Annotated in this window: 44 protein-coding genes (1 of these 44 only partly in view); 10 read left to right on the top strand and 34 right to left on the bottom strand. The window is 44.0% G+C overall.

Annotated features, from left to right (window positions below; translation table 11 throughout):
* Window positions 1–174: 174 nt before the first annotated feature.
* From DFR58_RS15140 to DFR58_RS15050, 19 genes are all read right to left on the bottom strand, one after another.
* Complete coding sequence (locus tag DFR58_RS15140) at window positions 175–609, bottom strand: hypothetical protein (RefSeq protein ID WP_114298693.1); 435 nt, start codon at window positions 607–609, stop codon at window positions 175–177.
* A gap of 426 nt (window positions 610–1,035) precedes the next feature.
* Complete coding sequence (locus tag DFR58_RS15130; RefSeq protein WP_114298691.1) at window positions 1,036–2,292, bottom strand: N-acetylmuramoyl-L-alanine amidase; 1,257 nt, start codon at window positions 2,290–2,292, stop codon at window positions 1,036–1,038.
* Between the two features lie 182 nt (window positions 2,293–2,474).
* Window positions 2,475–2,759: a hypothetical protein gene (locus tag DFR58_RS15125; protein ID WP_114298690.1), complete on the bottom strand. Its 285-nt coding sequence runs from the start codon at window positions 2,757–2,759 to the stop codon at window positions 2,475–2,477.
* A gap of 109 nt (window positions 2,760–2,868) precedes the next feature.
* Window positions 2,869–3,891, bottom strand: coding sequence for a hypothetical protein (locus DFR58_RS15120; RefSeq protein WP_114298689.1), 1,023 nt, complete (start codon window positions 3,889–3,891; stop codon window positions 2,869–2,871).
* An 85-nt stretch (window positions 3,892–3,976) separates the two neighbouring features.
* On the bottom strand, window positions 3,977–6,982 hold the full coding sequence (locus DFR58_RS15115) for a hypothetical protein (protein ID WP_114298688.1): 3,006 nt from the start codon (window positions 6,980–6,982) through the stop codon (window positions 3,977–3,979).
* Between the two features lie 12 nt (window positions 6,983–6,994).
* Window positions 6,995–7,633 carry a putative phage tail protein gene (locus tag DFR58_RS15110; RefSeq protein ID WP_114298687.1) on the bottom strand — a complete coding sequence of 213 codons (639 nt, stop codon included), beginning with the start codon at window positions 7,631–7,633 and terminating at the stop codon, window positions 6,995–6,997.
* Window positions 7,630–8,706 (bottom strand): baseplate J/gp47 family protein, encoded by a 1,077-nt coding sequence (locus tag DFR58_RS15105; protein ID WP_114298686.1) that lies wholly within the window; start codon window positions 8,704–8,706, stop codon window positions 7,630–7,632. The genes DFR58_RS15110 and DFR58_RS15105 overlap by 4 nt, the downstream gene beginning before the upstream one ends.
* Window positions 8,707–9,147 carry a DUF2634 domain-containing protein gene (locus DFR58_RS15100; RefSeq protein WP_114298685.1) on the bottom strand — a complete coding sequence of 147 codons (441 nt, stop codon included), beginning with the start codon at window positions 9,145–9,147 and terminating at the stop codon, window positions 8,707–8,709.
* A complete protein-coding gene (locus tag DFR58_RS15095) occupies window positions 9,140–9,631 on the bottom strand; it encodes a DUF2577 family protein (RefSeq protein ID WP_114298684.1) in 492 nt (163 codons plus the stop codon). The genes DFR58_RS15100 and DFR58_RS15095 overlap by 8 nt, the downstream gene beginning before the upstream one ends.
* A 12-nt stretch (window positions 9,632–9,643) precedes the next feature.
* The gene (locus tag DFR58_RS15090) at window positions 9,644–10,654 is read right to left on the bottom strand and encodes an XkdQ/YqbQ family protein (RefSeq protein WP_114298683.1); all 1,011 of its coding nucleotides are present in this window, start codon (window positions 10,652–10,654) and stop codon (window positions 9,644–9,646) included.
* Entirely contained in the window at window positions 10,651–11,337 is a 687-nt protein-coding gene (locus DFR58_RS15085) for a LysM peptidoglycan-binding domain-containing protein (RefSeq protein WP_114298682.1), read from the bottom strand. Before DFR58_RS15085 ends, DFR58_RS15090 begins: the two co-directional genes overlap by 4 nt.
* Window positions 11,334–12,785, bottom strand: coding sequence for a hypothetical protein (locus tag DFR58_RS15080; RefSeq protein ID WP_114298681.1), 1,452 nt, complete (start codon window positions 12,783–12,785; stop codon window positions 11,334–11,336). The genes DFR58_RS15085 and DFR58_RS15080 overlap by 4 nt, the downstream gene beginning before the upstream one ends.
* 220 nt (window positions 12,786–13,005) lie before the next feature.
* Window positions 13,006–13,410, bottom strand: coding sequence for a phage tail assembly chaperone (locus DFR58_RS15075; RefSeq protein ID WP_114298680.1), 405 nt, complete (start codon window positions 13,408–13,410; stop codon window positions 13,006–13,008).
* Window positions 13,411–13,527: 117 nt separating this feature from the next.
* Window positions 13,528–13,674: a hypothetical protein gene (locus DFR58_RS21915; RefSeq protein ID WP_170138175.1), complete on the bottom strand. Its 147-nt coding sequence runs from the start codon at window positions 13,672–13,674 to the stop codon at window positions 13,528–13,530.
* A gap of 61 nt (window positions 13,675–13,735) precedes the next feature.
* On the bottom strand, window positions 13,736–14,167 hold the full coding sequence (locus DFR58_RS15070; protein WP_114298679.1) for a phage tail tube protein: 432 nt from the start codon (window positions 14,165–14,167) through the stop codon (window positions 13,736–13,738).
* Window positions 14,168–14,182: 15 nt separating this feature from the next.
* Window positions 14,183–15,262 carry a phage tail sheath subtilisin-like domain-containing protein gene (locus tag DFR58_RS15065; protein WP_114298678.1) on the bottom strand — a complete coding sequence of 360 codons (1,080 nt, stop codon included), beginning with the start codon at window positions 15,260–15,262 and terminating at the stop codon, window positions 14,183–14,185.
* Between the two features lie 4 nt (window positions 15,263–15,266).
* A complete protein-coding gene (locus DFR58_RS15060; RefSeq protein ID WP_114298677.1) occupies window positions 15,267–15,737 on the bottom strand; it encodes a phage tail terminator family protein in 471 nt (156 codons plus the stop codon).
* A 309-nt stretch (window positions 15,738–16,046) separates the two neighbouring features.
* A complete protein-coding gene (locus DFR58_RS15055) occupies window positions 16,047–16,571 on the bottom strand; it encodes a hypothetical protein (RefSeq protein ID WP_114298676.1) in 525 nt (174 codons plus the stop codon).
* Window positions 16,568–16,999: an RNA polymerase sigma factor gene (locus DFR58_RS15050; protein ID WP_147273189.1), complete on the bottom strand. Its 432-nt coding sequence runs from the start codon at window positions 16,997–16,999 to the stop codon at window positions 16,568–16,570. Before DFR58_RS15050 ends, DFR58_RS15055 begins: the two co-directional genes overlap by 4 nt.
* Before the next feature lie 465 nt (window positions 17,000–17,464).
* Here DFR58_RS15050 and DFR58_RS15045 point away from each other — a divergent pair, with 465 nt between their 5' ends.
* From DFR58_RS15045 to aroA, 4 genes are all read left to right on the top strand, one after another.
* A complete protein-coding gene (locus DFR58_RS15045; protein ID WP_114298674.1) occupies window positions 17,465–18,172 on the top strand; it encodes a LexA family protein in 708 nt (235 codons plus the stop codon).
* A gap of 174 nt (window positions 18,173–18,346) precedes the next feature.
* Window positions 18,347–19,372 carry a 3-deoxy-7-phosphoheptulonate synthase gene (gene aroF / locus DFR58_RS15040; protein WP_114298673.1) on the top strand — a complete coding sequence of 342 codons (1,026 nt, stop codon included), beginning with the start codon at window positions 18,347–18,349 and terminating at the stop codon, window positions 19,370–19,372.
* A complete protein-coding gene (locus tag DFR58_RS15035; RefSeq protein ID WP_114298672.1) occupies window positions 19,362–20,495 on the top strand; it encodes a prephenate dehydrogenase in 1,134 nt (377 codons plus the stop codon). The genes aroF and DFR58_RS15035 overlap by 11 nt, the downstream gene beginning before the upstream one ends.
* A gap of 23 nt (window positions 20,496–20,518) precedes the next feature.
* Window positions 20,519–21,793 carry a 3-phosphoshikimate 1-carboxyvinyltransferase gene (aroA, locus tag DFR58_RS15030; RefSeq protein ID WP_114298671.1) on the top strand — a complete coding sequence of 425 codons (1,275 nt, stop codon included), beginning with the start codon at window positions 20,519–20,521 and terminating at the stop codon, window positions 21,791–21,793.
* Between the two features lie 202 nt (window positions 21,794–21,995).
* Here aroA and DFR58_RS15025 read toward each other — a convergent pair whose 3' ends face one another.
* Window positions 21,996–23,024, bottom strand: a complete 1,029-nt coding sequence (locus DFR58_RS15025) for a virulence RhuM family protein (protein ID WP_207659246.1) — start codon at window positions 23,022–23,024, stop codon at window positions 21,996–21,998.
* 426 nt (window positions 23,025–23,450) lie between these two features.
* The gene (locus DFR58_RS15020) at window positions 23,451–24,110 is read right to left on the bottom strand and encodes a redox-sensing transcriptional repressor Rex (protein WP_114298669.1); all 660 of its coding nucleotides are present in this window, start codon (window positions 24,108–24,110) and stop codon (window positions 23,451–23,453) included.
* Between the two features lie 205 nt (window positions 24,111–24,315).
* On the opposite strand from DFR58_RS15020, the gene DFR58_RS15015 reads away from it, so the two are divergent.
* The gene (locus DFR58_RS15015; protein WP_114298668.1) at window positions 24,316–26,259 is read left to right on the top strand and encodes an ABC-F family ATP-binding cassette domain-containing protein; all 1,944 of its coding nucleotides are present in this window, start codon (window positions 24,316–24,318) and stop codon (window positions 26,257–26,259) included.
* 18 nt (window positions 26,260–26,277) lie between these two features.
* On the opposite strand, the gene DFR58_RS15010 is transcribed toward DFR58_RS15015, so the two are convergent.
* The 3 genes from DFR58_RS15010 to DFR58_RS15000 all read right to left on the bottom strand — a co-directional run bounded on the left by DFR58_RS15010 (window position 26,278) and on the right by DFR58_RS15000 (window position 28,821).
* On the bottom strand, window positions 26,278–27,015 hold the full coding sequence (locus DFR58_RS15010; protein WP_114298667.1) for an N-acetylmuramoyl-L-alanine amidase: 738 nt from the start codon (window positions 27,013–27,015) through the stop codon (window positions 26,278–26,280).
* A 94-nt stretch (window positions 27,016–27,109) separates the two neighbouring features.
* Window positions 27,110–27,640, bottom strand: a complete 531-nt coding sequence (locus tag DFR58_RS15005) for a hypothetical protein (protein WP_114298666.1) — start codon at window positions 27,638–27,640, stop codon at window positions 27,110–27,112.
* Between the two features lie 248 nt (window positions 27,641–27,888).
* Window positions 27,889–28,821: a GGDEF domain-containing response regulator gene (locus DFR58_RS15000; protein ID WP_114298665.1), complete on the bottom strand. Its 933-nt coding sequence runs from the start codon at window positions 28,819–28,821 to the stop codon at window positions 27,889–27,891.
* Window positions 28,822–29,080: 259 nt separating this feature from the next.
* On the opposite strand from DFR58_RS15000, the gene DFR58_RS14995 reads away from it, so the two are divergent.
* A complete protein-coding gene (locus DFR58_RS14995; RefSeq protein WP_114298664.1) occupies window positions 29,081–29,302 on the top strand; it encodes a hypothetical protein in 222 nt (73 codons plus the stop codon).
* A gap of 121 nt (window positions 29,303–29,423) precedes the next feature.
* Here DFR58_RS14995 and gap read toward each other — a convergent pair whose 3' ends face one another.
* From gap to DFR58_RS14965, 6 genes are all read right to left on the bottom strand, one after another.
* Window positions 29,424–30,431 carry a type I glyceraldehyde-3-phosphate dehydrogenase gene (gap, locus tag DFR58_RS14990; RefSeq protein ID WP_114298663.1) on the bottom strand — a complete coding sequence of 336 codons (1,008 nt, stop codon included), beginning with the start codon at window positions 30,429–30,431 and terminating at the stop codon, window positions 29,424–29,426.
* A gap of 302 nt (window positions 30,432–30,733) precedes the next feature.
* Window positions 30,734–31,633 carry a DUF2156 domain-containing protein gene (locus DFR58_RS14985; RefSeq protein WP_114298662.1) on the bottom strand — a complete coding sequence of 300 codons (900 nt, stop codon included), beginning with the start codon at window positions 31,631–31,633 and terminating at the stop codon, window positions 30,734–30,736.
* Between the two features lie 37 nt (window positions 31,634–31,670).
* Window positions 31,671–32,780 carry a M20/M25/M40 family metallo-hydrolase gene (locus DFR58_RS14980; protein ID WP_114298661.1) on the bottom strand — a complete coding sequence of 370 codons (1,110 nt, stop codon included), beginning with the start codon at window positions 32,778–32,780 and terminating at the stop codon, window positions 31,671–31,673.
* 31 nt (window positions 32,781–32,811) lie between these two features.
* On the bottom strand, window positions 32,812–33,309 hold the full coding sequence (locus DFR58_RS14975; RefSeq protein ID WP_114298660.1) for a tRNA (cytidine(34)-2'-O)-methyltransferase: 498 nt from the start codon (window positions 33,307–33,309) through the stop codon (window positions 32,812–32,814).
* 127 nt (window positions 33,310–33,436) lie between these two features.
* Window positions 33,437–33,904: a chemotaxis protein CheX gene (locus tag DFR58_RS14970; protein ID WP_114298659.1), complete on the bottom strand. Its 468-nt coding sequence runs from the start codon at window positions 33,902–33,904 to the stop codon at window positions 33,437–33,439.
* Between the two features lie 170 nt (window positions 33,905–34,074).
* Window positions 34,075–35,220, bottom strand: coding sequence for a DUF362 domain-containing protein (locus DFR58_RS14965; RefSeq protein WP_114298658.1), 1,146 nt, complete (start codon window positions 35,218–35,220; stop codon window positions 34,075–34,077).
* Between the two features lie 164 nt (window positions 35,221–35,384).
* On the opposite strand from DFR58_RS14965, the gene splB reads away from it, so the two are divergent.
* The 4 genes from splB to DFR58_RS14950 all read left to right on the top strand — a co-directional run bounded on the left by splB (window position 35,385) and on the right by DFR58_RS14950 (window position 39,038).
* Window positions 35,385–36,416: a spore photoproduct lyase gene (splB, locus tag DFR58_RS14960; protein WP_114298657.1), complete on the top strand. Its 1,032-nt coding sequence runs from the start codon at window positions 35,385–35,387 to the stop codon at window positions 36,414–36,416.
* Between the two features lie 331 nt (window positions 36,417–36,747).
* The gene (locus DFR58_RS14955) at window positions 36,748–36,996 is read left to right on the top strand and encodes a hypothetical protein (RefSeq protein ID WP_114298656.1); all 249 of its coding nucleotides are present in this window, start codon (window positions 36,748–36,750) and stop codon (window positions 36,994–36,996) included.
* Window positions 36,997–37,180: 184 nt separating this feature from the next.
* Window positions 37,181–37,357, top strand: coding sequence for a hypothetical protein (locus DFR58_RS21910; protein ID WP_170138174.1), 177 nt, complete (start codon window positions 37,181–37,183; stop codon window positions 37,355–37,357).
* Window positions 37,358–37,496: 139 nt separating this feature from the next.
* Window positions 37,497–39,038, top strand: coding sequence for a radical SAM/SPASM domain-containing protein (locus DFR58_RS14950; protein ID WP_114298655.1), 1,542 nt, complete (start codon window positions 37,497–37,499; stop codon window positions 39,036–39,038).
* 90 nt (window positions 39,039–39,128) lie between these two features.
* Here DFR58_RS14950 and fabZ read toward each other — a convergent pair whose 3' ends face one another.
* From fabZ to DFR58_RS14930, 4 genes are all read right to left on the bottom strand, one after another.
* Window positions 39,129–39,566, bottom strand: a complete 438-nt coding sequence (gene fabZ / locus DFR58_RS14945) for a 3-hydroxyacyl-ACP dehydratase FabZ (RefSeq protein ID WP_114298654.1) — start codon at window positions 39,564–39,566, stop codon at window positions 39,129–39,131.
* 315 nt (window positions 39,567–39,881) lie between these two features.
* On the bottom strand, window positions 39,882–40,277 hold the full coding sequence (locus tag DFR58_RS14940) for a rod-binding protein (protein WP_114298653.1): 396 nt from the start codon (window positions 40,275–40,277) through the stop codon (window positions 39,882–39,884).
* Window positions 40,278–40,320: 43 nt separating this feature from the next.
* Window positions 40,321–41,127 (bottom strand): flagellar basal-body rod protein FlgG, encoded by an 807-nt coding sequence (gene flgG, locus DFR58_RS14935; RefSeq protein ID WP_114298652.1) that lies wholly within the window; start codon window positions 41,125–41,127, stop codon window positions 40,321–40,323.
* Window positions 41,128–41,181: 54 nt separating this feature from the next.
* On the bottom strand, window positions 41,182–41,711 hold the 3' portion of the coding sequence (locus tag DFR58_RS14930; protein WP_114298651.1) for a flagellar hook-basal body protein. Its footprint extends 250 nt past the window's final position; 530 of the gene's 780 nt are visible here — the last part of the coding sequence; the start codon falls outside the window, past its right edge; the stop codon is at window positions 41,182–41,184.

Here is a 41,711-nt window from a genome sequence, read left to right as displayed (position 1 = left end):
TGTTTTAAATCTTTTTCTAACCATCTTCGGAATAACTAAATGCTACCCAGTTCCAGTTACTCTGTCAATGGTTGCATTTACTTTGACCGCCCACCAAAAATAACAAACTAAAAAAAGCTGTCTCCCTCCGGATTAAAAATCCGATTGGAGACAGCCTGGCAAAAGGCTCTCAAATCAAGCCTCCCTGCTTTTAAGCTCAAGCACCTTTGCCTCAATTGTTTTTACAAGATAATGCGAAAAGCTCCCAAAGTTTTTATCTATAAGGGATCTGCACTCGGGTGTGAGGGCGGATACAATTTCATTATACGCCCTCTCCGACAGAGCAATAAGCTCCGATTTGCCGGCCCTGCCGTCCTTTACGGCCGCCCGCAGCTCCTTTGCGGCAGTCTGCTCTATCTGTGCGACTGTCTTAAAGGTTATATCCTCAAGATCATCTATGGCATCCAACAGAAGCTTTCTCCTTTCGGAGCTTTTAATTTGGCTTGCCTCCGCCTTTATCCTCTGCGCAAGCCTTCCGGCGGCCGCAGCACCATAGGCAAAGAGCAGCGAAAGCAACGCCAGCGCTATGTCAACGATAATCCGGCTTAAAAGCCCGTGTATCTCATCCATTTTTTCTCATCCTCTCTTGTATTCTATATATTTAGCAATAAAGATTTTACATGGGGGATATAGTTTGATGGAAGAAATTTTTTTCACCCGTAAGGAATACATCTAAGAAAAGCGCCTGATGACATACCCGTGAGACATTTCCCAGCAAGGCGTCTTTTCGTTGCTATTAAAAATTTCTGTAAGCAATTATATCCTCCATGTTTGTAAAATCTTTATTGCATCCTATATAATTCTATTTCTCCATACTGCTGCCGAAATTGCTGCCGGAAAGAAATTTCTGGAGGAACAATTTTTTGAGACCCGTGAGGAATACATCCAAGGAAAACGGATTTATGCTCGTTCCCCAGAGACGTTTCCCTCAAATACGTTTTCCGATGCTGTTAAAAATTGTCCCGGAAGATATTTCTTTCCTGACTTGCATATATACTAATCCACCATCTTGCCAAGTATCCCCATCACCTCTCCCACGGTAATGGGCTGATCCATTTTGTCCCTCCAGTAGCCGGGGGTCTGTATAATGTTTCTTGCTATGAGCTTTTCAAAGCCCTCCCTCTGCCATGCGGGGATGCTGCTGTTTTCAGATGTGCCGGGTGTTACAGGCTCATTTGACATGGCCTTTAAAATATTCACTATATCCGCTCCGTAGCCCTTGCCGGGGTACGCCCAGCCTGCCCCGTTGGGATTATCCTCATACCCCAGCCACTCGACATACCTTGCGGAGCCCCTTTTTACCAATCCGAATCTGGGATCGACAACCTCCTGCTTTAAGGCTTCGGTGCTTGCATATGCCTTTAAGTGCTGTATCTGAGCCCGTACTCCCGTTCTCGGGATGTCAAAGCTTGCCGCTTGCCCCTCCGGATTTCCGCTCAAGGCGCCTATGCCCCCATAGTTATTCTGCTCGGGCAGCACCACTCCTCCGTACTTGAAGTACCCCGTTTCCTTAAGGCTCTGTGCCCATGCCACATCAGCCCTTACGCCCTCAATTCCCGCCTCCTCGGCAAAAAGGCCAGCCAGCTCTTCTAAGGAGCAGTTGGGGAGCTTGGGGCTGGCGTTGCCTTTTACGGCATATGATATCATTTGCGAGGTGTGCAATTGGGAGGCTCCCATTATAGGAGTGAGATCCTTTTGATCGCCTCCGTCCTTCCAGCTTATGCCTAAAAATGCCGCCACTCCCTTTGCTATTCCCAGCGCCGCCTTGTCTAAAAAGGCTTCATTCCTTAGAAGAGCCTCTTCGTCGGGATTGTTTATGAAGCATAGCTCAACCAGCGCGGCGGGCATTTTTGTTTCCCGGAGCACAGAATAATTTGCAAACTTAACTCCCCTGTCGGTCAGGCCAATGCTTTGCACAAGGCTCTGCTGCACAGACCTTGCAAGCCTTTCGCCCTGCCCTCCGGCGGCAAGCGCGTATGTCTCTGTTCCGTTTGCCTTTGGCGTGCCCGCGCTGTTTATATGTATGCTCAAAAAATATTTTGCGTTTGAGCTGTTGGCTATTGCCGATCTGTCGGACAGACCTATAAACACGTCTGTGGTTCGTGTAAGAGCCACGGTTATTCCCTGCCCTGAGATCATTTCTGCCGCCTTTAAAGCAAGCTTCAATGTTACTTCCTTTTCCTTCAGCCCCGTGGGGCCCACAGCACCCGGGTCACTGCCCCCATGACCCGCGTCAATCATTATATCCGGCATATCTCTCCCCCTCCTTAGAAGTATTTGGTTTCATTAGCAGCAGAAAGTAATTATCCGCTTTTCCGGTGCTTAACGTTGTTCCAACGTTTCTAAAATTATACCGGAAGATATTACTTTCCCAGCCGATATAGAACTTGTTATTTTCATTTTATGGCACTGAGGTGTTTTAGTGACAGCTATTGTTATTTTATTGCCCCTGCCATCTTCCCCGTTATCTCGGGACCCAAAATCATTGCACACAGCACAAGGGCAATTATGAAAACCGTCAGTATAAGTATTTTGTCAAAGAAGTCCTTTTTTGCCATGGACTCCACCACGTTTGTCAGCCTGATAACGGCGTCCTCCACAGCGTCTATTCTTTTGGACTGGCTGCCGAGCCGCTCCTCCGCCGTCTTAAGCTTGTCGTCTACCGCCTTGTGCCTCTCGCTGCACACCTTCTCAAGCACGCTCTGATTGTTCTCGTTCATTCTCACTGCTCCTTGTCTGTGTTACAATATTGTATACTATTCCAAAATATAGGGTTAGGACTTTTCTTATGATATATGTTATTTTAAGTAATTACAGAGCCATTTCTTGTTATGTTACCGATTGAACAATATTTTTCATAGTCGTTCCTATTGAGAATGGCTCGACTCTTGAAGATGTAGAGGAGGAACTGGTCCACAAATATAATGTTATAGTTCCTGGGGCTGAAAGGTAAATATCTTCTGAGCAGTATACACCTCCATTATTTGTTACAGACTTTTCTATAACAACCGAATTATTGGCACGGATTTGTGCGTAGACAAGAGCACTTCCATATGATCTTAGGTAAAACTCTACTCTATAATAGCCTTTATAGTTTACGGTTACTTCCCGCATTTTTTCGGGTAAGGTATCACTTGTATCAATAATTTCTCTTGCCTCATAGATAATAGCATTTCCTGCGCTCATCTCAAGCTCGCCTGTTACTCCAAAAATATTTACTCCATTCTTTATATTACCCGCAATCAGATTTGTATCTCCCTTGACATATCCGCCCCCATTGTGATATCCCGCCAATATAGCCTGATTTGCTGTCCCCGGTGTTATAGTAACCGAACCTCTGTTAACCATAGTCCCGGTCTGATCTCCTACGTCATTTGTAAACGTCTTTCCGCCTAATACATCCCCGGCCCCCGCCGTTCCACCACCTCCTTCACCCTGTAATATAAAATTTATGCCGTTGTATTTAAGGGAATATATGCTACCGCTCTTAAGCTTCCCCGCCGTCATTGCATTTCCCTTTGAATCAAGTATGCTTTTAGCTCCTAGGCCGTCTACGTTTATTGTGGACGCTCCTGTGTTGATCACATTTATTTTTACCGCAATTCCCATTCCGCTTGCATATTCTGCGGGCGCAGGGTTTAGGGATGCCAAATAGGCGTTTGCGCTTCCCGTGGCCTCGGCATACCCCGGCTGCCGAACATAGTCGGCCAGCATTCCCTGTATCTGGCTCTTATCGGCCTTTGCGGCTACCGCCGCGTCTATCTTATTCATGTTTTCGTTTATGACTTGCCTGCGGAAGTTGTCATTCTCGTCAGGCTTTTCTAAGTTAAGATTGGTTGTATATGTTGCCATTTCTTTCTCCTCTCATTAAAAAAGGGCCTTTAAAGGCTCTTTTGGTTTAAATTCTATGGTTTATATTAAAGCAAATTACACATTTTTAGTATTCTATAGCCATCCACCAAGATGCAGTTACTGTGCCTGGAAGTCCATTCCAACCATTAGAGTGACTAAACCTTAATCCAACAGAAAACCCATTTTCGTCAGACTGTGCAGAGCCCCCAACATAAGTTGAGTTTGAATCTCTCGAATAAGTACTAACACCCATACCTCCAGAATAATATAAGGAAGTATTTACAGCTATTGATATTACAGCTGAAAGAGATGTCACACCAGAAGCTCCTCCACCTGTAAAACCAATTAAAATAAGCCCCGCTCTGAAACCAATGTCTGATACACTAAATGTTTTAACCACTTCATGCTCTAATCTAACATTTACAGTACCTGATGCAATTCGTTTTAATATACCTGTCCCTGTCAATTTTGTTTTTGCATTAGTGTTATAAAATGTTTTTCCACTTACAACATCGTTAATAGTTGCCGTACCTGTCAAGGCCAGAATTCCGGTCTGATCCCCGGCGTCATTTGTAAACGTCTTTCCGCTTAATACATCCCCGGCCCCCGCCGTTCCACCACCTCCTTCACCCTGTAATATAAAATTTACGCCGTTGTATTTAAGGGAATATATGCTGCCGCTCTTAAGCTTCCCCGCCGTCATTGCGTTGCCCTTTGAATCAAGTATACTTTTAGCTCCTAGGCCGTCTACGTTTATCGTAGACGCTCCTGTATTGGTAACATTTATTTTTACCGCAATGCCCATTCCGCTTGTGTATTCTGCGGGGATAGGGCTTAGGGATGCTAAATAAGCGTTTGCACCCCCCGTTGTCTCAGCATACCCCGGCTGCCGCACATAGTCGGCCAGATGCCCGCTAAAGGCATCCTGCCCTGCCTTCTCCCCCATCGCCGCGTCTATCTTGTCCATACCTGCCGAAAGTCTTCCAATAGCTTTTGTATTACTGTCAGCTTGTGCCTTCAAATTTGTTGCGTGAGCCTCAGTAATGGCAGGTATTGTTGTTAATGTACTATCATAATAATAACCGTACTCATAATAAGTACCATCAGGAGCTTCCTCCACGGCAAATGCAAGTCTATCTGCCCTAACCGCTACAATATCTAGGGGGATAGGCTTAAATATTCCCGTGTCTATGTCTATAGCATTGATAAAATCCATGTCCTGTATCGGTCTGCTGCTATCCTCTATTTCTATATATCCATTGCGAACAACCCCAACATTTGTTATAGCAGGCTCAACTGTAATTGTGCCGTTCGGCTCCGCGATGAGCTGCTTTGACGGGCCGTATGTGACTATTGGAGTAGCAAGCTGGTATATTATTTTGTAAGGCGTATACCCTGCGTAAGAAGCTGTCGGTGTCATACTGGTTAATCCAGTCCCATCGGTTATCTTTTTCCAGTACTTCGTACCACTTCCACTGTATGGGGTTGAACCATCTGAATTGCACAATTGCCAGCCATAGAAATATGCCTTGATTTCATCCTGACTTGGTACGTAACCGTCGAGAAAACCCGTCTTTGAGTCGGATACAGTTAAATAAAATATTCCAGTCGTAGCCTTTAAACATCTGTTATCGGCCCCCACATGTAGCAAAGACGTACCCGTTGATCCGCTATAATCAACTACAAAATACCCCGGAAACTGACCCAGTCCACCTATCCCCTCTTGTGCAAAATTAAATAGCTTAAACGCTTTTGAAGGTGGAAACTGCCCTTCATAATACCAATCCAAGTCCCCTGTAAGCTCAACCCAGTCACCACATATATTCTGCGTATTCTCCCCCGTCAGCACATCGTATTTATCCGACACCCCGCCTACCGATTTCATACTGCCCTGCGGCGGCTGAATATAGGATGCTGTTTCTGTGTAGGGTTCATAATTTGTAGCCGTTGTACCTAGTTCTATTTGCAGCCGGGCTGAAGTTATATCTACAGGATATACTATAGGGTCATTATATTTCCTGATTATAACCCGACAAAACTTTACATCTATAGGTACAGTTATTGTTGATGGAGAAATTAATTCTCCGGCATTGCTGACATAATTATATCCGGCATCATAGTATATGACAGACCTTATATCCCATCCAGAAGTGCTAAGTGTATACACCGACCCTGCATTTATTGGAAGATAAGTTTTTGTTCTGAGTCTTATTTCAGAAGCTGCATTAATTCCCGTATTTATGGATATAGTACCTTGCTCCCAAAACTCTTCACTTGTGGAGATTATATTTTTCCCTATACTTGTTACCTTCACCGGGCCTGATGATTGGGTTTCATTAATATACGGATACTTTGCCATCAGCTCCGCATCGGTAAGGTTGTTGTAGTCATCTGCAGTTATTTCATTCAGCATTACGCCGTCTACATAGCCGTATTCACCCTTGTTTCCATTTAGTGCCACACAAAAATTATTCCCCAGGGGCATAGCTGCTATCTGAGCAGGGGTAGCTTTTTTACAAATACGGGTAAATGATGTAGGGGATAGTATAAGGATTTGAGCGGGTGTTGTCTCTATTGTTAGCCGACACCCTCCACTGAGAGTCCCCGAACATACGTATGCCGAAAGCATATAATATGTATTACTCTTTAAGGGTAAAGATTCTTTGCTCTTGTTGATTAAATATCCGCCATCCGATACCGCTATAGTGCCTTTAAAACATTGTGTTCCAAAGACTTTTTTAGTGGCGTCATTTTCTTTGGTCACGCGATAACTTAACCACTTACTCGCATCCTCACAATCCCCGTCACTACCGAATAAATTCGTATATGTCCTGCCTTTAACCGTAAACTTATCAAATACGCTTGTTACAGTTGATTGCGGCAAAGTGAGCATAGGTGCCTCATATGTTGTTTCGACTGAATACGTGGGTTCTTCCAAAGCATCCATGCGGCCCGACAGCAGCTCCGCCTGACTTCCGGCTGCAAAAACCGCCGCGTCTATCCTGTCCATATTGTCGTTTATAACCTGCCTCCGCAGGTTCTCCCCTCCAAGGGGCTTTTCCAGATTAAGGTTCGTCGTATATTCCGCCATTTCTTATCCTCCTTAAGGTTCAAATATTTCCATCTCGTCCCACGTCATCGACTCCTGCACACCGGGTATTATAAGGTCGAATTCGTCCCATGTGAGGTTGGGTTTTTCCTTTAAAAACGGCCTGTACGCCTCAAGCTGCTTCCATGTCATCGACTCCTGCACCCCGGCCGTGAGCACGTCAAATTCCCTCCACAGCAGGTAGGTGTATTCATACACTATCTCAAGATGCGCCTGAACAATGTCGTCAAGCTGCTTTTTAAGCAGTCCGAGCTCCGCCGGTATTCCCCTCTCTCCCACAAACCTTATTCTTATTCTGCCGTCAAAGCTCACCTCTACCTCACCGTTTGAATACGCCTCTGCCACCGACTTTATCATTGCGGGCGTTACCTTTTGTACTCCCCTCATTTTTGCCTTGAGGCGCGCCCTCCTGTCCTCATAGGAAAGCTGGGGGCTTGTACTAAGCCCGTACTCCTTCTCCCACAGCTCAAGCCCCCATGTCGCGGTGTCGGCAAACAACTGATCCAAAAGCTCTTCCGTTCTGTCCCTGAGGGTGTCCAGCTCCCGCCCCTCCGCCTTAAGCACCGACTTGAATATCCTAGATGTGTGATAGTACAGCGGTACATATGACAGCATTACATCATACCTGCTCATGAAAGGCTCACCGTCCCCACGACAGCCACCTGCTCGGGGCCGGGAATTATATTTCCGCTGTCTCCGTTTACAGTAAGCCCGGTGTAGTCACTGCCCCCCGTCTGGGATATGCTTTCCAAAAGTATTGTGCCTATTCTGGCATAGCTGACAGGTGCTCCGGTAAATGCAATATCGGCCAGATAGGCCGCCAGAGCCCTTTCAAATAGAGGCGCTACCTCCGATGCATCCGCCCCGCTTACTTCCGCGGTGACGTTTATTTCCACAGCCTCGGCCGGTGCCACGGTGCAATATGCCCCTATGGGAGCCTGCCCCTCTCCACAGCCTCCGGAGCCGGGGTCAATATATTGCTGTACATCGGCTACAAGCTCCTCCGATGCGGGCTGCTTGTTTGAGTCAATTATAACCACCTTTACCGTTCCCGCTCCGTTCCATAGTGGGAATACCTTTGCTGCTCCCACACCCGGAAATTCCTCAGCCCAGTTCTTATAATGGTATTTATTCCCCGAGGTAACGGGGGCCTGTACCTTGCTGAAATAGCGCAGGCGCAGCGATTCGTCGCTTTCCTCGTCGGCACCCGCATTGATGTATTCGGTGCTGCGGGCCGAAATAAAGCCCGGAATAGCCACCGGGGCAATGAACTGTGTAAGAGGAGCTATCCCCCCCATATTTCCCGCCGTCTCATTTTCAAAGCGTATCAATACCTTACCCGTTTGCCCCACCGTTTTTGTCTCCGCAGAAGCAAACCTTATATTTCCCTGCCACGTGGCAAGTATGTCCCCCGTATTTATCACCGAGCCCACCGCAGCGGTAACCTCTATTGTGCCCGTTCCCTTTGTCGCCGGCTTCCTGCCGATACCCCTTTCGGAGGTTATCTTGTCTAAGTACTCTCCGTAAGCGCTTTCGGCAAAGCCTAAGCCAAGAAGCCTGTCAAGCTGCTGATATGCCAGTGTCAGCTCCAGAGCGGCAGGGCTCACGGCATCATTGAAGAAATCACCCTCCGCTGTGTTTATTCCCTCCGGCGCGTTTGCCAGCATTCTATTTTTTATAGCCTGTTCTGTCTCATTCTCATACATTTATACCTTCACCTCCATATCAATTGTGCCGCTGTCAAAGGTATGCACCCGGAACTGTATTTCGAGAGAGCTTCCGCTCCTTAGAAATCCAAAGTCTCCTACATCCGTGATCCTTGGATCATGTATAAGGGCATCTGTTATCTGCTCCTTTATTTCGCTTATAAGCAGCTCATAGGGCAGACCCTTCTCCATAAGCCCTTCAAGCGTTATTCCATAATCAAAGCTGTATATGGGGAACCGGAACCTTTCAGTCCTTACGGTTTTTTCTATCCAGCTTTTAAGCACTTCAAGGCCTTCTCCCACATACACCTTGTTGTCTACCGTTTTGAACTCCCCCTTTTCAAAATCGAATATGGGGGTTCTTCCATATGACACCTCCCCGGTGCCCAATGCCGCGCTTACGTCAATCTCCGTACCGCTTTGCGGAAATATATCAGCCATACTCCACCACCCTGTCTATTACAATATATTTTTGGCCTCCCGGCACCTCCTGAACAAGCACCCTGTCACCCGCCTTCAAGGTATCCTCAAACTTAAGCTCTGCGTATGACAGCTCTATACCGGCATTCTCCATGTCCAGCCCGTTAAGCTGGTGTGAATGACCCTGTGCCTCGCCGGTACTGCCCGAAAGCGTTCCGCTTCCCCTTCTCAGGCTGTTGGAGTCACGTGCCGCGGTCTGCTGCGTGTGTCCCAAATCCCTCACCACACCAGGCTCGCTTTTAAGGCTTACTATCCTTGTGCCGGACATCAGCCTTTCGCAGACAACCAGGTCTGTGCGGGACAGCTCGGCCTTCATGTTGTCCACCCTTATTACCAGCCCGGGATAAGGCGATATAACCGTCGCAAGCTCAAAGCCCCTGCTTCGGCCCGCTATAACCGTCCCCGCCTCTTTCCTTATCAAATTAACCAGCTCTGCCGCTCCCAAAACACCACCTCCTTACTCCTCATACTCCATGGCAGGCACGTCGTCGGTGCGTGTCAGCTTAAGCTTCATTGTGTGCCTCGTCCCCTCTATTATGTGGCTGTCCTGATCCACATAAAACACACCCGAAAGGCCCGTGACAGGCTCGGTTACCCTTACAGCCGCTCCTGCCTCCACCTCGTCTAAGCCTATTGCCTCTATATCTGCCTCTATTTCCTCCCTGCAAAGCTCCTTCAGCATCGTCTCGGCAATCTGGCGTATGGTGGATCTGTTTATGTTGTCTCCCGACTCCTCGTGTGTCTCCTGCATTATTCCGTAAAGCTTCTGCATTTCTTTATTTTGGGCGGTGTATACAAGCTCTGTTTCGCTTCCGTCCTGTGCCGTCAGCTTTCCCACAAGCTTTATCTGGTTTTTCATGTCCTCAATGGAGGCCGACGTCGACGCCGCCAAAAGATTGGCGCCCTCCTTAAGCACAAGATACACCGGCTGGCTGCTTTTACGCACTATATTAAGCTTTCCTTCCTTGAAATACACCCTGTATTTTGTACCGCTTTGCTTTGCAGTCTCGGTAAGGGCGGTCACAATTATGTCCCAAAGCGTTTTGTCCCTGAAAATAAGCTTGGGGAATATTATTTTGGTGTCCTCAAGCTTCCCTGCGGGTATGCCGAAGCTGCGGCATATTTTTTCTGCTATCTGGCTGGCCTTTATCTGCTCAAACCTGTTGGTGTCCTTGTTTTTTACAAGATATACCGCATGGGTATATGCAGTAATCTTCAAAGCCCCCTTATCGTCCCTGTCCTGTCTGAAAACAACTCCCCTCATTATCTCACCGTCGCCGTTCCTTAAGACAAGCAAGTCCCCGTTTTTAATATTAAGCCGGGGTATGAAAACGTCTGTGCCGTACACAAGAGAAATATCCATTTTCCTTACGGCAGAAGCCATCTCTCCCCCGTATTCAATTCCCGTTACAAAATCGCTTATGTCCCTTGTGACTCCGCTCTGCACATGCAAAACCGAATAGCTCATAGCACCAACTCCTGTCCCGGCTTAATAAGATTGGGATCTGGGCCTATTATTTTTTTATTTTTTTCATATATCTCCTTATACCTGCTTCCATCCCCATACTGAAGCTTTGCTATAGCCCACAGTGAATCCCCCTTTTTCACCGTATAGACAGACGGGCTTTGCCTTTCAACCGTCCTTACCATTGCTGATGTGCCGGAGGCCGAAGCACTGCTTTCCACTATTTTTGCCTGTATAAACCTGTACTCCTTAAGCACAAGGTCATAGTACACATCACCGGGCTGCCCGCCCTTCTCCCTGTAGCTGAACTCCTCTATCATGCACGCCATGTTTATATTCATTCCCATTATCTTAAGGCGGATAGGCCTTTTAGTGTCCATCCACCTGCTTATTCTCTCTACTGCAACATAGGGCTCTGTAAATTCCTCGCTGGAGCACTGGCAGTAAGGCGCGTAATATGAAGGGCAAAAGGAGGATATGGTTATTCCCTTAAGCTTCCTGTTCCCTATAATTCCTATCTCTCCTAAGTTCACAACCTCTGCCGTGCTGTTTGAAAGCCCCGTCCGCACCTCAAGCTGATCAGGAACCACAGGCAGGGCCAGAGTCTCGGCGTTGTTATTGAAGGACAGCATAATCGCTATATTACCTCTGACTGTTTTTATGCTTGAATCCGAAGCTGAACTCATGTGTTAAAAGCCACCTCCCCCATAGTTGCCGAAGCCTCCTTTATCTTTGCCACAAGGTCGTTTACTATATCGTTTGTGGACTTGTTCACTCCGTTTATTGTGATATTGAAGATGCTTCCTCCCTTTGCCGAAGGTACATTTGCGGTGCCGTCCCTCATGCTTTTGTAATTCTTGTTCTCATGGGCGGTCAGAACCCGCTCCCCCTGATGCAGCTCAGCTATATATCCGTCATAGGGTACATATGAAAGCCCAAGTGCGTACGATCCATTGCTGCCGACTCCTCCGAAGGAGCCTCCTGCTCCTGAGCCGACCACACCCCCGCTTAATGCTCCCCCCTCAATACCAAGCAATTTTTTCAGCCATCCCGGCATTATGCTTAAAATAGGCTGAATAACATTTTTTGAAAACCAGTCCGCAATGTTTCCAAATACCGATGCAATGTAATCCCAAACTCTTCCGACAGCCTCCTTTACGGTATCCCAATTTTTTACAAGGAGTACTATAATTGCTATAAGAGCTGCAATCCCTACGATTATCCATGTAATCGGGCTTGTTATAAAGGCTGAGCTAAGCACAGTTTGAGCTGCCGAAGCTGCCAGCAATGCAACCCTCATTAATCTGTAGCCTATGTTTAACCTTGAAATTGCTCCTCCTACCGACTGAAATACTTTAAGGATTCCGTTTCCCGCTCTGCTCAATGCATTAAAAGCACCTGAGCCTACGTTTCTCAGGGAATTTATAATAGATGATATAGCATTTGTCCCCCCGCCAGGGCCACCGCCGCCTCCATTACCTCTATTACCACCATTCCCACCGCCGTTTCCTCCGCGGAGTCTGCCGACTAAGCTTGATATCTTGCCACCTATTGCTGCTATAATCTTATCCAGTGCTTTGCCTATTGTGGCATCATATATTGCGTCAAATATTTGATCAAAAATCTTGTCCAAAATTTTCTCCAGAAGCTTTTCCAGAAACCCTTTCTTATCGTCCTCCTGCGCCTGTACATTATAAGATATGCTTATGTTGTTTGTAACACTGGTCACCTTGCTTATGTTGTTTGTAATACTGGTAATATTGCTTATGTTGTTCGTAATGGATACCGTCTTACTATAAACACCTCTTTTGTCACATCCACACTGGGATTTAATATTGACAATTACCTTAATCTGGCAAGGCTTGATTTTGTCTAATATTTCCTTTAACAACTCCACTATTTTTGATAGGAAGCCAGAAATCTGCTTAATTCCGAACTGCACCACCGAAAGGATCTTTTTGTGGAAGGAGCTTATTTCCTCATGCATGTTCCGTGCAATGCGCAAGGCTGGCCTGAAGCCTCTTTCGTCTACAAACTTCATAAACTCCGCCGACCTGTTTAAAACACTCTGGTTGCTTTGGATGCTTTTCAGTATGCTTTCAACTCCCGGGCTTACAACCGATACCTGTTCCATGTATTTCACCGCCTTTCCTATTACAGCAAATTCAAAAGGGCATAGGGGCACGACATGCCGCCCTCTCCCATTTCCCTGATTGCCTTTGCCTTTTGTTCATCCTCAAACTGCATAAAAGCCTCCAGCACCAATCTTTCCCCTGCCGGAAGCCTTCTTGTTATGCCCGGCAGAATTCCCTTCTGCCAGTTTCTGTAGCAGAGATAGGTTATTCTATCCCTGCTTATGAGTTTTTTACCTCTTCCACCTTGTTCTTTCCATAGCCGCTAAGCTCCTGTATTTCGTCGTAGACAGACGTGATTTCTCCTATAAGGAACAGCTTCTTTAAAAGCTCCATAAAGTTGGGAGCCTTGAATTTGTTTTGCAGATCCTTGTTTTTTATGTCGGGATCAAGCATACACCTCGCAGCGGTGAGATACTTCATTTTTGAAGAATCCACCTCCACGCCGTCCTTTGTTATTGTCATGCAGTCCCTCTGTATTTCTTCCTCCTCATCCGGCCTTATGGCGCGGAACCTGATTATAAAGGCCTGCTTGTAAAGTGCGCTGAGCCTTTTAATTTCCAGCTCCTTCTCGGGAAGCTTGAATTCGTTTATATCATTGGATAAAAGCATCTCGGTAAGATTCATGTTTTTAAATACCTCCTGTATTTTTATGTGAAAGCGCGGAAGGAAATACAGGCTGAGTGAAAAATTTCAGCTTGTCACCGCTTCGGCAGCATGGGGTACGGTTCCTCTGCTTTCCTTTCAGTCCTTTGCTGCGCTGCGGAAGCACAGGAATCCGTCCCCAAGCTTCCTCCGCTGCTTTTTTGCGAATGCCAACGCTTCGTTTTCTCCTGAATAGTTTTCACACAGCCTTAATATCTCCGCACTTTTTACGAGTTTAATCTTCATCCCCGGTTCTTCCCCTGCATCGGGAGAAGGGCGTTTACGAAGCCTCTTTCCTTATGGCAAATTACGCAGTTATTTCATCTAAGTATTCAAAGTCAGAAAACGTGAAGGGTATGTCTACCGCTCCCGCCTTTGCCGCCTCCCAGTCCATCAGTGTCAGGTCGTCAAAGGACACGTTTTTAAGCAGCACCTTTTCCGCGCCATAGCTGTCGGGGTCGGCAAGGCTGCTCATAATATAGAAGCGGATGTCGTGCCCTCTTCTTATGCCGTCTGCCAGAAGTGTACCCATTCTTGAGGATATCTTCCTTATTTTAAGCGTGCCCTTTCCGTTAAAGCCCACCATTTTGGACTCCGTCCCCGGTCTGCCGCAAATGCTGATTTCTTCCTTCTTTTTTTCCACCTTCGCTTGAAGGGCATACGCCTCCATTATCTCGGAATCGTTAAGCCAAACCTGTCCGTAGGTGCCGTTTATTACTCTCTTTGTCTCAATAGCCATTTATACCACTCCCCCTTATATAATAGTTGTAAGCGTGAAATCCTCAATAGCATCAAGGATTTTTATATTGCTCTGCAGAAATACCCTGTCATGAGTATTCGCCTCTTTTATTTGCTGATCGCTCATGTCGGAGGTGTTAACTCCAATGCCTTCCAAGTATTCCTTCTGAGCCTGCATGTCTATGCCCGTTTCGTTATTAAAGGCGGGATCAAGCAGCCCGTCGTTTGCCATCCCTTCATCGTATGCCTTTATGGCATTAACCAGCAGCAGCTTGTTGTCATAGCTGTTGGGGTATTTCCCGATATACGAATCCTCTACCGTCTTTTTAATGTCATCGTGCCTCATGTCCATAATGTCCACCATCTTGATTTTCTTGAAATCCTCCCCCTTATCGGAGGTAGTTGTTACAAGGCTGTTTACCGCCCTTGCAATCTTGACCTTTTCTCCGTCATGGTACAGCACAAGCTTTCCTACGCCGATTGCCTCATCGTACTGGCTTTTTGTAAGCCTGGGTATGTCAGTCACCTCGGGAAGAGGCCAGAAGGTGGCGGAAATATTCAGCGGAGTGCCCGCCAGCAAGCCTGCTATTCTGGCAGTATACATCGACGCGCTATAGGTCTTTGCCCCAACCTCTATATTGCCGGTGGCAAAGTTGATAATCCCTTCGCTGTCGGCAGCCGTATCGGGCAGCACAGCCTTTACCTTTATATCCTTTTCGTCTCTTAAGTCCTTTACCCAGCCGGCAACAACAGCGGCACCCGCCGCGTCAATGCCCGGCACCGCAAGGTAGTCGAACCTTCTGGTTTCAAGTGCGCTTAAGGCGCCCGTATAATCCGTGCTGTTATCGGGAATGACAACCAGTATGAGCTTTTTGGGAGGCTTGGCCCCCCCTATAAACGCCTTCCCGGCAATATCCCTGTTGGACTCGGAAAGTGTTGCGGGTATTGCAGAAGCATCGCCCGCTTCCACTACAGATACCGCCGACACCGATGCGTCCTTCAGCACCAGGGCAACTATTCCCCTGCTGCCCCTTGTTATTATTGAAGATGCCTTGCTTTTAAAAGTAACTAAAATTTGTGGTAATCCTAAAGACATAATTTTATCCCTCCTGATTTACTTTAAGGTTTATTTTGTTCATTTTTGGGTGAGCTTCCTCACCTATCGGCCTGTCATAAATATCCACAGGCCTGTAGTCGCAGAATACAAGCTTTACAATAAGAAAGGTAACGCCGTCCCGCCTTCCGCCTCTTAGAAGCACAACCTTCAGCGCGCGTCCCCCAATCCTTACAAAGCCATTTCTGAACACGCTTTTTAGACTGCTGTATACATCAAGGGGCTTTATCCCCTCTTGCTGCCCCGCCTGTTCCGAAGGATAATAGTCAATACCTACGCACACCGTCTCTACGGTCTGCACCCTGTTGTCGTCCTCCGATCTGTCGGAATCAATGTACACATCAAATGAGGGTGCTGTGATTACACCCGGCATTCCGTGAAGGTATACCTCAGCCTCGGGATATTGCTCCTTTACCGTATCCGCTATGCCCTTCACAACGTCTTTTACTGTCAGCATTTCTTTTCCACCGCCTCACATACCGGCAGCACTTTCATAAACGCTCCCCCCTTCTGCCAATAAAAAAACCCCCGGATTAATATTTTTAATATTAATTACAGGAGCTCCTTTGTAATTATCTCAAGATAGCTTAGAGGGCTCTATGCGGAAGTACGGCCGTACCCTTCCCGTTTCTTAAGAGCCTTATTCTAAATTATCACAGTTTAAAGTTTAGCAGAAATAATTCCTATTGTCGTCCGGGATTTGTCCACGATTTGTCCACGATTTGTCCGGGAATTTTCCACGGTTTGTCCACGATTTGCCCACACCTTATACCGCATCTCTGGTCCCGCCGTTTCCGCAAATCAGGCCGGCAAGGCACCGTACCGCCTCCCTGCACACGCCATAGCACCTGCTGAGGCTCATATTCATTGTATATGCCGTTTGCTCCATTGCCACGCAATTAATATAGTAGCTTTTTACAATCGTGCCATACTTCTTATTAATCCTCCCCAGAAGCTCAACACCCTCTTCCACAACGGCTATATCGTACCTCATACGCTTAAGCTCCTTCTCCATCTCCGCCCTTGCTCTCCTGTAATCACTCACACAGCCTTTGCGGTATTCCATAGCCGCCGCTTCAACCTTGTTGAGCTGGGATACCTCAACGCCCTTTTCCATTACAAACTTGGGAGCGGCCCCCGAATATCCTGAGCCGTACATCCTGTATTCAATATAGTCACTGTGCTCCTCCGGGGCCAGCCTCTTAATTTCACCCTGAAGGGCGTTTACCCTTTCCTTGTTGCGCCTGTATTCCTTTAACAGTCTTTCTGTTTCAAGCATTCCGTTGTTCATATATATACCTCTCCTTCTCCCGCCAATACCTTAGAAAGCATTTCGGCTGCCTCTCGGCAAAGCTCATAGCACTTGCTTCTGCTTATATGCATTCTTTCGGCTATGTCCTCCATCCTGCAGCCCTCAATATAATAATCGTTTATTATGGCCTTGTACCTTTTATCCACCTGCTCAAGCGTATTAAGAGCGTCCTCCGTCACTTCCTGTACAATCCTTAAGCTCTTCAGCTCCTTTTGAAGGCTCATTTTCATCCGCAGCTCTCTTCCGTATTCCTCTTCAGTCTCATGCACTTCTCCATCACTTACGCCCATCCTCTCCGGTTCCTCATTAAACGCAAGCCTTTTTATCCTGCTTTCTATGAACAATATGCGCGCCCCGTTCAGCCTGTAGCCCTTCAATAGCTTTTCAACTACTGTATATCTGCTCAAAAAATTCACCTCAATTCTTTGCGTTATATATTTAGCAATAAAGATTTTACATGGAGGATATAATTTGATGGAAGAAATTTTTTTGACCCTTAAGGAATGCATCTAAGAAAAGCGCCTGATGACAGACCCGTGAGACATTTCCCCGCAAGGCGTCTTGAAGACTCTTAGAGTCTTACGTTGCTATTAAAAATTTCTGTAGGCAATTATATTCTCTATGTTTGTAAAATCTTTATTGCATCCTAATATAGTTAAGAATATATACCAGCACAGGTTTTTTTTCAAATAACAAATGACGTTTTTAACGTCATTTAAGCGTTTTATTCCTTTGTTATCTATTTAATTCTTTCAATATTATAATAATATTTGACTTTTTGACGTTATAACCGTATAATTTATAATATACGCTATATATGGGATACTATACTATAATTAAAGGCAAATAAAATAATTCCGGGGTGTTTTAATTTGGATAAAAAGGATGTAGGAAAGAGAATAAAGGCTGCAAGGGCATTGTTCCATAAAAGGCACGGCATTAAACTCACACAGCAGCTTCTGGCCGAAAAGACCGGTATTTCCAGAAGCTATATAGGTGATATAGAATCGGGAAGGACATACCCTACCTTCGTTACTATTAAAGCCATTTCAAATGCGTGCGGTGTCCCTGTAAGCTTTTTCATGGAGGACAATCCCGGGTATATTAAAAGCAGCGAGGCTCAAGGCTATGAATATAAAAACACCGCAGAGGAGGACTGCATACCATCCCCCGACAGCCGGAGCAGCTTAAAGACCATACCAATTTTAGGCTTGATCCGTGCCGGTGAGCCTATTTCGGCATGTCAGAACATAGTGGGCTATGAATATATTCCTTATGACATGGCCAAGGGCGGAGAATATTTCGGGCTGAAGGTTATGGGAGATTCCATGAACAATTCAAGAATCTTTGACGGCGACACCGTTCTGGTAAGGAGGCAGGACGAGGTTGAAAACGGAGAGATAGCAGTTGTCATGGTGGATAGTGAAAACGCCACAATAAAAAAGTTCTATAAAACCGACTCGGTAATTACACTGGTGCCCGACAGCTCCAACAAGGATCATCAGCCCAGATTCTTTGACATTACCAAGATAGACATAAAGGTGCTGGGAAAGGTGGTAAAGGTAATTATAAGCTTGTGAGCTTCCGCTCACAATCGAGCTTTTTAAGGTTGCCGCTCCTTCTTGACATTTCCGCCGTATCATTGTAAATTTAAAGTAGCCTTAAATGGGCAGAGCGGTTGTAAAACGGTAGAACGGTCAAGTTTAAAGGCAAAACGGTTAAAAGTATTAATTTTGCAGGAAGGAAGGATAGTTATGATTATAGTAATGAAGCAGGGCTCCCAGGATAAGGAGATTGTGGAGATTTCAAAGGTATTGGAGTCTTTGGGCCTGGGAGTACATATTTCAAAGGGGACTGAAAGAACCATAATAGGCGTACTTGGCGATAAGAGGGTATTGAGTGATGTGCCGCTTGAGCTTATGCCGGGAGTGGAAAAGCTGGTTCCCATTGTAGAATCATACAAGCTGGCGGGCAAAACCTTCAAGCCCGAGCCCAGTGTTATTGATGTCCAGGGAGTTAAAATAGGCGGAAAAGAGCTTGTAATGATGGCGGGTCCCTGCGCCGTGGAAAGCAGGGAGCAGATTATGGAGGCCGCCTTTGCGGTCAAAAAGTCCGGCGCACAGTTTTTAAGAGGGGGAGCCTTCAAGCCCAGAACGTCGCCCTATGCCTTTCAGGGGCTTGAGGAGGAAGGACTTAAGCTTCTAAAGGAAGCCAAGGATGCTACAGGCCTTTTGATAATAAGCGAGGTTACAAGTGAAAAGGCAGTTGAAACAGCGGACAAGTATGTTGACATGTTCCAGATAGGCGCAAGAAATGTTCAGAATTTTCAGCTTTTAAGAGAGGTTGGCCGCTCACAAAAGCCTGTGCTCTACAAGCGCGGTCCTTCAACCACTATAGATGAGTGGCTTAATGCGGCGGAGTATATAATGAGTGAAGGCAATCACAATGTCATTCTTTGTGAAAGGGGAATAAGAACATTTGAAACCGCAACAAGAAACACCCTTGATATAAGCGCCGTTCCCGTTGTCAAAACCTCAAGCCACCTCCCCATCATTGTAGATCCCAGCCACGCGGCAGGGAAATCGCAATATATTCTTCCCCTTTCAAAAGCTGCGATAGCCGCAGGCGCCGACGGACTGATAATAGAGGTTCACCCCAATCCCAGATGCGCACTCTCCGATGCCGCCCAGCAGTTGAAGCCTGACGATTTTAACAATTTATGTAAAGTAATAAGCGAAATTGCCGAAATAATAGGGAGAGAATTTCACTATGGCGAATAATTCAATTTTTTGTGGCAAAAAAATATCGATTATAGGCTTAGGACTGATAGGAGGCTCTCTTGCAAAGGCTTTCAGACGTATGGGGATATGCGATATAACAGGTATAAACAGAAACATGGCTTCAGTAGAGCAGGCAATTAGTGAGGGAACAATTTCAAGAGGCTTCAATGAGCTGAACAGCTATGTTTATGAATCGGATATAATATTTATTTGCACACCCGTTAAAATGGCAATCGAATACCTTGACATTATCTCTGAAAAAGTAAGCAGGGAATGCATAATAACAGATGTGGGCAGCACAAAGGCAGAAATAGCCGAGCATATCGACAGTATGCCCAATCCCCCTGCCTTTATAGGGGGGCATCCAATGGCGGGGACTGAAAAGACGGGCTATGCCGCCAGCTTTCCCCATTTGTTTGAAAATGCATATTATGTGCTGTCGCCTGCCAAATCCACTAATGATCGTTGTATCGGTACGATGGCGGAGCTTGTAAAGAGCATAGGCGCCATACCTGTGCTTATGGATGCAAAGGAGCACGACAGGGTAACGGGAACCATAAGCCATGTGCCTCATGTTATAGCGTCGGCCCTCGTAAACATGGTGAAAAAATACGACTCTGCCGACTGCAAAATGCAAATGCTGGCGGCAGGAGGTTTTAGGGATATAACAAGAATAGCCTCATCCAGCCCTGAAATGTGGGAGAATATAGTATCCAGCAACAAAGAGCAAATAGGGAAGATCATAGAGCAATATATAGACATTTTAAACAGCTTTAAGTTGAGTATGGACAAAGGGAACAGGGAAAGCGTATACGGCTTTTTTGAGGATGCAAAAATATACAGAGACTCCTTCTCCTCGGTAAAAAGGATACCGTCTCCGGCGGACGGACTGATAAATCCTATATTCGATATCATCGTTGACGTTGTTGACGAGCCGGGAATTATAGGAGAAATTGCAACCATATTGGGCAGCAATAAGGTTAATATTAAAAATATCAACGTCTCAAACAACAGAGAATTTGAACAAGGATGCTTAAAAATTACATTGCCCGATTCAAAAAGTGTAAATATTTCATTTGATTTATTGGCTGAAAAAGGTTATAAAGTATATAAGAGTAATTGAAAATGAATGGGGGAACGTAATAGGTGTTAATTGAGCAAAGAAACTCTTTAAGAGGCGAAATTACATTGCCGGGGGATAAGTCCATATCGCAGAGGGCCATAATGTTTGGTTCGCTTGCAAAGGGCACCACTGAAATCTCGGGACTTTCAATGAGTGAGGACTGTTTAAATACCATAGACTGCTTCAGGCGTATGCAGGTGGGAATACAAATTCTTTCAGACAGCAGGGTTAAAATTTCGGGCAGGGGGCTTTACGGACTTAAGGCCTCCCCGGTAATGCTTAATGCCGGAAGATCTGGCACCACTATAAGACTTCTTCTGGGTTCGCTTGTGGGACAGCGTTTTCCCTCCTCTATTACCAGAGACGTTTCCTCTGCTAAAAAAAACATGAGCATGGTATTGAACCCTTTAAGGCAGATGGGCGCTATTATAAGCGGCAGGGGCGACGGAAATATCTGTCCTCTCAATATAATGCCTTCAAAGCTCCACGGAATTACTTATGAGCCGTCGAGGTTTGAGACATTTATAAAATCTCCCATTCTAATTGCAGGACTATACTCCGATGATAGAACCAGCGTTGTTGAGGCTGTAAAGTCCAGAGATCACTCTGAGCTTATGCTTAACTATTTCGGCGCAAATATAAAGGTAGACGGTCTTAAGGTTTCATCCCGCAAAACAGGCGAGCTGTATGGACAGCATATTCATATACCGGGAGATATATCCATAGCCGCGTATTTTATTACGGCAGGCTTAATAGTTCTCAACTCGGATATAACTATAAGAAATGTTGGAGTAAACCCTACAAGAACAGGCATATTGGATGTGTATAAATCTATGGGTGCAAAAATAGAGCTGCTTAACAAGCACACCGTAAATAATGAAGAGGTGTCGGATATCACAGTAACCTCTTCCCCTCTAAAAGCCACTGTAATTGAAGGAAGCCTCATACCGCGCCTGATAGATGAAATACCTGTTATAGCCATTGCGGCCTGTATGGCTGAGGGCACTACCGTAATAAAGGATTTGAAGGGCTTTAAGATTAAAGACTCAGGCAGGATAAAATGTCTTATTGCGGAGCTTTGCAAGATGGGCGCCGCCGCATATGAAACCGAGGACGGAATGGCTATTGAAGGCGGAAGGCCTCTGAAGGGCACCGTTACGGATGGGTATAACGACGCGGCGATAGCCATGTCCATGGCTGTGGCAGGGCTCGTTGCCGACGGAGAAACCATGGTAAGAAAGACCCAAATCCTTGAGGTGGCCTATCCCGATTTTCAGAGCGTTTTAAGCAGTCTGTAGACCCTGTGGCAAAAAATCAGGAGACCTTTGTTTAGGTTCGTTCCCATAGGGACATAATTTAAACCATGGGCGCTTGACAAGGCAGATAGCAGCTTTGACTATCTGCCTTTACCGTTATCCAGCTATTTTCTGTTCTTCTTCTGCGAATGCACTGAGTACCCCAATGTCTCGGTAGTCTATGTATTTAACAAGATAATCCACACTACTCATCCTTATCTGTTTCACCTTTCAGATATTTGAACATCTCTTTGTCAAACTGCGAAATATAATTCTTATCCTGCCGAATTCGGAATTGCTTGTAAATTTCCTCAGCTTTTTTTACCGCATCATCATGAGAAACTGTTCCTCTGCCCTCAAGGACTTTCCTGCGGTTGTTTTTCAAAAAATTATCTGTTTCCCCAAGCCAGTCTGCCATGCTCATCAGCACTTCATCCTCTGCCATTAATTCCGCATAGTCAATGAACATTGTCACGATTCGGTTCATTCGTGAAAGTTCCTTTTCGTTAAGATAGTTTTTCGCAACCGATACATCTTGCTTAATGATTTTTCCATCCGGAGCTGCTTTCCAAGTAGTTAACCCCATTGTGGGATGCTCAAGATTGACTCTCTCAGCAATCAACTCTGCTGCGGTTTTGCCTGTTATGGCATAATGGAGTTTATTCTGCACAAAGGCATAAAACTCTCGAGTCAGGTTGCTGTTTTTATCATAATCGTAACTGCACTGCTCAAACACATCAGCAATCTTTTGATATGCTCTCCGCTCACTGGCTCGTATCTCACGGATGCGCTCCAGCAACTCATCAAAATAATCCTTGCCGAAAGGCTTGCCGTTTTTCAGAAGCTCATCATTTAAGACAAAGCCCTTTTGAATATACTCGTGAAGCGTTTTGGTCCCCCATTGACGGAATCGGGTTGCTTTTTTTGAATTAACACGGTATCCAACTGCTATTATTGCATCAAGGTTATAGAAATCCACTAACCTCGAAATCTCACGGCTGCCTTCAATTTGAACTTGTGCAAATTTTGCACAAGTTGCATTCTTGTCTAATTCTTCTTCCTCATATATATTGGAAAGGTGCTTTGTTATAACGCTCCGTTCCGTTTCAAACAGATCCGCAATTGCTTTTTGCGTCATCCAAAAGTTATCATCTTCAAATCTAACTGAAATAGTCACTTTGCCGCTGTCTGTTATATATAAAATTATTTTGTCTTCGTGTTCCAACTCGTTCATCCTCCCGCATATAAAATAAATTACCTCGCAGCAAAGTAATTTAAGTATCCCAAGATTTAAACCCGTCGAATTCGAGGGGGCTATAATGGTCTGAATGTTCTGCTATTTAGATTTATTGTACCAAAAAATACCTTAGCCAGCAATCCGTATTTCTCTTTCATCTCCACATACCCGTGTGAATTTATAATGTATATCCCACCCACTGGCTCTTGCTGCCGTCAGGATTACCCGTCTTTTCATAGACAACAATCTTCTATATATTGTTGTTTTTAAATCGGAATAATTACTGGAAATGAATTGCTATACTGGCTTAAGCTATACCAACATGCAAGGGAGGCACTATCCCTTTTGAGATAATGCCTCCCTACTGTTTTTCCGTATCGGTTTCGGATATGGTTCAATAAGTTTCCCTATTGAACCGCGCCTTTAGTCTCCTGTTTTTTTACTGCTTAACATCTTTTGGTTCATATTATACCCAAGCACCATCAGACCGTCGCTAAGGTGGACATTTTCTATAACTATGTCCCCATACGGAAGCTTTAAATCCATGGGGGAAAAGTTCCACAGCCCTTTGATTCCAAGCCTTGCCACCCTGTCCGCAACAAGAGGTGTCTGCTCATAAGGCACTGAAAGTATTGCGATATCAACCCTTTCTGTCTTTACATACTCCTCGAGAGTATCAATATGATATATCTGTATGTCTTTAATGCTTCCTCCCACCACTTCGGGGTTTATATCGAAAATACCAACCAGCTTAAAGCCCCTTTTCTCAAAGTTTTCATAGTTGGCAAGGGCCTTTCCCATATGCCCTGATCCTATTATTATTGTTTGATACCTGTTATTCAGACCCATTATGTTGCCAATTTCATTATACAAAAACTCCACATTATAGCCATATCCCTGCTGTCCAAATCCTCCGAAACAATTTAAATCCTGACGGATCTGCGAAGCGGTAATGCCCATCCTCATACTAAGCTCTTTGGATGAAATCCTTGTTATATCCAATTTAAGCAAATCGGCAAGATACCTGTAATACCTGGGAAGACGCCTAACAACTGCCATGGAAACCTTTTTTTTAAGACTCATGAACATCCCCCTTAAAGATAAAATTCAGTCTGAATACCTGTAAAAATACTGTATACATCCACCTTTTGGTATAGAGATTATACCACTATTGTTATTTTATTGTCAATATTGCCGCCCCATGAGTTTTTTGTTATAATTGCCTTGCAGCAGTACTCCGCTTGCAGCAGTATTCTGCTTATTAGTTATTTTTGAGGTGTAATATCTGATGATAGTTTTAAACTGTGACAATATATCGTTATCCTTTGGTACAACAAAAATAATTGAGGATATCAGCTTCAGCGTACAGCAGTCCGATAAGGTGGGGATAGTGGGCGTAAACGGCGCAGGAAAATCTACTCTTTTTAAGATTATCTGCGGCGTAATTCAGCCCGACAGCGGCAATATTTATATATCCAAGGATAAAAAAATAGGGTATCTTGAGCAAAATTCAGGCCTTGATTCCTCAAGCACCATATGGGAGGAATTGATGTCGGCCTATTCTGCCCTTACAGACATGGAAAAAAGGCTCAAGGAGCTTGAAAACGAAATTAGCATAGCCGGAACCAATAAAACAGATGAGGGGCAGGTACGCCTATCATCGCTCATGAAGGAGTATTCTTCTGTAACGGACAAATTTACCCGGTCGGGAGGATATGAATATAACAGCAGAATAAAGGGAGTGTTAAAGGGACTGGGATTTTCCGAGGAGCAATGGAATACAAAAATACACACCTTGAGCGGAGGCCAAAAGACCCGCTTATCTCTGGCAAGGCTGCTTCTTGAGGAGCCCGATCTGCTTCTGCTTGACGAGCCCACAAACCACCTTGATATAAATGCCCTAGAGTGGCTTGAAAGCTTTTTAAAGGGCTGCCGCAGCACTGTGCTCCTTATTTCTCATGACAGGTACTTTTTAGACGCGGTTACCAATAAAACCCTTGAGCTGGAAAACTGCTTCTGCAAAATGTATAATAGCAGCTATACCTCATATATAAAGCAAAAATCGGTGGATATGGAAATTCAGCAAAGGCACTACGAGCTCCAGCAAAAGGAGATCGAAAGGATGGAAGCCTTTATAGAGCAGCAGAAAAGATGGAACAGAGAAAAAAATATAGTAGCCGCTGAAAGCAGGCAAAAAGCCATAGACAGAATGGAGAAAATAGACAAGCCCAAGGCTTTGCCGGGAAAAATAAAAATAAGCTTTAAAACAGGCATAACAAGCGGAAATGACATATTATCCGTGGAAAGGCTTTCAAAGGAATACCCCGGAAAGCCCCTTTTTAAGGATATAAGCTTCCGTATAAGAAATCAGGAACGGGTCTTTGTTCTGGGCCCCAACGGGTGCGGCAAGTCAACGCTTCTTAAGGTACTGACGGGAAAGCTTAGTAAGACCTCGGGTGAGTTCGGATACGGGCACAATGTATATATCGGTTATTATGATCAGGAGCAGGAGAATCTTGATGAAGGAAACACGGTAATAGACGAGGTGTGGGATTCAAATGAAAAACTTACTCAGACACAGATAAGAACTACTCTTGCTGCATTCCTATTTAAGGGGGAGGACATATTAAAGCCTGTATCGGTGTTGAGCGGAGGAGAAAAAAGCAGGGTGTCTCTGGTTAAGCTTATGCTGTCGGGGGCCAATTTTTTAATACTTGACGAGCCTACCAATCATCTGGATATAAATTCAAGAGAGGTGCTTGAGGAAGCTCTTCAAAGCTTTGAGGGTACAATACTTGCAGTGTCCCACGACAGGTATTTTATAAACAAGCTCTCCACAAGGATACTTGAGTTTGATGATGTCTGCTTAAAGGATTATTCCGGCAATTACCTTTCCTTTCAGGAATATAAGGGCAGGCTCAAAAGCAGTGCCGCGGAAAAGGCACACGAACCCAAAGCTTCCGCCTCCAAGCTTGAGCGCCTGGCCGTAAAGGAGGAAAAGGCCAGGCTGCGGAAACTGGAACGGCAGTTGGGTGAAACAGAGCAGCAAATAGAAAAAACAGAGTCCCGCCTGCACCAGCTTGAGCTTGAAATGGTGTCGGAAGATACCTCCGCCGACCACATAAGGCTGACTGAGCTTCACAGCGAGCAGCAAGCTTTGAACTCAAGTCTGGAAGAGCTGTATGAGCTGTGGGAAGCACTGGCAAGCGAAAAATCAAGTTTCCCCGGCTGAGGCTGCCTCCCTGCCCTGCTATTTGGCTACAAAATATTTTTTCACCCCGTCCGCTACTGCCGCAGAAAGCTTATCCTGATGCTCCTTTGTCGCCAGCAGCTTTTCCTCGTCGGGGTTTGACAGGAAGCCGCACTCTATAATTGCGGTGGTAGTCTTGACATCTCTTAAAATTATTATAGGAAGCTCGTTTGCTTTTCCCTTTACAAGAGCCTCTCTTTTATTATTGGGATCTACTATATCTTTAACGGATTTTTGTATTGACACCGCCAATTTCTGGCTTTCAGGAGAATTGTGCGGGTAGAAAACCTGAGCCCCCGAATACTGAGTCTGGGGAAATTTATTGAGATGTATGCTGACAACAATATCAGCGCCTGCCTCATCCATCATTTTTTTTCTTCTGGTTAAGTCCTGCTTCCTTTTCTGTGTAACACTGGTGGTATCCGGCGAATATTCCAGCCTGTCTTCGGCTCTGGTCATTAAAACCTTATACCCCTCCGCCTCCAAAAGCTCTTTTGCTTTCAGAGCAATACTTAAGCTGATGTCCTTTTCCTTAATCCCGCTGTAATCGCTTACCGCTCCGGGGTCCTCCCCCCCATGCCCCGGGTCCAGAAGCACTGTCTTCCCCGCCTTCTCCGCTGCCTCGCCTGTTGTGGAAACAGCATCGCCGCCATTTACATTAAGGCTGTATATGGCTATTGAGAGCAACAAAATTAAAATTACCAGTGCAATATTGCTTTTTCTTAATACAACTATCATGATTACCCCAACCTTAACAACTAATTCTATTATTAAGAATATTCCGGCTCGGGCAATATATGCATAAATCTCTACATTAAGTCGTCTGTAAATATTATCTTCTTTTGGGGGTCTTGTTAGGTACAGCACCTGTCCTGATAAAAAGCTTTTTTATCGAAGCCCATACCTCTATGCCATAATACCCCGCCACATAGCCCAATCCCGTTATGGCTATCACTATCAGAGGAGCAAGCGCATAAAAATACCATACTTCATTCCCAAGCTTAATAAACCAGAATAAGGGGCTTAAAATGGTATTAAGCGCCAAATGCTTTATTCCTTCGAGCACCTTATCATTAAAGTTTATTAATGGATATACCGCTTCAATGAGCATAATGGGCAGAAACCCAAAAAAGCCCAGCACAAATCCCTTCAGCGGGTAACGCGGCACCTCGGAATGCGGCCTCTTTTCTTTAATCGCCAGCTTTTTAAAATCTGAGTATATAAGAGCAAACATAAGAAGAAAAATAATGAAGGAAAACACGCTCAAATACTTATACATGCTTATTACGAAAATACAAAAGAGCAGCAGGCTTAAACCATAGTCTGCCAAAACCTTTAAAGAACCCTTGATATAATTTTTCATTCTGCATCACTTCCCTTGATTGTTTTTTTAGACTACCATATATAGTGATAAAGATTTTACATGGAGGATATAACTTGATGGAAGAAATTTTTTTGACCCGTAAGGAATACATCTAAGAAAAGTGAATTTATTGCTCGGGCCCTAGAGACATTTCCCCCAAATTCAGCTTTTCGTTGCTATTAAAAATTTCTGTAAGCAATTATATCCTCTATGCTTGTAAAATCTTTATCGCGTCCTATATGTATAAGCTATTGCTTTCTTCTGTCCTTTACATATACGCTCCCCGCGATGGTTTTTGCCTTCTTTTTCACTTCCGCGGCCACCTCAGATACCTGAATATGGTTTATAAAGCTTCTATGCATATTTGATACAACAGCTATGGAAATAGACATTATAGGGTACAGAATTTCCTTTCCCTGCCTGTTAGTGGTTGATATACATCCCTTTTTCCTGTCCTCCTCGGTATAGAGCTCCAATATCTTTAAATCAAAATCTCTTATTATGCCGGCACAAATATCATTTGCACATTCGGGTACCGTAATTATAACAAAATCATCTCCTCCGATGTGCCCTATAAAATCCTGCACCACACCAAAGCAATGAACATTATCGGTAATTATATCCGCCGTAAGCTTAATAGCGGTGTCTGCCGTAGCAAATCCATACACGTCATTGTATGCCTTGAAATTGTCAATATCGGCATAAATTACAGAAAAATATTCATTTCGTGTAATCCTTGAGTTTATTTCCAATTGTATCTCTATATTTCCCGGCAGCCCTGTAAGAGGATTTGCCTGCCTGTTTCTGTCTATCCTTCTGAATATATTGTTCACTCTGCTTATAAGCTCTCTGGGATTAAAGGGCTTTATAATATAGTCGTCGGCGCCCAGCTCAAGACCTGTAAGCTTATCGTCCTCCGCATCCTGAGCGGTAAGCATTATAATGGGCATAAGATTATTGCAGTCATCTCCCCTAAGAACCCTGCAGGTCTCAAAGCCGTCCATACCGGGCATGACTATATCAAGAAGCACAAGATCAGGCTTTTCCTCAGCCACTCGCTTTATACCGCTCTGTCCGTTGTATTCAAAAATAACCTCGTAGCCCGCACCTTCCAATATATCCTTTATTATTTTCACCATAAGCTGTGTGTCATCTATAATCAGTATTTTCTTCTTTAACATTAACATTCCCCTACATCTTTCTATAAAGAGAAAAAGGCATAACTGCAAATAGATTATATACCATTATAAATAAATTTGCAAAGATTTCAATACCGCTCACATGTTCCATCTGTCTTTGTATTCTTTCTCAATTATTTTTGATTTTTTCTTAATATGAATAATTAAAGCATACTGTTTTGTGATATACTTTATATAGGCGCAATTTATTCCATTATGATAACAATGTGATTAATGCGTACACTATTAAGGAGTGATTTTTTTGGCACAATTCTGTAGTTGCGGATCAATAATAATTAACGACCACTGTACAAACAAAAACTGCATAAACAAGTCAAACAGTGGAACAACAGCCAAAACGCTGAGAGCTTCAAAAAAAGAACCAAAGGAAGGCGGAGCGGCTAAAGGCACAAAGGCAAGGAGATCTTCAAAATGTATTACGTATAATCTTTATGATATAAAAAGCCCCGAGGAAGGCATCTAAGCTTAAAAAACTGCCGGAATATCAAAACGATATGCCGGCAGTTTTTTTAAATTTAAATTAATTAATTTATCGTACTTAAGGGAAATATCAGGAAATAACGAAATTACCCTTTCGCTGTTTCTTAAGCATCAACCTTTGCCATATGCTCAATCAGGCTTACAACCTTGTTTGAATATCCCCATTCATTATCATACCATGAAACAAGCTTTACGAAATTGCCGTTCAATGCAATACCTGCGCCTGCATCAAATATTGAAGTACGCGCATCATGTATAAAATCGGTTGAAACAACTGAATCCTCAGTATATCCAAGTATTCCTTTAAGCTCATTTTCAGAAGCCTTCTTAACAGCCGCCTTAATTTCGTCATAGCTGGCTGCTTTCTCAAGACGGCAGGTAAGGTCAACAACAGAAACGTCTGCCGTAGGAACCCTGAACGCCATACCTGTCAATTTGCCGTTTAATTCGGGAATAACCTTTCCAACCGCTTTTGCAGCACCGGTTGAGGAAGGGATAATATTTCCGAGAATGGATCTTCCACCTCTCCAGTCTTTCATTGAAGGAGCGTCAACAGTCTTCTGAGTGTTTGTAGCAGCGTGAACTGTAGTCATAAGGCCCTCAACTATTCCAAAGTTGTCGTTGATAACCTTGGCAAGAGGTGCAAGGCAGTTTGTAGTACATGAAGCATTTGAAACAACAGTCATGTCCTTTGTGTACTTATCGTCGTTAACGCCCATAACAAACATCGGAGCATCTGCCGAGGGAGCACTGATAACTACCTTTTTAGCACCGCCCTTGAAGTGAGCCGAAGCCTTTTCTATAGTGGTGAAAACTCCTGTAGACTCTACAACATAATCTGCTCCGCAGCTTGCCCATGGAATCTCAGCGGGATCCTTGGCTGAAAATACGGCAATCTCTTTTCCGTTTACAACCAGCTTGCCTTCCTTTGTTTCAATTGTTCCGTCAAACTGTCCGTGAACGGTGTCATACCTTAACATATATTTCATGTACTCCAGATCAACAAAAGGATCGTTAATTCCTTTTACCTCTACATTGGGGTTGCATACAGCAGCCCTGAAAACAAGACGTCCGATACGTCCGAAACCGTTAATACCCATTTTTACAGCCATGTTCTAAAACCTCCTATGTAAATATTAATTTTGAAGCAATTCCTTCTAAAGAAGCAATGCTTCGAATAAATTAAAGCTATTAAACAGCCGGCTTAAATAACAACAGTACTGCCTTACAGCTCAAATACTAAAACAAAAAAATCATCGTCAGGATATACTCCTAAACCAAAATTATTTTATATTATTTTACTCATTTTTTCAATAGCATTAACAAAATAAATTAATTTTTTAACAAAGTGTACAATATTTATCTTTTGTTTTTATATATAAAATTATACCTTGCATACTCACATAAATTTACTCTATTCAAATATAGCCGTAAGCTTATTAACCATAAATACAGGGTTATATGACAGCTTTGCTTTTCTAAGCCCCTCAATTCCCAGATCCTGCTCCCTGTTTATATAATTGGCCTTATGCCACTCATTTTCACAGAATTGCTGGTTAAGCATTGTATACAAGCCATGTATCTTTGCATTTGCCTTTTCAATATGCACCACGGCGGTATCAGTATTCAGCATTTCTCCTACGGTAAAGCCCTCATAGCAGTCATTGACCTCTAATAGGGCCCCTTTGCAGCCAAGCCTTGTAAAATTACTTAAAAGCTCTTCATTTGCAAGCTTTTCACAATAATATCCCCTATGCTCGCCGCAATCCCTTTCGGCACACCATATATCCATTATTCTGCGGCATTCATCTATAAGGCCTTCATCAATCGGAACATACCGATATGAATACTCCCTTTTAAACCTGTTTATATGATTTCTTTTGCCGTCGTATCTCTTCCCTTTAAGGCTTGTGAGGCTTTCTCTGGTATATACATAGTCACTGTTGTCCCTGTCATACGCAAGCTTCACCTTAAAGCTATTTAAGCCTGCAAACCTGTCCTCTATTCCCTCCCATACCCTCTCAAATCTCAGCTTCCAATCATTACCCTCAAAATACTTATTCAAGATATGCACTGCACTCTCAAAATTGCCCGCCTCAATGCGTCCCAGCGGAGGAAAGCAAAAAGGCGGTTTTTGCTCCGGGACGGCTACTATGCATAAAAGCTCTTCTATTACGGCATATCTGAATTTATAAAAATTTCTCCACATAAAAAAATTAGTAAACGTAAACTCGGAGGCTGGAGGGGCCGTCATAGCCAAAAACCTGTCAAACAGCTCCTTGTCTTCTATTGATATTTCTCTGAAATCCAACATATTAATAAAAATCTCCATTATATTACATTTTATTTTTCTATATAGCCTTAATTATCTCTACTAAAAATTCCGCGGCCCTTGCCATATCCTTAATGCTTATCTGTTCCTCCACACTGTGAACCTTATCCATTCCAACACTTATGTCAACAGCCTCTATACCTCTTCCATTTATTATATTTGTATCGCTTCCTCCTCCTGTGGCTCCTGCCTTAAGCTCGATTTCCGCCTTCTTTGCGGCTCTTTCCAGTATTCTCATAATTCCGCTGTCCTGCTTTACATTAAATTCAGGATAGACATTTTGAACGTCGAATTTAAAGCTGCCTCCAAATCTCGCGCAGGCCGTTTCAAAGCAATGTCTCATATGTGAGGTCTGCTCGTCAAGCTTTCTCCTGCTCCTGCTTCTTGCCTCGGCCTCAATCTCCACCCTGTCACAAATTATGTTTGTGGCACATCCTCCCTTTATTATACCTATATTAGCGGTGGTTTCATGATCTATCCTTCCCAGTCTCATCTGCGAAATTGCCCACGCCGCAATCTGAATGGCGCTGATTCCCTTTTCAGGCTCAACGCCGGCATGTGCAGCCTTTCCTTTTACAATTATATCAATTTTATTTTGCGTAGGCGCCGAGACGGCTACACTGCCTATATCTCCTCCGTCATCCATTACAAACCCATACCTTACGTCAATTGCACCGTAATCCATGTTCTTGGCTCCAAGCAGGCCGCCCTCCTCAGCAACGGTAAAGGCAATGTGAATGTTTCCGTGTGGTATACCGTCCTCCGAAATGACTCTTAGTGCCTCCAGTATGCATTCAATTCCCGCTGCGTCATCACCCCCGAGCACCGTGGTGCCGTCCGTTCTTATTATATCCCCTTCCACAACGGGATTTTTGCCTATGCCCGGTGAAACAGTATCCATATGCGCCATCAACAATATTCCCGGAACATCCCTCTCACCCTTGACGGTGCATATGAGGTTTCCGGCATTACCCCCTATTTTCTCACCTGCATTATCCTCATAAACGGGTATTCCCATGCTCTCAAGCTTTGCCTTAAGCACATCCGCCATTCGGCGCTCATGCAGCGTCACGCTGTCAATTCTTACAAGCTCTAAAAACTCATCCCTCATTCTGCTTGCATTAACCATGGCATCACCTCCCATATCAGTTGTACAGATATTACTCCCACTCATATTTCACAAGCTTTCCCTCTCCGACAAGCTCCCGAAAGCCGTACTGCCTCATTATTTCAAATGCCACCACCGCAACGGAATTAGACAGATTAAGAGATCTTATGCCCTGTCTCATGGGGATTCTTATGCAATGAGCCATATTCTCCTTCAAAAGCTCCTCCGGAAGCCCTAATGTTTCCTTTCCGAAAACAATAAAGCAATCCTCGGGGTATTTTACCTGTGCGTATGTGTTTACAGCCTTTGTGGAGGCATAATAAAACTGTTTGCCGGCGTATTTTTCCCTTACCTCACTAAAGCTGTCATAAAACCGTATATTTACTTCATTCCAATAATCCAGCCCGGCACGTTTTAAATACCTGTCCTCCACAGAAAAGCCCAGAGGCCCTACAAGATGCAAATCTGCTCCTATAGCCGCACAGGTTCTTACTATATTCCCGGTATTCTGAGGTATCTCAGGCTCTACCAGAACAATATTCAATGACAAAACCATTCCTCCCGTCGAGAGTGCATTTAATATATATTACCACAAAAACAAGCGTTTAATAGCAAAAAGATGACAGCCCTCAAAATATTCAAGGTCCATCATCCCACCCAAAATACCACATCACTTATTAAGTATCCATCACAGAAAGATCAATCTCAAGCACATCACTTTCACCCAACAGCAGAGGTATACATATTGTCTTCATTTTGTCGGTGGATATTTGAAGATTTTCTCCCATTATAAGAGATGGAGGAGTTATATCTATACCTATGCCTCTATTGTATAAAATAGTAGCGGTATTTCCAAGTATCATATTTGTAAGCTCCGATATGGCACTCTTGGAAATTTCATCCAGCTCGGAGATCGTCATCCCTCCCATCATTTTTGAAGCTATTTCCAGTCCAAGAGGTATGCTCATAGTGAATATTACCTGACCCCTAATTTTCCCGGTGAGCCCTACAATTATAGCAATCGTATTGCTTTTATGCGGGGAATCCTTAAGATATACCTTTCCAAGCTTAGCTTGTATTGATGCCATTTGTAAAAGAACTGTCTGGCTTGCCTCAATAAACGGATTTATATATTCAATATTCACTAACAACCCCTGCCCTCTCCAATTTGTATTTACAAAAGATTACAAAAAAGCATTTTTCAGCTTTAAATAAACATCAAAAGCCGCTTGTTTTCCGCATGTGAATTAATGATCAAATATAGTATTTACTATTCTATAATTAGGCTTTAAAATCCTCCTTATGATTGACCTTTTTATTTTTTAATAAGAAATTTCAGCAAGGGGGATCTCTTTATTTCAACTGCTTTAGCAGGACAAAGCTCCTGACAGCAAAAGCACCGTATACACTTTGACAGATCCAGCCGGGGCTTTGAATTTTTCATCGTAATTATCCTGGCGGGACAGTTTCTGGCACACTCCGCGCAGCCTACGCATAATGCATAATTAAAAACCGGCCGGGGCTTAATATAGGACATTATACCCTTAAACAATTTATTATTAAAGAATTGTATGTCCCGTAAAGACTCTATTTGAGGTATGTCAAAATCACTTATCCTCACAGTGCTTATTTGCTCACCCACTATATCTATCTCACCGAGGCTCTTAGGGCACAGCCCCCTTTGAGCCGCCTGTGCTATCAGAGGCACTGCGAACGGGTCTGCTCCGATTATATTTAATGCGGCAAAGTCAAGGCTGAACGCATCCTCACCGGCAATAACAAGTCCTATATTTCTGGCGTTTCCCGCCGTGGGCCCGTTTCCCTCCATTCCGGTAACGGCGTCCATAATATTAAGGGCAGGCTTAGCCCCAAGAAATATGTCTATTAAAGCATCGGCAAATCTTTTATATTCCGATATTCTGAAATGGTATTCAGCCTTTCGGGCACCTGCAACAGCCCCGAACATATTTTTTACTGCGCCTGTGTACACCATCTGGCCGTGAGTTTTCAGCTTGGGCAAATTTATTATCAAATCCGCATCCATCAGCGGTTTTATCAATATGAGATTTTTTAAAATAACTCCTTCTGGATTTTTAACCTCTGCCTCCGCCGTATCATAATTAAGCTCGGCCCCTGATTTTAGAGCCGCCTCTTCAATGCCGCAAGCCGAATAAACCCCTTTAAGGGCGTTTTTTGTATAAAGCCCGCCGGGGCTTTCCACTATTATAGCCTTTGCTCCCTGCTCCTTTATAATGGAAGACAGGGCCTGAACAACAGAAGGATGAGTAGTAGCCGCTTCGGCAGGTCTTTTTTTCATTACAAGATTAGGCTTAAGAGCCACCCTCATGCCCGGCCTTATATATTTTTCCACACCTCCGAGGTTATCAAACGTTTTTTTTAAAGCTCTATACATATTCCCCATCTCATAGTCAGGGCATTTTTCAACCGATACCTTACTCAAATGCTGTCTCCCTTCATTTTTAAATCTTTATTGCATCCTATATATTTTTAATTCTATTCTAATTTTCGACTTGCGTAAACAGGCAATTCTAAAGAGATGCATAAAATAAAGAGAATAAAAAAAGCTTTGATAAGGCAAAATAAAAATAAGGATGGTGTTTATATATGGATTTATTTATGCCTGAAAGAGTCTTTTTTGAACCCTCTTCTCTGAAATATCCCCTTGGGGAAAAGCTGTACAGCCTTTTTGACAGCAAAAAAAATATTGAGGTTATAAAGACACCCATGCAGAATGTATACAGGTCAATTCCCGGAAAAACAGAGCAGGAAAAATATGCCCGTTCGAAAAAAACTCTTGTGGTTGCCGTAAAAAAAAGCCTTAAGCTTGATGTCTGCAAGCCCTCGGCTGACTTTGAGTTTGCTCTTGCCACAAACTGTCCCGGAAATTGCGAGTACTGCTATCTCCAGACCACACAGTCCTCAAGGCCCTATTTAAGAACATATGTAAACATAGAGGAAATATTCGACTCCATAGCAAAGCACATAGAAAAAAACGGCGGCGGCCTTACCACCTTTGAGGTGGCGAGCACGGGTGATCCTTTAGCCCTTGAGCATATAACGGGAAGCCTGTCGAGGACTATAGAGTATTTCGGCTCATTGGACAATGCAAGGCTGCGCGTGGTCACCAAGTTTGACAATGTCGAGCCTCTCCTTCACTTAAACCACAACCTTCATACCCGTTTCAGGGTAAGCATAAATTCAAGGCATGTCATAAGCAGCTTTGAGCATAATACCGCAAGCTATGACGAACGCATAAGTGCAGCGTCAAAAATTGCACATGCCGCCTATCCCATAGGCTTTATAGTGGCACCCATAATGGTATACGAAGGGTGGCGGGAGGAGTACTCCGAGCTCTTTGACCGGCTTAAGGAAAATCTTAGGGGAGCCAGTCTCCCTGAAAATATTACCTTTGAGCTTATACAGCACAGGTTTACCCCAATCGCAAAGAAATTTATACTGGAGCGCTTCCCGTCAACAGGGCTGGATATGGACGAAACAAAGCGTGTTCTCAAGTGGGGAAAATTTGGAAGATTCAAGTATGTCTATCCCAAGGAAACCTCCGGAGAAATGAAGGAGTTTATTTCAGGGCTTATCATGGAAAGATTTCCACACGCCGTAATAGAGTATTTTACATAGTAGTGTTAATTTAAAGCTTAGTTATTTTAGCATACTATCCGCACAACTATTTTTTATACTATTCTCATTATAATTACTTTATATTATTAAAAAATAAAATATTAATTGAAAAAATCAACATTTAATGGTAAAATATCACTAAAACAAATCCGATATGTTATATAGATGTAATGATATTGTATCACATTATTCTCTATTCGCACCTTCTACTCCCCACTAATTTTACCAAGGTATGCTTTATTAAATCATACATAGCTAAATATCCCGGCATAAATTTACCTGTGCATGCCATGGTATGCAATAAAATTTAATGTAAAGGGGGTGAATTTATATGTCCAAGGAAAAATTTACAGGCATTGAATTGACGGATGAGGAATTAATGGAAATGACAGGAGGAGCCAGCTTTATTTCGGCTTCATTATCCGATAGTCTGATTCCTCCGGTAGTCGCGCTGTATGGAATTCCGCCTATAGTTGAATATGGAATTCCGCCCACACTTAAATATGGGATTATTCCTGTTCTTAAGTATGGTGTTACACCGTTGTACGGCATACCTCCCATAACTAAGGATCTGGCTTAACAAAGACCCGTAAGAAATGAAGGAATGGCTCTGTATGGAGTCATTTCTTCATGTTAATTTTTGTAAATAAGTCTTGATATATCTATATATACCATGATATTCTTAAGTTATATACTGCCGAATGCTTGGACAAAGAGTATTCACAGTGCAGCATATAAAAAAATAAACAAGGAGGTAGGCGCACATGTCTATGGACAATTTTAAAGGCACTGAGTTGACGGACGAAGAGCTTATGGAGATGACGGGAGGAGCGAGCTTTGCTTCGGCCTCAAATATCTTAGTCCCTCCAATAATGGTTGTTTGCTACGGAATTTTACCGTTTTATGGAATTCCTCCAATAACCAAGGAGTCTCTTTGCTAAGCGATAGTGACTGTCATCCTGTGAGGGAGAATGGCTCGGGCCATTCTCCCATGCCAGTATTTATGAAATGCCTGAAATTAAAATACACATATATCATAGATAATACCCATAGTCAATTTTAAAAAGGGGGAATTTAGGAATGGATTACAGGCCTATAACTTCAGTGTGGGAAATAACAATGGGCTGCAATATGAGATGCAAGCACTGCGGATCAAGCTGTGAAAATGCTCAGGAGGGTGAATTGACTACCGACGAGGCTCTTAAGCTGTGTGATGATCTCGGCGAGCTTGGCTTTGAATGGATAACGCTGTCGGGAGGAGAGCCCACCACAAGAAAGGACTGGGATGTGATAGCGCGGAGGCTGGCTCAAAACGGAATAATACCCAATATGATAACCAATGGCTGGCTTATAGATGACAAAATACTTGACAGGGCAAGAGAAGCAGGAATAAATACCATAGCCGTAAGTGTTGATGGGCTTTGCGATACTCATGATTTTATAAGAAAGCCGGGTTCATTTGAAAGGATCATGAATGCCTTTGACCTTATGAAGCAAAAGGATCTTAATTATGCGGCAATTACTACCGTTAACCAGCAAAACATCGGTGAGCTGGCTGAGTTAAGAGAGCTTCTTATCACAAAGGGGGTTAAATCCTGGCAGCTTCAAATAGGTCTTCCTATGGGAAATATGGCCGATCACGGCGAAATGATAATGGAGCCGCGCCATGTCAACGACATAATAGATTTTGCTTATGAAACCATGCAGAAGGGTGGCATAGACATACAGCTTGCAGACTGCATAGGCTACTACAATGTGAAGGAAATTGAGGTCAGGAAAAGCAGCCTTAATATGGAGCAATATGTCTGGCAGGGATGTGCGGCGGGCAAGTACGGAATGGGAATACTGCACAACGGTGATATTATAGGCTGTACCTCCGTGAGGGACAAGCAGTATGTTGAAGGCAATGTAAGAATAACACCCGTAAAGGAAATATGGGATAACCCCCAAAGCTTTAGCTGGAACAGAGGCTTAAAGAAGTCCGATTTAAAGGGCTTGTGCAGCAAATGCCAATATGGAGGAAGCTGTCTTGGAGGATGCTCAAACACCAGAATTACAATGGAGGGCAGCCTGTACGCCGAAAATAAGTATTGCTCGTACAATTTCGCCGTAAGCAAAGCACAAGAGCAGCTTAAAAAGATAGATTCTCTGGAGCTTTTAAGATCCAAGGCAGATAAATTCCTGTCCGTCGGAAACTTTCAGCTTGCAGAAATCCTGATGTCCAAAGCCGTTGAATTGGATAGCGGAAATATGGATCTGTTAAGCGTATACGGGTATGTCTGTTTTATGCTGGGGAATTATGATGCGGCGGAAAAAGCAAACAGAGCTGTTCTTAAAGAAAGGCCAAATGATGCATACGCCCATAAGGGACTTGGCGTGACTCTTTGCAGAATGGGCAGCTTAGAGGACGGGCTGGCTTACTTAAGGAAATCAATCGACCTTGCGGATGAAAATTTCTTTGATCCGTATTTCGATCTTTGCATGATTTTAATAGAAAACGGAAGAAACGACGAGGCATTTGAAGTAGCGGAGGCAGCCAGAAGAAAATCCCCCAATTTTGAAGAAAGAGCTCTTCAGCTTCATGAGCAGATTAAGCTTATATCGGAAGCGGCTGCTTCATAATGTGAAAAAACAATTCTCCCAAAGCCGCCAAATCACTCCCTAAGCCTTAAAGTGAGCGATTTGGCGGAACAAGTTTAAAAGTTTAAAAATTTATTTTTTGTTCACATCGACCATGGCAAATTTTATCAAGCCCTCGGCAGCAGTTTTTTCATCCACAGACGCACGAACCTTTGCTTTTATTACTCCCATCCTGTTGCTCAATATTTCTGCCTCAAGCCTCAAGGTGTCTCCGGGCAGAACCTGCTTCTTAATCTTCATTTCATCAATAGCCGCAAAAACCCCAAGCTTGCCCTTATCATTGCCCTCCATGGCTGCGGCTATACCCGCCGTCTGTGCCAGAGCCTCCACAATCAAAACTCCCGGCATTATGGGGAAGTCGGGAAAATGTCCCTGAAAAAAGGGTTCATTGGCGGTGACATTCTTTATAGCTACCGCGCTCTTTCCCGGCTCTACCTCTATAACCCTGTCCACCAGCAAAAATGGATACCTGTGTGGTATTATTTCTCTAATTTCAATATTTGATAACATGCCGCACCTCTCATATTCTTAATTTTTGACAGAAAATCACCCTATTATTTTAACTATTTTTGTATTAATTGTCCATTATTAAATTGCAGACTGCTCCTTCTTAACACTATATAGGATGCAAACTATCTAAAAAGAATGTAAAATAATTTCCGGAGGATATTATTTTACATCCTCCGTTATCCGATATGCAAAAGCCTATATTATATAAATATATATCTCTCGGCAAATAAAAAATGTCCCGCATAAATACCTATGAAGGACATCACTATTGGCATAGCTGCAATAACATTACACCTTAAGAAATAATGCAAGCGCTTACTTATTTTCAATCGTTCCCATATCATCCTCTTCTGATTTCTTATATACAGAGCCAAGCTGCTTGCTAAGCTGCTTGTACAGCACATCTGCCAAGCCTGCGCTTCCGCTTTTGGAGGCCTCCTCTACTAGCTGCTCGTCAAGCATGGACTCAAAAATATCCCCTCCGGTATCCCGGGGCAGCAAGTCCGACTTAGGCACAGTTGCCTTCATTTGCTTATACAATATATTAAGCATCATACCCTCAAAGTCCCGGCACGCTTGCTTCAGCTCTTTTTCACTGCTTTGATCCATCACCTTTTCAAGCCTCTGCCGGAAGCTGTCATCTGACGCCTTATTTATTGAGCTGTCTACAGCACTCTTTATATAGTCATTTCCGATACCCGCAATATCCATTAGCTTTACACTCCCGTTCAGCAGCCTTCAAAATGCCTGTTAACTACCTCTTAAGATTATTGGCCTGACCCAGCATTTCATCCGCCGACTGTATGGCCTTTGAATTCACCTCATATGCCCTCTGAGCAACTATCAGCTTTACCATTTCCTCTACAACACGTACATTGGAGGACTCAAGAAAACGCTGGTATACAACACTCATAGAGCCTTCTTCCTCATCGATAACAGGCTCTCCCGACGCATCCGTCCTGCCGTAAAGATTCTTTCCCAGATTTTCAAGTCCCTGTCTGTTTGAGAATTTAAAAAGACCTATTCTCTGTCCCAGATCCTCGGTTTCCCCATCGGTGTTTATATAAGTAATTGCCCCGTTTTCCGCAACATTTATACTTGAAATATCCTCAACTCCATCCAGAAAAATCTCACTCTCCATTTCATCAAGCACCGCATAGCCGTCAGTAGTGGTGAGCTTGGTGCCTTGATCCGACACGCTTACCTTAAAGCTTCCGTCCCTCGTGTAAACCACATCTCCCTTAGGCCCTAAAACTGCGAACAATGCCTCTCCGTCAATAGCCAAGTCAAGAGGATTGTCGGTTCTTTCAAAATTGCCCTTACTGAAATCCTTAACTGTGGCGACGGGAGTAGACCCATAGCCAACCTGAAGATTAACAGGCTTTCCCTGCCCATCAAGAACTGATGCGCGGTCTATAGTCTGGTAAAGCAGATCCTTAAACTCTGCTCTATCCTTTTTGTATGCCGTAGTGTTGACATTTGCAAGATTGTTTGAAATAACATCCACATTGAACTGCTGTGCGGTCATTCCCGAGCCTGCTGTCCAAAGCGCTCTCATCATATGCTATATCCCTCCGAATTCAATAAATCTTATATGTCAGGCCCCTGCCCTCCATTATCTTATAGCTCCAACCTCGTTGACAGCCCTTTCCAGTGTTCCGTCCTGCGCCTGAAGCACCTTCTGGTTGGCCTCGTATGCTCTCGTAACGGCAATCATGTCAACCATTTCCTTTATAACATTTACATTTGACTGCTCTATAAAGCCCTGCATCACCATACCCGAAAAGGGCTCCTCCTCAGTTAAATCAGTAGTCTCCACAAGGTTTGAGCCAAGCTTTCTCAGTGTCGTTGTATCACTGAAGCTCTTTATAAGAAGCTTATCCAGCACCTCGCCATTTTGATATACCGTTCCGTCCTCAGCAACTGTAAAATCCTCTCCGCTAAGAGTTATAACTCCATTCTCGCCCAAAACGGCATAGCCTTCCTTTGTAACAAGCTCGTTATAGGCATTGAGCGTAAAAGCTCCGTCCCTTGTATAATACTGGATGAATTCTCCCTCGGCGCCGGGCACTCCCACTGTAAAAAACGCATTATCGGAATTTTTAAATGCCATGTCCAGACTGCCTCCGGTGTTTGCAAGCTGCC

Source organism: Anaerobacterium chartisolvens, from assembly GCF_003337415.1.
GTDB lineage: Bacteria > Bacillota > Clostridia > Acetivibrionales > DSM-27016 > Anaerobacterium > Anaerobacterium chartisolvens.
This window is presented reverse-complemented; position numbering and strand designations above follow the sequence as displayed.

Excerpts from the sequence above, each read along its gene's own strand:
- DFR58_RS15140 (WP_114298693.1), bottom strand. The coding sequence starts at position 609 with ATGGATGAGATACACGGGCTTTTAAGCCGGATTATCGTTGACATAGCG.
- DFR58_RS15130 (WP_114298691.1), bottom strand. The coding sequence starts at position 2,292 with ATGCCGGATATAATGATTGACGCGGGTCATGGGGGCAGTGACCCGGGT.
- DFR58_RS15125 (WP_114298690.1), bottom strand. The coding sequence starts at position 2,759 with ATGAACGAGAACAATCAGAGCGTGCTTGAGAAGGTGTGCAGCGAGAGG.
- DFR58_RS15120 (WP_114298689.1), bottom strand. The coding sequence starts at position 3,891 with ATGGCAACATATACAACCAATCTTAACTTAGAAAAGCCTGACGAGAAT.
- DFR58_RS15115 (WP_114298688.1), bottom strand. The coding sequence starts at position 6,982 with ATGGCGGAATATACGACGAACCTTAATCTGGAAAAGCCCCTTGGAGGG.
- DFR58_RS15110 (WP_114298687.1), bottom strand. The coding sequence starts at position 7,633 with ATGAGCAGGTATGATGTAATGCTGTCATATGTACCGCTGTACTATCAC.
- DFR58_RS15105 (WP_114298686.1), bottom strand. The coding sequence starts at position 8,706 with ATGTATGAGAATGAGACAGAACAGGCTATAAAAAATAGAATGCTGGCA.
- DFR58_RS15100 (WP_114298685.1), bottom strand. The coding sequence starts at position 9,147 with ATGGCTGATATATTTCCGCAAAGCGGTACGGAGATTGACGTAAGCGCG.
- DFR58_RS15090 (WP_114298683.1), bottom strand. The coding sequence starts at position 10,654 with ATGAGCTATTCGGTTTTGCATGTGCAGAGCGGAGTCACAAGGGACATA.
- DFR58_RS15085 (WP_114298682.1), bottom strand. The coding sequence starts at position 11,337 with ATGAGTTCAGCTTCGGATTCAAGCATAAAAACAGTCAGAGGTAATATA.
- DFR58_RS15080 (WP_114298681.1), bottom strand. The coding sequence starts at position 12,785 with ATGGAACAGGTATCGGTTGTAAGCCCGGGAGTTGAAAGCATACTGAAA.
- DFR58_RS15075 (WP_114298680.1), bottom strand. The coding sequence starts at position 13,410 with ATGAATCTTACCGAGATGCTTTTATCCAATGATATAAACGAATTCAAG.
- DFR58_RS21915 (WP_170138175.1), bottom strand. The coding sequence starts at position 13,674 with ATGAAGATTAAACTCGTAAAAAGTGCGGAGATATTAAGGCTGTGTGAA.
- DFR58_RS15070 (WP_114298679.1), bottom strand. The coding sequence starts at position 14,167 with ATGGCTATTGAGACAAAGAGAGTAATAAACGGCACCTACGGACAGGTT.
- DFR58_RS15065 (WP_114298678.1), bottom strand. The coding sequence starts at position 15,262 with ATGTCTTTAGGATTACCACAAATTTTAGTTACTTTTAAAAGCAAGGCA.
- DFR58_RS15060 (WP_114298677.1), bottom strand. The coding sequence starts at position 15,737 with ATGCTGACAGTAAAAGACGTTGTGAAGGGCATAGCGGATACGGTAAAG.
- DFR58_RS15055 (WP_114298676.1), bottom strand. The coding sequence starts at position 16,571 with ATGAACAACGGAATGCTTGAAACAGAAAGACTGTTAAAGGAATACAGG.
- aroF (WP_114298673.1), top strand. The coding sequence starts at position 18,347 with ATGATTATAGTAATGAAGCAGGGCTCCCAGGATAAGGAGATTGTGGAG.
- DFR58_RS15035 (WP_114298672.1), top strand. The coding sequence starts at position 19,362 with ATGGCGAATAATTCAATTTTTTGTGGCAAAAAAATATCGATTATAGGC.
- DFR58_RS15025 (WP_207659246.1), bottom strand. The coding sequence starts at position 23,024 with ATGAACGAGTTGGAACACGAAGACAAAATAATTTTATATATAACAGAC.
- DFR58_RS15020 (WP_114298669.1), bottom strand. The coding sequence starts at position 24,110 with ATGAGTCTTAAAAAAAAGGTTTCCATGGCAGTTGTTAGGCGTCTTCCC.
- DFR58_RS15015 (WP_114298668.1), top strand. The coding sequence starts at position 24,316 with ATGATAGTTTTAAACTGTGACAATATATCGTTATCCTTTGGTACAACA.
- DFR58_RS15010 (WP_114298667.1), bottom strand. The coding sequence starts at position 27,015 with ATGATAGTTGTATTAAGAAAAAGCAATATTGCACTGGTAATTTTAATT.
- DFR58_RS15005 (WP_114298666.1), bottom strand. The coding sequence starts at position 27,640 with ATGAAAAATTATATCAAGGGTTCTTTAAAGGTTTTGGCAGACTATGGT.
- DFR58_RS15000 (WP_114298665.1), bottom strand. The coding sequence starts at position 28,821 with ATGTTAAAGAAGAAAATACTGATTATAGATGACACACAGCTTATGGTG.
- gap (WP_114298663.1), bottom strand. The coding sequence starts at position 30,431 with ATGGCTGTAAAAATGGGTATTAACGGTTTCGGACGTATCGGACGTCTT.
- DFR58_RS14985 (WP_114298662.1), bottom strand. The coding sequence starts at position 31,633 with ATGTTGGATTTCAGAGAAATATCAATAGAAGACAAGGAGCTGTTTGAC.
- DFR58_RS14980 (WP_114298661.1), bottom strand. The coding sequence starts at position 32,780 with ATGGTTAATGCAAGCAGAATGAGGGATGAGTTTTTAGAGCTTGTAAGA.
- splB (WP_114298657.1), top strand. The coding sequence starts at position 35,385 with ATGGATTTATTTATGCCTGAAAGAGTCTTTTTTGAACCCTCTTCTCTG.
- DFR58_RS14955 (WP_114298656.1), top strand. The coding sequence starts at position 36,748 with ATGTCCAAGGAAAAATTTACAGGCATTGAATTGACGGATGAGGAATTA.
- DFR58_RS21910 (WP_170138174.1), top strand. The coding sequence starts at position 37,181 with ATGTCTATGGACAATTTTAAAGGCACTGAGTTGACGGACGAAGAGCTT.
- DFR58_RS14950 (WP_114298655.1), top strand. The coding sequence starts at position 37,497 with ATGGATTACAGGCCTATAACTTCAGTGTGGGAAATAACAATGGGCTGC.
- fabZ (WP_114298654.1), bottom strand. The coding sequence starts at position 39,566 with ATGTTATCAAATATTGAAATTAGAGAAATAATACCACACAGGTATCCA.
- DFR58_RS14940 (WP_114298653.1), bottom strand. The coding sequence starts at position 40,277 with ATGGATATTGCGGGTATCGGAAATGACTATATAAAGAGTGCTGTAGAC.
- flgG (WP_114298652.1), bottom strand. The coding sequence starts at position 41,127 with ATGATGAGAGCGCTTTGGACAGCAGGCTCGGGAATGACCGCACAGCAG.